The 45,934-nt window shown below is 36.3% G+C and carries 28 protein-coding genes and 2 pseudogenes; 5 read left to right on the plus strand and 25 right to left on the minus strand.

Annotated features, from left to right (window positions below):
- From GGR08_RS05440 to GGR08_RS05520, 17 genes and pseudogenes are all read right to left on the minus strand, one after another.
- Nucleotides 1–599, minus strand: a pseudogene (locus GGR08_RS05440) (BID domain-containing T4SS effector); the annotation flags it as partial.
- Between the two features lie 303 nt (nt 600–902).
- The gene (locus GGR08_RS05445; protein WP_183194365.1) at nt 903–2,201 is read right to left on the minus strand and encodes a BID domain-containing T4SS effector; all 1,299 of its coding nucleotides are present in this window, start codon (nt 2,199–2,201) and stop codon (nt 903–905) included.
- A 325-nt stretch (nt 2,202–2,526) separates the two neighbouring features.
- Nucleotides 2,527–3,696, minus strand: a complete 1,170-nt coding sequence (locus tag GGR08_RS05450; protein WP_183194366.1) for a BID domain-containing T4SS effector — start codon at nt 3,694–3,696, stop codon at nt 2,527–2,529.
- Nucleotides 3,697–4,015: 319 nt separating this feature from the next.
- Complete coding sequence (locus GGR08_RS05455; RefSeq protein ID WP_183194367.1) at nt 4,016–5,614, minus strand: BID domain-containing T4SS effector; 1,599 nt, start codon at nt 5,612–5,614, stop codon at nt 4,016–4,018.
- A 1,277-nt stretch (nt 5,615–6,891) separates the two neighbouring features.
- A complete protein-coding gene (traG, locus tag GGR08_RS05460) occupies nt 6,892–8,808 on the minus strand; it encodes a Ti-type conjugative transfer system protein TraG (protein WP_183194368.1) in 1,917 nt (638 codons plus the stop codon).
- Nucleotides 8,809–8,964: 156 nt separating this feature from the next.
- A complete protein-coding gene (locus GGR08_RS05465; protein WP_183194369.1) occupies nt 8,965–10,605 on the minus strand; it encodes a BID domain-containing T4SS effector in 1,641 nt (546 codons plus the stop codon).
- 10 nt (nt 10,606–10,615) lie between these two features.
- Complete coding sequence (locus GGR08_RS05470; protein ID WP_183194370.1) at nt 10,616–10,831, minus strand: antitoxin VbhA family protein; 216 nt, start codon at nt 10,829–10,831, stop codon at nt 10,616–10,618.
- Between the two features lie 61 nt (nt 10,832–10,892).
- Nucleotides 10,893–11,963: a P-type DNA transfer ATPase VirB11 gene (gene virB11, locus GGR08_RS05475; protein ID WP_183194371.1), complete on the minus strand. Its 1,071-nt coding sequence runs from the start codon at nt 11,961–11,963 to the stop codon at nt 10,893–10,895.
- Nucleotides 11,960–13,120, minus strand: a complete 1,161-nt coding sequence (gene virB10, locus GGR08_RS05480) for a type IV secretion system protein VirB10 (protein ID WP_183194372.1) — start codon at nt 13,118–13,120, stop codon at nt 11,960–11,962. Before virB10 ends, virB11 begins: the two co-directional genes overlap by 4 nt.
- On the minus strand, nt 13,113–13,973 hold the full coding sequence (gene virB9 / locus GGR08_RS05485) for a P-type conjugative transfer protein VirB9 (RefSeq protein ID WP_183194373.1): 861 nt from the start codon (nt 13,971–13,973) through the stop codon (nt 13,113–13,115). The genes virB10 and virB9 overlap by 8 nt, the downstream gene beginning before the upstream one ends.
- Nucleotides 13,970–14,674: a VirB8 family type IV secretion system protein gene (locus tag GGR08_RS05490; RefSeq protein WP_210273963.1), complete on the minus strand. Its 705-nt coding sequence runs from the start codon at nt 14,672–14,674 to the stop codon at nt 13,970–13,972. Before GGR08_RS05490 ends, virB9 begins: the two co-directional genes overlap by 4 nt.
- Complete coding sequence (locus GGR08_RS05495) at nt 14,628–14,942, minus strand: type IV secretion system protein VirB7 (RefSeq protein ID WP_183194375.1); 315 nt, start codon at nt 14,940–14,942, stop codon at nt 14,628–14,630. Before GGR08_RS05495 ends, GGR08_RS05490 begins: the two co-directional genes overlap by 47 nt.
- A gap of 210 nt (nt 14,943–15,152) precedes the next feature.
- On the minus strand, nt 15,153–16,139 hold the full coding sequence (locus tag GGR08_RS05500) for a TrbL/VirB6 family protein (RefSeq protein ID WP_183194376.1): 987 nt from the start codon (nt 16,137–16,139) through the stop codon (nt 15,153–15,155).
- Nucleotides 16,126–16,599 carry a type IV secretion system protein VirB5 gene (locus GGR08_RS05505; RefSeq protein WP_183194377.1) on the minus strand — a complete coding sequence of 158 codons (474 nt, stop codon included), beginning with the start codon at nt 16,597–16,599 and terminating at the stop codon, nt 16,126–16,128. The genes GGR08_RS05500 and GGR08_RS05505 overlap by 14 nt, the downstream gene beginning before the upstream one ends.
- Nucleotides 16,596–18,950, minus strand: coding sequence for a VirB4 family type IV secretion/conjugal transfer ATPase (locus GGR08_RS05510; protein WP_183194392.1), 2,355 nt, complete (start codon nt 18,948–18,950; stop codon nt 16,596–16,598). The genes GGR08_RS05505 and GGR08_RS05510 overlap by 4 nt, the downstream gene beginning before the upstream one ends.
- 22 nt (nt 18,951–18,972) lie before the next feature.
- On the minus strand, nt 18,973–19,281 hold the full coding sequence (locus GGR08_RS05515) for a VirB3 family type IV secretion system protein (protein WP_183194378.1): 309 nt from the start codon (nt 19,279–19,281) through the stop codon (nt 18,973–18,975).
- Entirely contained in the window at nt 19,282–19,602 is a 321-nt protein-coding gene (locus GGR08_RS05520) for a TrbC/VirB2 family protein (RefSeq protein WP_183194379.1), read from the minus strand.
- A gap of 389 nt (nt 19,603–19,991) precedes the next feature.
- On the opposite strand from GGR08_RS05520, the gene GGR08_RS05525 reads away from it, so the two are divergent.
- Nucleotides 19,992–20,717, plus strand: a complete 726-nt coding sequence (locus tag GGR08_RS05525) for a thermonuclease family protein (RefSeq protein WP_183194380.1) — start codon at nt 19,992–19,994, stop codon at nt 20,715–20,717.
- A gap of 2,907 nt (nt 20,718–23,624) precedes the next feature.
- On the opposite strand, the gene GGR08_RS05530 is transcribed toward GGR08_RS05525, so the two are convergent.
- From GGR08_RS05530 to GGR08_RS05545, 4 genes are all read right to left on the minus strand, one after another.
- Nucleotides 23,625–24,626 (minus strand): bifunctional riboflavin kinase/FAD synthetase, encoded by a 1,002-nt coding sequence (locus tag GGR08_RS05530; protein ID WP_183194381.1) that lies wholly within the window; start codon nt 24,624–24,626, stop codon nt 23,625–23,627.
- Nucleotides 24,626–25,471 carry a TIGR01459 family HAD-type hydrolase gene (locus tag GGR08_RS05535; RefSeq protein ID WP_183194382.1) on the minus strand — a complete coding sequence of 282 codons (846 nt, stop codon included), beginning with the start codon at nt 25,469–25,471 and terminating at the stop codon, nt 24,626–24,628. Before GGR08_RS05535 ends, GGR08_RS05530 begins: the two co-directional genes overlap by 1 nt.
- 2,051 nt (nt 25,472–27,522) lie before the next feature.
- Nucleotides 27,523–27,744: a hypothetical protein gene (locus GGR08_RS05540; RefSeq protein WP_183194383.1), complete on the minus strand. Its 222-nt coding sequence runs from the start codon at nt 27,742–27,744 to the stop codon at nt 27,523–27,525.
- A gap of 187 nt (nt 27,745–27,931) precedes the next feature.
- Nucleotides 27,932–28,261, minus strand: coding sequence for a protein tyrosine phosphatase family protein (locus GGR08_RS05545; protein WP_183194384.1), 330 nt, complete (start codon nt 28,259–28,261; stop codon nt 27,932–27,934).
- A 788-nt stretch (nt 28,262–29,049) separates the two neighbouring features.
- Between GGR08_RS05545 and parA the strand changes: the two genes are divergently transcribed.
- The 3 genes from parA to GGR08_RS05560 all read left to right on the plus strand — a co-directional run bounded on the left by parA (nt 29,050) and on the right by GGR08_RS05560 (nt 33,006).
- On the plus strand, nt 29,050–29,679 hold the full coding sequence (gene parA, locus GGR08_RS05550; protein WP_183194385.1) for a ParA family partition ATPase: 630 nt from the start codon (nt 29,050–29,052) through the stop codon (nt 29,677–29,679).
- Nucleotides 29,676–29,906 carry a plasmid partition protein ParG gene (locus tag GGR08_RS05555; RefSeq protein ID WP_183194386.1) on the plus strand — a complete coding sequence of 77 codons (231 nt, stop codon included), beginning with the start codon at nt 29,676–29,678 and terminating at the stop codon, nt 29,904–29,906. Before parA ends, GGR08_RS05555 begins: the two co-directional genes overlap by 4 nt.
- Nucleotides 29,907–32,601: 2,695 nt before the next feature.
- Nucleotides 32,602–33,006 (plus strand): flagellar protein FlgN, encoded by a 405-nt coding sequence (locus GGR08_RS05560; protein ID WP_183194387.1) that lies wholly within the window; start codon nt 32,602–32,604, stop codon nt 33,004–33,006.
- 1,743 nt (nt 33,007–34,749) lie between these two features.
- Here GGR08_RS05560 and GGR08_RS05565 read toward each other — a convergent pair.
- The 4 genes from GGR08_RS05565 to GGR08_RS05580 all read right to left on the minus strand — a co-directional run bounded on the left by GGR08_RS05565 (nt 34,750) and on the right by GGR08_RS05580 (nt 45,375).
- Nucleotides 34,750–37,647, minus strand: a complete 2,898-nt coding sequence (locus tag GGR08_RS05565) for an autotransporter outer membrane beta-barrel domain-containing protein (protein WP_183194388.1) — start codon at nt 37,645–37,647, stop codon at nt 34,750–34,752.
- Between the two features lie 136 nt (nt 37,648–37,783).
- Nucleotides 37,784–39,775 (minus strand): autotransporter outer membrane beta-barrel domain-containing protein, encoded by a 1,992-nt coding sequence (locus tag GGR08_RS05570; protein WP_183194389.1) that lies wholly within the window; start codon nt 39,773–39,775, stop codon nt 37,784–37,786.
- A 142-nt stretch (nt 39,776–39,917) separates the two neighbouring features.
- Complete coding sequence (locus tag GGR08_RS05575; RefSeq protein WP_183194390.1) at nt 39,918–42,266, minus strand: autotransporter outer membrane beta-barrel domain-containing protein; 2,349 nt, start codon at nt 42,264–42,266, stop codon at nt 39,918–39,920.
- Nucleotides 42,267–42,900: 634 nt separating this feature from the next.
- Nucleotides 42,901–45,375 carry an autotransporter outer membrane beta-barrel domain-containing protein gene (locus tag GGR08_RS05580; protein ID WP_183194391.1) on the minus strand — a complete coding sequence of 825 codons (2,475 nt, stop codon included), beginning with the start codon at nt 45,373–45,375 and terminating at the stop codon, nt 42,901–42,903.
- A 458-nt stretch (nt 45,376–45,833) separates the two neighbouring features.
- On the opposite strand from GGR08_RS05580, the pseudogene GGR08_RS08305 reads away from it, so the two are divergent.
- Nucleotides 45,834–45,934: pseudogene (locus tag GGR08_RS08305) on the plus strand (late control protein); the annotation flags it as partial.

Raw genomic sequence — 45,934 nt, forward strand, 5'->3', positions numbered from 1 at the left:
GCGCGTGGAGGTCTTTGTGGAGCCGCTTTTATGTGAAGAGAGTGATTGTCTTGGATTTTTGCATCGTTTTGCACTCTGTCTCTCATGTGTGAGGGAGGATATGGTGCAGGCGTTGCATAGGGATGTTCACTTTCTTGAATTATTGGTTTGTTTTGTAGCCTATCTTTTGCGCGTGGAGGTCTTTGTGGAGCCGCTTTTATGTGAAGGGGGACGCTTTCATGAACTGTTGGTTTTCCTTGTTGTTGCTCTTTTGCATGCGATCCTCTTTGTGAGGTAGCTTTGGGCTGCAGGGAAGAGCTTTCTTGAGTAGTTGTTTGTAGCCTATCTTTTGCGCGTGGGGGTTTTGGTGGGGCTGTGTTTGGATGGAGAGCAGGGCTTTCATGAACTGTTGGTTTGCTTTGTTCTCTCTCTTTTGTATGTGGTGGTTTTTGTGGATCAGCTTTTATGTGTGATAAATTTCCTGGGCGTTTTGGTACAGGTGGTTTTTGCGTATTCTGAGAAACTTTAGGATGGAGAGAGGTGGTGGGTGATTGTTCAGCCTGTTGTTGAAATTTTCCCATCATTTCGGCTATAAAAGGGGAGGGGTGTCTTTTTTTCATGCATGTTTCCTTTCAAGCTCTTTCAATATTGTTTTAGAATACTATTTAAAAAAGTGCTTTGCTGTGTCTTTTATTATTTTATGCTTTTTCACTGGTTTTTATGAGAGAGGATGCTAAATTGAATAAATTCACAAGACTTGACTCTGTTCGGACCAGATCATAAATATTATCTCAATGTTGTTTTATTATCGTTTAGTTTTAGGGGTATAAATTTTATCCCAACATTCCTTCTTTTTTGGCGCAAGCCGTTCCTTCCGTGGGTTGCGCCAAGAAATCAGCTTCAACATGAAAACTTATGTTTGTTTAACTGGCAAAAGCCATCGCTTTTGGTATTGCAGCTTTGCGTGGGCGAATATTTGTTTCTCTTTGTTGTGTAGAACTTGTTTCTCCTTCTTGATGTATAATCGCTGTTGAAAGCTCAGAGGGAAGAGCTGCTTGCGATAAGCGTTGTTGTTGATGTAAGTTTTGCGTTCGTTCAGAAGATAAGTCGCAGCGTTCTTGTTTTGTCTGTTGGGTTTGTAAAATGCTGTCTTTTACTTGCGTTATAGCCATTGTATAATTGTCAATGGCATCAATTAAGTGAGGAAGACCTGCTTCAGCGTGTCTGCGTGCTTGATTTTTAAAGCCACAGAGAGTGATACCAGCGTACTTGTGAAAAGATTGAGGACTGTCAGCAAGTTCTTGTGCTAGAACTTCTCTTGTTGCAGGGTTTTGGGAAAGTTCTTCTATTTGTGATTGCAAAATATTTGATTGGCCGAAAACAATCGTACACCAATATTGGATCTGCATATAATATCTTTGAACTTTTGAGTGTTGTTGAACTTTGGTAGAAATTTCTTCCTTTGAAAGGCTTTCTTTTTTAAGATGATCCGGTTTTCGTAGAAGTTCAGCAACGGTTGATGTACCCATTAAACGTTCATAGTTTCTTAGTTCTTGCTCGGGAGCTTGTGATAATTGTTCTCTTGCATGTTTTACAGCTTCTGTATAACCATCAATGGTGACACAGAGGGTGGAAAAATTCTCTTCTGCTTGTTTACGCGCTCGATTCTTTAAACCAAATATGCTGATGCCGGGAAGTTTAGCGAGACTTTCAGGATGTGCTGCTATGCGCCATGAGAGTTCTTCTCCTACTGTGGGATTTTTTTGAATTTCTTCCATTTTTTCTTGTAAAATATTTGGGTTTCCATAGGTACTTGCAGATAAACGTTCGATTTCTTTTTGATAAGTTTGAATCAATGAATAGTGTGAAAGTAATAGAGTGATTGCTTCCTCTGAGAGGATTCTTGTTGTCTTTTGTGAAGAAACTTGTGAAATCATTGGTGTACGTGTCATTTCAGGTTTTTGCGTTTTTCCAATAGCGCTACCTCTTGTTAGAGGTGCTGTTGGATTCAATCGTGTGACGGGTGTATGAACAGTTTCTTCTCTTAAAAGAGAGAGGCTTTCTTCATTTTCTTCTGGTATGGATGACAATCTTTTACTTCGGGAAGAGGCTTTTGTTTGAAAGGGTTCTGGGGATGAAATCTCTGCTGCCGCTTCATCATAAAGCTTTATAAGGTCTTTGATGGAAAGGGATAAAACAGGGTGAGGGTGATCTTTTTTCATGCACGTTTCCTTTTAAGAGTTGTTTCAGAAAACTTCTTTGGAGTATTATCGCTCTTTATGCTCTGAGTGTTTTTATGGAAAGATATCGAGCTTAAATGGCCACCAAAGATCTGCGCTATTTGCTACCAGCGTAAAGGATATTTGTGTCTTTTATACAGTTTTTTTATGAAATTTTATCAATAAGTTATCGTAAATTATGAAAACCATTTTTAGGACTGTTTTTTGTAATATTCTAAAACAATTCTTGGCGCAAGGGAGATAAAATAATTTGCGCCAAGAGATTCAATGAAAAATAAAAATTTATGTGTCGTTACGTGACGTTCACTTACATGGCATAAGCCATTCCTTTACTGCTCTCATGTTTTCGTTGTTGAGGGCTGTGCTCTGGACTTTCTTGGCTTCGTCCTTTTGCGTGACGATGATGTTGGGAATGATGATGGCTATGCTCAGTGTTTCTTTCTGGACCTTCTTGTTTTTGATCTCTTGTATGTTCACGTGTAAACGCTTTATAGAGCTTTTGTGTCTGATATATATGTTTCTCAAGAGCTGAGCAAAGATGTCTAAATTCATCTTCAGCTGCTTTGCGATCAGGACTTTTTACGCCAAGGATTTTGCTCCCTGCAAGCTTACCAGGGCCTTCAGGGTTTTCTGCAAGATCCCATAAGACTTGTTCTGCATTTCGAGGATTATCAATAATCTTAGCAAGGGGTTCATTCAAAGCATGTTCTTTTCCATAAACAATTTTGCAGCGCTCTTGGATCTCTCTTACACCATATTGAATGTCGACATGTTGTAAAAGCTTTGTCGTAACTAGATCTTTTGTGGTTCTGGGAGGCGGTGTTGTTGCTCTACCTATGCCATCGTAGAGGGGATTTACTTGTTGTTGGAACCCTTGTCTATCCTGAACAGTTGCACCAACAGTTGCATAGACAGATTCGAGTGGTTTTTGGGGAGAATGTCCACGATTGGTGCCGAATTCAAGCTCTGCATAGAGATGTTGTTCTGGATTTTGGGGATTACTTCGCAGATCCTGAGTACTTCCGCTTGGTAAGTCGTAGAGAGAATTTTCACGTTGTTGCACTTCTCTCTCCCCCGTCGCTAGATCAACTACTTCATAGGGATTTGCGAGTTTATTGGCACGCTGTCCATTACCTGGCATCCTACCAGGGCTGTCATAGGGATTTCCTTGTGGTCTTTGGGGTGCATAGACAGTTTCTAGAGGTCTCGGAGAGGGGATATCATAGTTACGGGTGCTCGGCCTTGGTGTGTTGTAAGGGGGATCTTCTTGCTGTTGGAACCTTTGTGCATTATATTCTCTTTTTCTAATATCTGTATAAACAACTTGGTCTGCTGAGGTGGGGTGCCTGCTGCTCTCTGCTTGTACTTCTTCTGGGCTTAGTATGCGCTGATTTCCTCTTTTGGGTTGTTTATTAACTGCTGCATAAAGAGCTTCTGAGCTGGAGGGTGTGGAAGGATGTGGGTGACTTTTTCTCATGGCTGTTTCCTTTCAATATTTTTAGAAAACCTCTTTGGTTTGGGGCATTCCCCACTTTTTTTGATAACTTTAGGATTAAGATACAGAAAGATATCAAATTGAATGCCTTCCAAAGATTTCGCGCTATTCATATTTTTATGTAATGGACATTTATGTCTTTTATACAGTTTTTTTGTGAAATTTTATCAATAAGTTATCGTAAATTATAGGAACCATTTTTATGACTATTTTTTGTAACATTCTAAAACAACTATTGGCACAATGGAGAGGAAGTGATATGCGCCAAGAGTTCAATGAGAAGACAAAAGTTCGTGTGTTTTTAGCCGGTAAGAGCAAGCGATGAGGAACGACTAACTTTCAAGGAACGGGCTTGACATTGTGCTTCTTTTGTCTGTTTTACAATATGTGCAATTTCCTTTGCTTTGCTTTCCGAGATACCAAGGAGGCAAGCTAGTCTTAGATGATCTTTTTCTTGTATGGCTTTACGATCTTCTGATGATAAACGATTTTGGAGTCGACGTGAAAAGTCATGGAGCTCTTGTCGGAGTGCGGGAGAGCGCAATAAAGATTCTTTTTGTTGCTCTACTGATAAGGCAAAAAGGTTTTGTAAATTTTTTCCAGGTGTTTCGATATTGTGGCTTAAGCGATTTTTTTCTCTTTGGTGACGCTCTAAAATTTCATCTTTTGTTTGGTGTGTTATTGTGGCATAATTTCTAAGAGTTTCACTGAGTTGCGGGGCAGTTTGTTCTGCGTGTCGGCGATTTGAACTTTTAATGCCAAATATTTTTCTTCCTACAAGTTTAGAAATTGATTGAGGGTTTTGTAGAATCTCATCAGCAAACTGGTTTCCTAAGCTTGGATCTGCCGTTATTATATCTATTTTTGTCTTTAAGATCTGTGCTTTTCTATAAACAACCTTTGATAAATTTTCGATTTTTTTTCGACATTCTTCAACACAAGGATCATTTGTAATTCTTGCGAACAACTCTTCCTGGGAGAGAGGGGCTAATGTCTCTTTGGGAATCAGGATTTCTTTTAAGTTTTGAACGTTGGTTTTTTGAAAACAAATGCGGGCGCCGTTCTGTAATGTTTTGATTTGATCTGGGGAAAGGTCATCTTTGAGACCAACGACAAAAGCCCCATTTATTTCTATAACAAAACCTTCTGCTGAAAAACCTTTAAAGATGCCTTCATAGAGCACATCTTCCTTTGCTGCAACAACAACACGATTGTTAATTTCATTAAGTCCAGCGCTTCTCATCTGGGAGACAAATTCTTTTAAAACAAGGGATTTTTTTGGATGCGTGATATCCTCAAAAAGATCTTTCATCGGTTGGGGATTGCCATATTGGATGGCTTCAATGCTAGCTGCTGTCATGCGTTCTTTTGTGATAAAAGAAAAGTCAATCTGATGGCCGGCGGCTTGTCCAAGTTTTTCCATAAACATTCGATTTACGCGACCATTCCCTTTTCTGAAAGGATGGATGCGTTCGAGAATCATAAAAATTTCTGCAGCATTTTCAGCAAATTCTTGGCGCGATAAATCTTTTAAATTGTTCTTCTCATGAAGTATTTTTTCGAGTTGTTTAAGCTCTTTTTGAATCTTTGGGCCGATGGTAAAGGGAATTTCATAACCTTTGGGACGCATAGCAGGCATACGGGCAGAGGTGCCATCTTCAAATGTAAAAGATGTATCACGGAAATGGCCAGCCCATTCAAAAGTTTTATGGAAGAAACACCAGTGGATTAATTGTAGATAGCTAGCATCAAATTTTTGTGGGGGTGGTTCAAGGCGAAAATTAACGGCTTCTCTGGCAGCGTCCTGGGTACAGCGTTCATACAGTTTTTTGGGGTCTTTTATACCATATTTATTTTTGAGTGTTGAGGTACCTTTATATAGATAATTTTGTTCTAACATATAATTTTTCCTTCGAGGTTAGAGGAATGGTTGATAAGCGTCTTAAACGCTGCATGTGAAAAATACCCCTTCGCGTATTCTTTATGAGATTTCTGAGTGTTATGAGAGAGAGAGCATTTTTCCCTAAAATGAACGGGTGTTCATGGTTATCTCAACTGTTTTATGATACTGTTGAGAGGATTTTGGTGGGCGAGATGAAAAATGATCTGTTGTGATTTTTTTCATGTAAACTCCCTTTTTTTATTTATTTTGAAAAGTTTTTTTGATGTTTTCTTTTGTTTATTAGCCTGTTGTGCGCTATAAAATATCAGGATTTGGAGCGATAATGTGAAGTTCGCAAGTGATTAGAAGATGAATTTTCGCTAAATCAAATCTGAGTGAAATCTTCTTCTTTTGGGATGTGGGGAAGAGATCAAAAAGGAAAATGTTACTTAAGGTTTTTGGTGTTTTGCTTTTAACAAAGTTTTTTGTAAGAGCGCTTTGATAGAGGATGTGGATGGGGCGGGTCAAATAGCGCTTGGTTATTGGCTGTTGTTTGCACTTTTTATACACAGCACTTAGGTTGGTAAGTTTCCGAACAAAAGCAATTATCAAAAGGTTTTCTCCATTATGTTTTTCTTATTGGTCTATGTAAATATCTTGTTTCTATATATTTATAACAAAATGTTTTTTACTTTGTGTTGTTTCTGTTGTTGCATTGCGCTGTTTTAAGATTCATAACAGGAAGAAACCTTTCTTTATCTCGGGAAAAAAGCGCTTTTTTAGCGCTTGATCATTAAAATAGAACATACGATGACATCGTAAAGGGGAAAAGTTTTGTTTAGGAATAGATTTATTCATTTTGGGGTATAACTTGAATGTTTTTTGGGAAAAATTCGTGCTCTTGTGCTTGGGCGTTTTGAAAACTTTTGTTTCAAAGCCGGAATTTTTGTTTGCTCTCGGTTTTGATGTCGGTTATTAGCTTTGTGAAATGTTTTTGGTTGTTTGTCGATTAATGGGGCATACATCATATATAAAAAACTTTTAGGAATGTGTTTGCAGATTTTTCTACGCGCAGATATTGATTTCGTTGTTGGTGATTTGAAGGAAGTGGTGTTTTTTATTAAAGATGAGGGACGCTAGTAAAACAGGGCACAAAATACAAAAGAGAAAATCATATTTTTCTTGTGAACAGAGGAAGAAAAAACTTTTTGTTAATGTTTTTTTAAGACAGGAAGCTGTTGTTGTTCTTTTCATGTTTATTATCGTATAAGGGTTTATTACCGCATAATCGGAGGTTAGTTTTTCTTTTGTGGGGCAAAACGGTTTTTGGCAGCTGCGGCCAACATTTCTTTCCTTCTGAAATAAATGGCACGACCACATCGTAAGGGAGGTTGTCCTTGCATAAGAATAATTTGTTCATCTTGACGCATTTCTTGAATAACCTCGTGGGGTAGAATCAGAGCTCTTTGTTGGTAATTGACGTTGTAAGAACTCTTTCCTAAAGATAAGCCTCTTGATTTGCTCGTTCCAGTTACTTCAACAGTCATTTGACCACAGCGTTCTGAAATGTCTTTGGCAGTTTGGAGGTCTTTAATGGCTGCATAGCTGACAAAGGAGCAGCTTTCAAACCATGAACGCGCTCCTGCTTCTCCAAAGTGATTGACTAACTGACCAGAGGATTGATAAAAGAGCATCAAGGATGTACCATATTTACGTCCACGATCGCGTGCTTCTTCTAAAATATTCATATAACCTAGAAGATCAACTTCATCTAAGACAAATAAAACGCGCTTTTTATAATTACCGTCTGCTGTAACCATGGCATTGAGAAAAGCGCCAATAATTACGCGTCCAATAGCTGGATAACTGTTTAAAATGCTTGCGGGAAGATTAAGAAAAACATCAGTATTGCCTTTGGCAATATCTGAGGAGGAAAAATCATCGCCGCAGACAAGATCTGCGTAATTGGATAAAGAAAGCCATTGGGTGTCTTTTGATGCGGTTGTATAGACTCCCGAAAAGGTTTGCTCTGCCATTTCTGTAAAAATACCAACCATTTCACGAATAAAAGGAGAAGGTGTTGTTTCTTGAATCATGCGTAATTGATTGACAACAGCTGTTTCTGATTGAGAGAGAATTGTGCGCAATGTTTTTAAATTGCGTTCTTCGTCTTCATATTCATCAGAAAATATAACATGAGCAAGAAGAGCCGTTAAAAGATTATGGGCTTGTGTTGAGAAATATTCCGCTGAAGAATTGTCTGATTTTTTATCTGTAAGAAGCAATTTGGAAAAGCTTACAATATTCGCTTCACGTTGTGTGCGTGGGACGCTGTCATCTAAAAGCCAATCGATGACATTAAAATTTTTTGTTAGGAATGAATTGGGATCGAGAACAATAACATTTCTATTGCCCATCCTTTGGCGCGCAAATTTGACCATTGGGGCAACTTCTGTTGAAGGATCAAGACAAATGATAGATCCTGGATAGGTTAAACACGTAGGAACCACTGTACTCGTCGTTTTATAGCCACCAGAGCCAGCAAAAAAGATCATATGGGTTGAACCAAAGTCAAGATTAAAGGTTAACAGGGGTGCTGTTCCACCCTTTCCCCATGTTGTCTTATTGCCAGGTGCAAAGGGAATTTGGCACACATTATCTTGGTCAACACGGTATCTTTCACCCACAACAATTTGTCCATTGGCAGGAAAAATTTTTGCTGCTTCACTTAAATTCATCCATGACGCTCCACCAAAAACATCTTTTTTGGCACGCTTGACCTTACTTTTAGGTGGAGAGGTTGTGATAAATTGAAGGATGGCAAAAAAAACACCAATGATGATGCCAAAGATAACCATGGGATCTATGAATTGAAGCGCATAGCTCCACGTTATCCCTTGTTGTCCAACATAGGGATTTAAGCGTTTTATTTCTCTAGCAGTATAGTAAAGAGCGGTCATTCCAAAAAAGATAACGGAGACAAAAGTGATTGTTTTACGCAGGTGCAGTTTTTGCGAGAGACTATAAAACAATGAAATAGCAGGTGTTAATGTTAAGATTAATAAAGGTTCTGAACGAAGAGTCCAATAAATTTGGTTGCTCTTTAGTCCATTTGTTATAAACAACAAAAAATGAGGAACAAGGAAGATCGTTAAAGCACCTAAAACGATAGGGGTTAAAATAAGGACCATTTGGGTCTTAGTATATTTCATTGTATTTTACTTTCAATCCTGTCAGAATATGCTGCAAAATGCTCTTTTTTCAGATGTGCGATATGAACTTCCCTCTCTTTTTTCAAAAGTGCAGATAACGCCAAACAGTTTTCATTTATGAGCTCTTTTCATGAAAGAGGAAGGTTTTATCCATTCTTAACAAGCTATAGCGAATACTTTGGAGCGATGCGTTGTGCATAGTTGTGATTGTTGGTGTATTTCTTTGGTTTGCTTAATGATTTGTGTAATTTGCTTGGCTTTTGTTTCTGATACACCAATGCTTTTAGCTAGTGTTTCATACTCATTCTTTTGAATTGCTTTGTGTTCATTTGATGAGAGACGGATCTGGATGTTTTTTACAAAGTTGGTAAGCTCTTTTTGAAGTGAAGGATTTTTTGCTAAAATTTCTTGCTGTAATTCTTTTGGCAAGGAGAAGAGATCTTGCAAACTTTGACTTGGCATTTTTACTGTTTTTGCACAGCGATTTTGTTCTGTTGTATGTTCTTGCTTAATTTCTTTCTCAGCATGTTTGACTGCATGCGTGAAATTTGCAACTGCCGTACAGAGCATATCAAGATGATTTCTAGCATCTGCACGGGCTTGATTTTGAAGTCCAAAGAAACTGAAACCAGCAAGATGTGCAATAGAGTCCGGTGCTTTTGCAATCTGATTGGCGAGTTGTTGACCTAAGTATGGATTTTTAATAATTTCTACCATCTTTTCGTTTAATGTATTTATGCTACCATAAACAATTTTTGACAATTTTTGGATCTGATGTTGAGCAGTGTGGACACAAGCATCTTCTGCAATTAATTCGGAAAGTTTAGTTTTTTCCAAAGGGGCGAATTTTCCCTTTGGGATGAGGGTGTTTTTTAATTCTTGTGTTTGTGGAACGGTGAAGGTGAATCGATCACCGGGTTTTAATGTTTGAAGTTGTTCTGGTGTGAGATGTTCTTTATCGCTGATAATATAAGCTCCATTCACTTTGAATGTAAAGCTATTATAATGAGCACCTTTATAGATCCCTGTGTAAGTTTCACCTTCTTTTGCTACCATAATGGAATAATCATTAACATCGTACCCAAGTTCCTTCATGTTGCTCATGAATTCCTTTAAAAGAAGGATCTTATTGGGATTGGAAATATCTTCAAACAGATGTTGCATGGATTCTAGATCACCATTTTCTGCTACTGCAACATTGGCCAGCATCATGCGTTTTTTTGTGATAAGCGAGAAGTCAAGTTGATGGCCTGCAACTTTGGCAAGATTTTCAAAAAATACCTGTTGTGTGGATTCATTGCCTTCTCTAAAAGGATGAAGATAGTCAAGGGAGTTAAATAAGCTTATTGCTTCAGAGTTAAATTTCTCGCGTGTTAAGCCTTGCAAATTATTTTTTTCGACAAGTATTTGATCTAATTTTTGTAATCCTTCTTGGATTTCGTTACTGAGTGCAAAAGAATTTTTACATCCTGTTCTTTTCATTTTTTGTATGACAGCTGTAGTACCATCTTTAAATGTAAAGGGAACATGGCGGGGCTGTCCAGCCCATTCAAATGTGTTTTTAAACAATTGGTGATGGATATGGCATAGATAGGAGCTATCAAACTTTTCTGGAAAGGGGGATTTGCGCAGATTGATTATGGCTTGAGCTAAATCATGCGTGTATTTTGCAGTAAAAAGGTCAGAGTTTGTTATTCCATATTTATTTTTTAGTGTTTCGCTGTTAGGATACATATAATGCTTAGGGGAAGGTGCTGGGGATGGCACATCCGTTTTTTTAAATTTTACTTTTGGCATTGTTACTTCCTTATAATGTTGTGTTGTCCATAAGAATATTAAATCCCTCTAGTGAGATATTCCCTCTTGCGTATTCTTCTAAAATTTTTAATGTTTTGGCATGAAGCGTTATACCCTCTATTGCATGGGTGCTGATGGCTGCGTCAATGGTTTCACGGTGTTTTTTCAATTCTTCTCCTGGTATCAATAAAAGATTTTCTCTAGTTTCTGTTGTTTTCGTTTTCATGCCTTTTTCTTTTTATTTATAATTTTTGCTTTAAGCCTTTAGCGTCTGGTGTGATCTTCTTCTAGTTTCCTCCAAAGATGTTCCGTTGTTTGAAAGGATCATAATAAATTTCTGTGACTTTAAATTTCCCTTCAACCCGTTTGCATTGGATGATGATATCAATCATTGAAATCAACAGACCTCGAATATCATCACGCTCTAAATCACCTCCACCCTCACTTTCTTTGACCAAAAGGGTCATTTGCTCAAAGGCAGCAAGTGCTGTTGAGGCGTGAACCGTAGTAATGGAACCTGGATGGCCTGAATTGACATTGCGGATATAATAAAAGGCTGTACCATCTCGAAGTTCTTGCAAAAGAATACGATCAGGACGCATACGTAAAGATGATTCAAGCAATTCTTTCGGGCCAACGGAGGCTAAGCCTTGTCCATCTTTTGAATAGAACATCGAAACACGGTTAGGGTGCGGGAGCACCAATTCTTGTGTGTCCTCAATGGTGATAATACGCTCTTCTTGAGGAATTTTGGCGATTAATGCTTTCGATAATGTTGTTTTACCCGAACCAGTTTTCCCCGCGATTAAAATATTTTTTTGGCATTGTACAGCTTGATTTAAAAAGGAGACAAAGTCTTTATCGTAGTAGGTATTGGCTAAGTTATGTTCGATGATTTTGAGTTCGTTAAACCGAGAATGATAGTCATTCAAGGGCGTGAAAGAGACCTGTTCACATAGCGAGAAAAGGCCATTATTTGCAAGCTCTTCGAGAGAAAAATTTTGCGATGATGGTTTACGAATTGTCATACTAATCGTGTCTTTTTCGACAGCTGGCGGAATGACAATTTGAATACGCTCATTGCCTGGTAGAGTCGCAGATAATATTGGGTTTTTGTCCGATATATTTTGCTTGGAATAGGATGCGACAACTTTTGCAATCCCCATAAGCTCATTAAAAGAAAGAGCCGGTGCTGTTATGGTCTTCCAGCCATTAATACCTTCAGTCATCACTTGATAGGGACGATTGATAACAATTTCAAAAAGACTATCATCTTTCAAAAAAGCACTGATAGGTTCAAGTTTTGTGAGAACAATCGCGACAGTTTCATCGTTTATGGTATGTGAATTTAGATTCATTTTAGAGTTATCACAGAATTTTTGTAAAAGTTTCTTGAAACAGCCCGATTGATAATTTGCTTTTGGTTTTCGATAACTTTCAATTTATAAACGCTGGAAAAATCTAAGTCTCGGGCAACAAAGATATTCACCATTTCTCCTTGGTTCTTTGAAAGTGTTGGAGGAATATTAGCGTAATTTTCTACGATAATATTTGCAATATTTTGTCCTGAAGAGATTGTTTCAGTCTCTTCCTTTTCTTGTTTTTTTGCTAAACGTTTATTAGCATAGTGTGTTGCATCTTTGATCAGTGATACAAGAAGCGCAGATCCAATCCTCTCAAGCCAATGGTTATCAATATCGCCAGCCATACCAGAACGCCCTAAAGAATCCGTTGCTGGTGAAGCTAAGGATATAATGATACCATGAGGGGTTTGGGCTCTATTCCAAAGCACGAAGAGACGTGTTTGGCCTTTTTTTAATCCAGCGCGATATTCACCAACAATTTTGGTGCCTTTATCAAGAAGGACAACACGGCCATTATCTGATAAGATATCTCTGGAAACAATACAACTGGCAAAACCTTGTTGATCACTATTGATGGCTGTTTCTAAAATGCAAGGGATAGAAGTTCCCATCGTGATGATGTAATTTCGATTTCCAAGAGTTGAAGCACGGATGCCTTCAAGAACTGTGGGTTTGAGAAGATGATTAAAGTGTTGTGTTGTTTCATCAGATTTGTTTTCAAGTTGGTGAGGTAAAGCATCATTATTTGTTTGTGAATCTGTTTTGCCTTTTTGAGGATTCGCATAAGCTAATACAGGAGCACGCTGTGCTGCTTCCAACAGTGGATCATCAGGATTTAATTGATTTATTTTTGGTGTTGGAAGTTCGATATGTGGTAACAGAGCGTTATTTTGTTGAGGTTGCTCAAGAGAAGGATGGGTAGGCTTTGCAGGGTAGAAGAGTTCTGTTTGTTTGATAACTTTTTCTTCTTTGGAAGCTTCAATCGGTTGTTTTTTGTCTGTGACAAGTGTTGAATAGGCTAAATAAAGACAGACACTGAAAAGAATAACAAGAGCAATTGCTTTTCCTACATTGCTCTGTTGATTTTTTCCTTGAGCATTTTTTATTGTATCGCGATCATTAATGTCTTTTTCATCCACGTTGTTATTCATGGTTGCTTCCTATATTCACTTTACGTTGTACAGATGGTGATGTCGTACCAGTTTCAGGGTTAATTCCTTCTGGGAAAAACCTTTTGTTAAAAATGCACAATACTTCGTTCCCACGACGTAAAGTGAATTGTGCAGCTGTCGCATGAACAATGACTTTATTGCCTTTAATCGATTTTGGAATAAGGGCTTCTTGCCCATCAGGTGATACAAGGTAAATGGCAGGGATTTCAATATTGCCTAAAAAGGTAAAGGTTGTGGTTTTCCCATTATCATAAACAGAAGCAGGCTCAATTAATGTTGAGCCTTGGGCTTCATAAGCCCAATTACGTGGTCCAAAATCTTCATGGATATTTAAAATATCATTGACAAAGTTTTCTTCACGTTGTTTGGCTTTTGCTGCTGCGGCTAATTTTTTACGCAAGGCTTCATCTTCTGGATAACGAAACTTTACCAGGAAATATGTTTCATTACCGGCTGAAACATCCCCTTCACGGATTTTTAGCTCAAATTGATAAGATCGTTGTGTTCCATCTTGGCGGCTTGTGACGATTTGTAAATTGGTTACAGGTTGAATTTCACGTGGTTTCAGAAAAACAAAATGTCCTGCCGGTGCAACTTGCCAAGCAACAGAATTTCCTATTCCTACATAGGTTACTTCTTCATCATCAGCAAATTCCAACTGAACTGAAGAACGAATGGAGCCAATGATTTGTATGACGTTGTAGGGATCATAATTGACAAATCTGATGCGATTATCTTTGCGTGCACTTACAGGTGCCATTTCCGCAAATGAGGGAATTGTATAAAAACTGGTCGTCAAAATTAAAAAAATTATTTGTAAAAGTCTGATCATTTTATCACCTCTGGATCAGATCTGTATTCCGATACTTGAAAACCAAGTGGATTGATGAGACGGTCAGATGTTGAAATGTGTGCGTTAATGTAAGAAAAATTTAAAATTGAAATCCAATGGGAAATAGTTTCTTTTTCATTAAAGTCTCTAACCGTTTTATAATAACGAACTTGAATAAGATTTTTACTTATAAAAGAGATTGATTTGATGGTGACTGTAGCAATCATGTTATGATAAACATTTTGTGGACTTTCTGGGTTATTACCCGCATACCATTTTGCAAAACGATTTTGTTCTTTTGGGGAAGATAAAAGTGAGATCAAGCGGAAATTATTTTCTGCTTCTGATGCTTGGAAACTTTCACGCGCACGAACATATTGGCTGGCAAAATAACGCGTTATTGCTTCATCATAGTCGTTAGGGGATTCTTTTAATGCGCTTACAGTATCAATGATGCCTGTTGAGTTGTCAACGCGGATAACAAAAGGTTCTACAGTTTTCAGGGGCGTCAATGCTGCTACGGCTAAAGCAAGGGCAATCGTCATTAATCCAAAAAGCACCGTTAAAACCATAGAGATTTTCATTCGCACGCGCATACTATGCATGCGATCAATATCAAATGAGCGCGCTTCTTTTATATATTTTTCAAGGGCATCACTTTTCACGCGTAGTCTCCACAGTTTTATCAGATGTTGCTTCATGAATTACTGGCTTTAATAAAGCTGGATTAAGTGTTGAGTTGGTTGTTGCTTTTTCACTTTCCAAAGTATTGAGAATAATGGGGGTGGTAACAGGCTTTGCGGTTTTTTCTTGTAGGACAATGTTTTGATTATCCCAATTCCACTTAGTTCTATTTAAAGCACGTGTATGTTTGCCATTACAGCGCGGTGGTTTTTTCGGGCCACTCAAAGAGGCACAACCTGTAAGAGCGATTGCTAGGATCATAACAAAAGTTATTTTTCGTTTCATTTTTTGAACTCACAAATATTTTGGAATGCAATGCATGAGCACTTTTATTCTGAATACTTTTACAAGTTTATTGGATATAAGATTTTGATTGGTTTCATTATAAAATCCTAGATGTGCGGTCTTTCATGGTACAGGGCTATGGTGCGCGCGCTAAAGAGCGCACGCAAAGCAAAAACAAAAATACTTATTCTTTTAAAGAGGTGATTTAGCCTAAAACCGACCACGACCACCTCCAGATCTTCCGACTTTTGCTGCTGCTCCTGCCACACCTTTCGCAGCGTTACCGGCAGCTCCTGAGAGTTGAAAAGCGGCACTTTTTACTGCATTACCACTTGATCTTGCACCATTGGAAAGCATTGTGAAAATCTGTCCTCCTGAAGATACACCAGCGTTAAAGTATGGTCCACCCGAGGCGAGAGCTGTGGCAATGCCAGGAAGTGCACGGAAGATAATGACTCCTATGATCGAAATGACGATGACAGGAGGGAAAAGAACATAGATTGAGTCATATGAAACTTTGAGAACCTGCAGAATAACTTGACAGATAATTGTTCCAAGCATGATCACGAGAACTTGTAAAATGGTAAAATTGACCAGAGTTGTAATCCATGCATCAGTGTATTTTCGCGTTGCATTGAACAAATACAAACTAATGAAGAGAGGCCCAAGACCTATAATCATCACCAGTGCAACTTGTGCAAACATTTGGACAATAAAACCACCTATGCAAAAGAGAATAACGGCTAGAAGCATAATAGAACCAAGAAGACCCACAATGATCTTTTCAAAAAACCAAGCATTGTATAAGACTTCTTGATAACGAGAACTTGCCTTTAACAAAATATAATCAAAAACATTGGAGCTTGCAGGATTACTGTTAAGTGCATTCCCAATAGCGTTGGATAAATCATTAAAGAAAATATCTTTGACATAAGTATTAAACGTCTCCGCATTCGTTGCCATTGTTGTTACAACAACAATTTTAACAACATTATTGAGAAGGCTATGCATGGAGAGAGCAATGCGACCTGTCATAACATTATAGCCATACAGAAAGATAAAAATGATTGCCGCAAGATTTAAGGGAGCTGAAATAGCAGAAGATAACCCGCTCACCGTTGTATCCATTACATTGTCAAGGGGTTTTAAAACATACCCAGAAATGCTTTCAAACGGAGAAAAACTATAGTCTGACATTTGCGTTCGTGCTTTCAAGTTTTTCTTTTAATTGTTTTTCTTTTTCTTTTAATTGTGCTTCAAGATATTTATGCTTTTGTTGCTCTTCTTCTTCACGCAGTTCGTCTTTTGTTTTCGTATCTCTTGCTTGAATCATGTCAAGAGATTGAAGTTTTAAAGAACTCACTTGAAGATTCGCTTGAAGAAGAGAAAGTTTTACTTGAAGGGCCTGTAATTCTTCAGGTTTCGTGTCTGTTTTTGATTGAATACTTTCAAGCTGATGACTTATTTCTTTGATTTTATTTGCAGTTTCGATTGCACTTTGATAAATATTTTCAGCTGTTTCTGATTTTGCAGCATCTAATTTTTGTGTGCTCTCCAGTGCTTGTTTATAATATTCATCTGCATTGGGGATTGTTTGTGATATTGCATGAGAAATAAAAGAAAAAGATAACACTGTAACTAAGCCATATTTTTTCATTGATTTTTTCTCCTTTGATAAAATATGGGCAGCCATTTGTCAGGGTCTGCTCCATATTCGTTGATAATTTCATTCATGAGTTCAATATTTTTTGTTGTGCCACTTAAAACGGCGATCTCATCGTTCATGCCACGTAAGTTAAGTTCTGCAACGACGGAACTTTGGCCTTGCTTGACGAGAAAACGACGGGATTCTCTGCTTAATTCTGACTGTATTAATTCAAATTCACGCTCAGTGAGTTTGAAAGCTTCAACATAATCATTGTAATTTGCTTTTTGATTTGGAAAAAATATTTGGGTGGGGCATTGCTCAATAATTGTGTGCGCGATTGTTGAATTCAAAGCGTCTTTGGGGCTTTGTGTTGCAAAGAGCATCATGCCATTTTGTTTCCGGATTGTTTTTAGCCGATCTTGTGCAAAAGCTTTGAATGAATCATCTTCCAAGGCTTTCCAGAACTCATCAACAACAATAATAATACGGCGTCCATCAATCAGATCAAGAATGCGGTGAAAGAGATACATCATCAAGGGACGTCGAATTTCTTCATTGTCTAAGAAATCGGTCATGTCGTAACCAATAAATTGTGCATTTAAATTGAGATCATCTTGATCATTATCAAAAACCCAACCTAAATCATTGCCTCTAATCCAGCGTTGCAGCCGTATGGCAATACCTTCTTTTGAGGTGTTATCAAAAAACAGTTGAAGGGCACCAAGAGAGCGTTGTGTCGGGGGTAGGTTTTCTAAGGAATCGATGGCTTTTATGATGTCTTGTCGCTCTTCTTCGGTCACTATTTGCCCTTCAGTGGTTACAAGCTTTAAGATCCAATTCCGAAGAAAAATTTTGTTTTTTTCCGTGTACTCCATGCCCTTTAAGGGAGCAATACCCATGGGCTGACCATTTTTTAAAGGTTTATATTTTCCACCTCCAGCACGTACAAAAATCTCTGCACCCTGATCTTTGTCAAAAAAGACCATGGTCGGATTGTGTTTTTGTAATTGTGCAAGCAGAAAATTAACTATCACTGTTTTACCAGAGCCTGAAGGACCACAAACAAAAGTGTTCCCAAGATCACCATAATGAAAATTGAAATAGTAAGGTGAACCAGCCTGTGTTTTCAGCAGGGCTACAGCAGCTCCCCAAACATTATCGTTCAGTTTGCCAACAGGGAAAGAATGGAAAGGTGATAAAGCTGCAAAGTTTCTACTGGTAATGGCGCCTGAACGCGCACGATAGCTAAAATTTCCAGGAAGTTGAGCCCACCATGCTGCTTCTAATCCTAAATCTTCTCTCGCAATTACTGCACCCCCATTGGTTAAATGGGAACGAGCCTTTGATAAGTTTTCTGTCAATATTTTGGGATGATCAGCAAAAACGGCTAAAGAAATGTGATGCTCGCCCAAGACAAAACGGTTTGATTCTAAATCATCGAGTGCTTCATCGAGGGCGTTAATTTGCGAGCTAGCACGGTCGGCCGCATTAATCATTTGATTTTGCCTGCGACTCATAATCGCGCCGGCAGCTGCTTTACTTTTAAAAACAAAGGATTGTGTTAAGATGAATTCAAACGGTACCGTAAGCAAACCATCAGTCATACCAGGGCGCGTTTTAGAAGGATATTCTTTCCAGCCAAATATGCCAACAAAGCGTTCATTGCTTTCATGGCGAATTTCGATAATTTCTTTCCCAAAAATAACACGATCTGAGTAAATCGTTGAGGCAATAGTTCCAAATGTGAGAGGAATCCGCTCACGTCTTCCTCCCACTAACTGGTGAAGAAATTCACTTTGTTCGGAAAATAAAATACCTTCATGTTCATAAATTGATAGCAGACGCACTCCATACTCTTCCAAACCTTGCATAAGATCTTGGCTTAATTCTTCGATTTTACGAATAGCTTCCTCATCGGGTTCAGATTGTGTTTTTTTCGCTTTTGTTAAGCGCTGAAAAAATGAAGCTAGTTGTTCTGTTCTATCCGCTGCGGGATTCCAAAGCAATGAAATAAACAGATCATTTCTATACAGTTCTTGAGAAACCATTTTCTTTTTATATTTTTCATCTAATTTTGTCGCAAAAGATGAAAGAAAATGACCTTCTGGATAAATCGTTTCACGACGGCGGATGATATGAGAATATAAAGCAACACGTTCATCTGCGATATTTTTCAAAAGAGTGTTTAATTGGTTGTGTAAAGAATTTAATTGATCAATATCTGCAGTGTCAAAATTTACACCTTCCACAGCCATCACCAGCATTAAACAGCGCGAATTTAAAGCGATAACATGTTGGTTGATGTAGCGTATATAGGGAATATATTCTTCAGGCAAAGTTTCCCGTTTCATCATTGACATCTGTTTCACCGACTTAGTTCCTTCAGAGTAGTTCCTTATAAGTGCGGATAAGACGTAAGGGAGAGGTAGAACCTCCTCCCCATCGGGTGAGGTTTTTTTGTTTTCCTCTGGTATTGAGCCAAGCAAATAATACGCGAAATTGGTTGTGGTCATGTTTTGTCACTTCACGCAAAATAAAGTGCATCCCAATTCCAAGACCAATCATGGTAAAACCACTGGTTAAAATAAAGAGAATAGATGTCGCCATGACATTGAGTGCCATTGCTTCCATGGTGACACCAGCAAACATGGTAGGACGTGTACAGGCAAGAAAAAGAGTGTCTTCGTTCATTTATGTTGTGCTCGCTAATTTAGAGACAAGAGCAGGGGCACCAAAAACAATAGCAATACCAAGAACACAATACGCTGCTTTACGTAAATCAATAAAGCCGTACATCCAGCCAATACCTACAGCAGCAACACATATAATTGCAATGAGCTTTGCTGTTGGACCTGTCATCATTGTAACAATGTTGCCTAAAACACCATCAAGATTTCCTAGACTACCACCACTAGAAGCAGAAGCAGCATAAGAAGGATCTGATACAAGAAACGCTGTAAAAAGCAGCATGATAACGATAAAAATGATGTTTTCGGATCTATTATTTGTCATTTTACCTCTCTTTAACAAACAATATTTGTTTATATGTCGACATTCCATTGTCTCTAAAAACTGAAGAATTTTGTCATTTACAGACCAAATTCTCCTTATTTGTTTATAAAGTCTTGATAAATGGGGACGCCCACTTTCAAATGCTTTTTTAAAGAGACAGAAGTCTTTTCAAATTGAGATTGTATTATATGAAAATGGCAATTTTAAGTTGTGCATATTGGTAAAAATAATAATGTTAAAACAATGCAAGAAATGATATTATTCTTTACAAAATGTAGTTAATGTGCAACACATGTATTTTGGTTTTTTCTTTAAAAACAAAGGGTTTGCTGATAAGGAATGTGAAATTATAGGAAAACAATGATTTATTTGAGTGAGCGTGTTAAGAAATGCGATTTAAATTGATTGTTATTATTTACATTATGGGTTCCATAGTGTGGGGATTAAGCCAATACAAAGATAAAATAGATTTAAGCGTTCTTAACATATTTAAGATGCAAGATGTCCAAGATATTGTTGATCACTATCGAGAAGAAGAAAAGTTCGTTAAATCTATCACAAAACAGAAATTAGAAAAAAATAAACCAGCTCCCAATTGGCAGCAGAGTGTTTCATTAAATGATGTTGCAAAAAATGCTGTGGTTTTTCATGGTAGAGCATCTGTTACGAGTGGGGTTACATTTAAATTGCTCACGCCTGTTGCACAATCTTGGCGATCACATATCACTCGGGATATTCATCTTTATGGTGTGGACACATGTGCACCACGTCAAAAAGCAAGATTAAATAATCAAGAATGGCCTTGTGGTGCAGTTTCAACAGCTTGGCTGGTCACCAAAACACTTGGTCAGGATTTATCCTGTAAGCAGGTTTTTATGCACAATGGTATTTATTATGCGCAGTGTTTTGTACAAGAAATTGATTTGGCAGAGGCTGGTCTTACAGAAGGGATGTTGTTGCTCTCAAAAGAGGGTGAAAATTCTATTCCAACCCAGTATCATCATGCGGAAGAAAAAGCACGTGATAAAAGGATAGGGCTTTGGTCAAGTGATTTCATTGAACCTTTAAAATGGCGGCGCAATAATGGATCCTACAACCCATTTTCTCACCCGTAATTGGTTTTAACAAGAATATTTATTTAAATCTTTATAGAGGCGATTTTATCAAGACAATCTGCAACAGATCATAGGTAAATTGGAATAAGCTGTGAAATTATTTTCATTTTTGAAGTAAATGAAGAATACAATCATTTTTAAGAAAGCTTTACTCTTAAAATAGCTTCTCTATTTTTACTTATGTATTTTATAAAAGAAGGGAAATGCCGTTGTTGGTAGGCAAAAGGTGTTTGAGTATTGGTGCTTGAAAGAGAAAGTGAGAAGATAAAAAATACTCAAGAAATGGATCTCTAAAATAGGATTGGTCAAAGTAAAAATAAAGATTCTCACATAGGGTAATATTTGATATAACTGATAGAATATTTCACAAAGGCTTTTAAAAATATAGAAAAATTTCTTTTAAATTAGAATTTTGTTCAGTATTAAAGCAAGGCTGGTCACTTCTTAAAAAGTGATCAGTCTATAGCATTTGTTGAAAATTTTTCATTTAAAATTATTTGCGTCTAAATTCAGTCTTCTAAATAATAGATTGATCTTAAATAGATCTCTTACCAAAGAAATCCTCATAAAAACGATGCATCGTTGATTGTTTTCTTATTGCAAGTTATTTTCATTTAAGCATTAAATGGGGTAAAATAATGACCAAAATCTAAATAGATAAAACAGGACGCGTATTTTTTTGTTATGGCTTTATAAACCATTGATTGTGGTTTTAACTATTCTAATGTTCATCGGCTATCCTAGGGATAAAAAAATACCTGTTGCAATCTCTATATTTGAAATCAATTGAACAAAAATGTTCATGCGGGTGCTGAATTCTTCATTTTTATTCAGCTTTGGCTTTTTTCTCCTCATTGTACTTTGTGATAAACTTATCCAGTGGTTGTCGTGAGCTCTTCTTGTGTTGTTTTATGCATTGGGCTTACTTTGAAAATAAGCAAGAGATGACAAAAATTGTTTTCGCATACAGTATGAAAATTCAAAATCCATTCTTGGGAGGATGATCTTCACATAAGATATTTAAAGAGGGATAAAATGAAAAAATTATTTTATTATGCATGGTTTTATTATTCGTCATGGGGGATGAAAAAAACTATAGTGCAAAAAAATTTAAGAAAGATGCAAAATTAAGAAAAGAATGGGGAAAGAAGTGTTTTCTTTTAGAACAAGCTGTTAAGTAATCTAAAAATTGTCATAAGAGCGTAAAAGCAGATAATGAAATATTTTTTCACAAAAACCTGTTTCTAGAGATTGAAGATACGGCTTTTAAGAAATACACACCTCAATATGGTAAAGTAGAGGCTATCAATTTCTAAATAAAGAAGTTATCGTTCAGCGGGTAATTGCTTTTTGAATTTTTATAGCGGCAATTTTCATCATTTTTCATTTTTTAGATGGGCTTTCAAAATTGTAAAGGCAATCATATTGTTTGTTTTATTTTTGTTGGATTAAGGATTCTGATCACGAGAGAGTTGGATTGCGTTGTCTTAGGGTGGTGTTGGTGGATCATTGAAATTTAAAGGAAAAAAACGTGCCTTTAAGAATTTATAACAGATACTAAGTTTTTATAGCAGGTTTTATGAAATGCATATTGTCTAAAATCAATGGAGTGTCTACAGCAAAGGGGGAGCTCTTTAAAATACAGATAAATGTTTATCCTGTCCTGTAAAACACGATCATTTGCAGGGTGCAGATGTAAGGCGCAAAAACTTTATGCAGAGGGTATTTTGATGAGAGAATGTGGTGGATATTCGAGGGAGGGCTTGTTTGTATAATTTTGTGAAAGAAACTATGTGAAATAGGAAGCCAAGAAGGAGCTGTTTTTGAGAAGAAGGATTGTTTATCAATCAGTTGAAGAGGGATTTGCATCCTTTGAGGTGTGGAAAGGAAGCTAAAACAAATTATGCATCCTATATCCTGTGCTTTTAAACGTTTTTATTTTGGTCAGAGATTAAGTTTAAAAGTGCTTTCTGTTTAACAGAAAATAAATTGGAAAGATGCTCCAACTTTTATCCAACACTTTTATCAAAAAATGACAATGACATAATTGGCTTTGTATTTTCTTATCCTTATAGAACGACCTCCTTTTACAGGATATCTATTCTATTTGTGAAGAACAAACGGAAAGATATGAACAATTCTTGGTTTGAGAATATAAAAAATCTATGCGATACAACAACAAAGTTGTGTTTTTATTCTTAAAAGCATTCGAAATTTTGAAATAAATACACTTACTTATTTCATAATAATTCTTTATTATCTGCAATTTATTGTAGTTTCTTAATGTGAATTTCCTGTCACATTCTATGAGCAAAATGAAACTTAAAGTATTTCTCATCGGTTTCATTCTAGTTTACATGATTGGTTAGCACGAAAACCATCATTAACCACTGGTCTCTTTTAGAGACTCGATAAACTAAGCTTTCCTTAAAATTGTACATAAAAACATCCCGTGCGTAAAGTTTTCCATGAACCAAACATCATCATAAATGATACTACAGCATAATTAAGATAAGTTAGAAAGAAAGATAAACTTTTAAAATAAAAAATTTATCGATTTGAAACTTATGAAATTTAAAGATTAAAATCGCAAGAAATTTGAAAAATAGCATTTTCCCTTGGTATATTGATTGTTATTGTCTAAGATATTTTGCACTTATTCATTTACGACCTTTTTCATCATGGATTTTAACGGATTAGAAAGAAACAAGCAGTAAACTTTTGAATGATAACAAAAGCTATAAAGTTAACTTTGAAAAATAATGCCTAGATCAGATCTTCAGATATTCGATTCTCCCTCTCAACAACGGAAACAACATATATTCCATGATATTCTGGAATATATCTTTGTGATTATAATTACTTTAAGTGCTATTTTTACTGCTCTTCTTTCTTTTTCAGATAAATTTAGTGTCTATTTTTAAAAGTAAGCAACTTATCCAATTTTGATAATGGCTGAACAGTCTTTAAAATTTCTTTTGCTTTTTTTTCATCACGTTGCATTTGTGCAACTAAAGGTTCAAGCCCTTCAAATTTTTCTTGTCCCCGCAAAAACTGGAAAAAAGAAACAGTACAGCTTTCCCCATAAAGGTCATCGTTAAAGTCAAACAAATAAGTTTCTAAAAGTGGTGCTCCATCTTTAACAACGGTTGGACGACAACCAAAGCTTGCAACACCATCATACAAAACGCCGTTTGCACGACGCAAACGTACTGCATAAACACCATGTGCCAAACGAACTTGAGGAGCTAACATCTGATTAGCAGTAGGAAATCCCAAAAGACGTCCAAGTTTGTCGCCTTGAATAATCTTGGAGTGTACCCGATAGCGATACCCTAACAAATGGGCTGCTTTTTCTACTTTTCCTTGTGTGAGAAGATTCCGAATAAAACTCGAAGAAATGATTAACTGTTGTGAATCTTGAGGATAAGAAACGCAAGGAACGAGCACAACCTTAAATCCATATTTTTCTCCCTTTTGACAAAGAAGATGTGAATTGCCACTTTTCTGATGACCAAATTGAAAATTCTCTCCTGTTACCACAACTGAAACATCAAAAGCCTGTTTTAAAATCGACTTGATAAATTCATCTGCTGAAAGAGTAGCAAAAAGTGCATCAAACGGCTGTTCAAGCACACCATTAAAGCCAAGGGTTTTAAAAATTTCAGCTTTTTCAGCGGCCTCTGTCAGACGATAGATAGGAGCTGAACGTTGAAAAAAATTTCTTGGATGGGGTTCAAAGGTTAAAACAATTGCTGGTTTCTTTTTTCTCTGTGCGAAATCAAGCGCTTTTTGCAACACCACTTGATGTCCGCAATGAACACCATCAAAATTTCCAAGAGCCAATACAGCTTCTCGCCAAGCCGTGGGAAACCTATGAATTTCCTGAAGACGCAAAAAATTAGCCATTACTGAAGTGCCCACATGATTGCTTGTGGTTTATAACCATAACGCTCTAGAAGAGAATGCAAAGCTTGCTTATCTACCACACCATTTTGCATATAATCATAACGATGAATCCCCCCCATAATATAAAGGGCATCAAGACCAAAATGGACTGCTCCTTTAACATCAGTCAAGAGACCATCACCAATAGCTAAAATTTGACTTTTTTCCACTACTCCATGAATTTTTTGAAGTTTTTCAAAGGCACATTCATAAATAGGCGCGTGGGGTTTTCCAGCAATGCGTACCTCCCCCCCTAATTGTTGATAGAGATGTGCCAATGCGCCAGCGCACCAAAATTCCTTATTTCCATAATGGACAAGCATGTCAGGATTAGCACAAATAAAAGGTAAATTCCGTGCCCGCATGCGGCGAAACATCTCTTCATAAGCAGAGGGGTCTTCTTCAAAATTTTCAAGAAAGCCGCTACAAACGATAACAGAAGCTTCCCATTCTTCAACAAATTCACATTCTAACCCTTCAAATAGCACTAAATCACGCTGTGGACCAATAAAAAAAATTTTACGTGGTGCAACCCGAATAAGATCGCGCGTTACATCCCCTGAAGTGATAAGAGCATCATAATAATCACTATGCACCTGCATGCTTTGTAATTGGGCTGCGACACCTTCTCGTAGTCGAGGAGAATTGGTCAATAAAATGACACTTTTTCCCATTTGCCGTATTCTATACAACGCTTTTAACGCTGGTGCAAATGCATGGACGCCGTTATGCACAACACCCCAAACATCGCAAAAAACAGCATCATAATGTGTTATAAAAGTCTCAATATGGGTAAGTTCATTCATGATGTACCTATCTCTATTTATCGTTTATCAGGCTGTCTTTTACTTCGAAACTACTTATCGAAAGATATGAGGTCTGTCATCTGCTTTCTCAAACTATATCCCAACTTTGTAGTGTTTATAGAGATCATAAGAAATAATAAAATAAATAAGTTATCATTAAGTTATGCAAAATTTAAAATGCTTTATATTAGAAACTTATCGTTCTCAAAAACTTATTTTTTTCATAAAAATTTCAATTTTCGCAACAACTTGCACGCATGCAGTTTTTTAGCGAAAATACTCAAGTTCTTAATTTGGAAACTCAAAGAATCCTGCTCCCCTTAAAAAAATTGCTTCCTTAAAGTATAAAAGTATTGATTTATAAATAAGTGATCGAGCTTTGAGAAATTTCTCTTTAAAATAAGTATATGCATGTGCAAAAATCTATAACATTTTGATTTTATTTGACATGATGGGTGTTCATTCATGAAACTTGCTCCTCTCATCAAGAAACCCTAGCCGCTTAAAAGAAAACCATTTTTTTCAATCACATAAAAAAATAAATCCTTTTGGTTATTGGTTCAGAATAACACCATAGCGGGTGGATGATTTGATCTTCAAAACCAAGTTTATCTTTGTGAAAAACAAATTTGAGACCATGAATTGAGGAAGCAAGTCTTAAAAATTTGGAAGGTAAACAGCTGCTCATTAAAAAAATCTCTTTGTTTAAGAAAAACTATTTTATTACTACTCTCCTCTAAAATTACTTTACTCATTGGAAAATGTTTTCATCATAGATGCTGCGGTTAAGAGGGAACTGAAAGTTCGAAACCCTAGCTAAAAATAAACCCATTTTGTAGGGATTTCGGAAGTTTTTTCTTTGTCCAGGTGCTTTTGGACACTAAAAGCAAAAAACTCACGAGAGTTGAGTATTTTCAGACTTCCGGAAGACTAATGGGAAGGTGCTCACGCTTGGTGAGAAAAAATGCAAGTTCAAAATTCTCATATTGGTATTTTGGTCGGAAATAAAATTTGCTTTAGGTGAAAAATATTAAAAGTGTTTCAAAAAACATTCGGGTATCATTAATATGAAGGCATCATTGAGGTGTTACTTTCCAACAAATCCAAGAGTGTGAAAAAGGCTTAAATTGTGTGAGCGCGATGCTTAAAGAAAATTTCCGATAGCTTGGAGGTTCCTATTGCCTTTTTATGTTGATAGCATCCCAAAAGAATATCTCTGTACTTTCATGCTGAAACTGCATCGAGCAAAGAGGAATCTTTGCTTTTAAAAAGGTTTATAATTCTTTCATTCAAGATTGTATGGGGTCGTTTTTCTCATAAAAATTTTTCTTTTGTTGTTATTTGTAAATTAATATTTTACCTCCAAAGCAGTCAAAAATTGAAGTGGTTTAGTGCTTTCTTTGTTGTTTCGGTTTTTATATGTTAGATGGAGGCAAGACTATTGCATAGAGCTCTTTGAGTAATCTTTGAAACCGATCGATAGCCTTATTAGGGAAATAATATGAATATTTAAAGGGGAAGTTGGTTGATTTTATCATCTCTTTATAAATTCAGTTTTGTTATTTGTAAAAGTATTTCAAGCAATAGCTCTTAAAGAATGAAGGTAACGCATTACCTTAGGTTTTCTTGTTTTTTGAATAGGATCACGGCTTTTATGTAAAAAGTAGAAAGCTCCAAACGAAATATCCTTGTTTTGCTAATTTATACGCTTGTTTTAAAGAAATTTCTATATCCATTTTACGATGGTGCTCATCTATGGTATAATGTCAAATTTGTTGAGCACTATTAATTTTTATGTTTAATAAAAGGGTAAACCTATATCATCCGTTATATTAACGAGTTGCTATTATTTTAAAGCTTTTGGCTATTTGAGAGTATTCATAAGAAGTGTTCTTTCTTAATCCATTTTTATTTACATGGGGTTATTGTCGCTTTTGACATGCAAGAGAGTTGATTCATGGTAAACAAATTTGAAATGAGAGAATCTTCTAGGATTAGGGTTGCTTTATTCAAGGTAAAAACGATTATTATTAGCGATCAAGATGTTGTAATTAACCATAGATTATAGAGTACAGATTTTTTATAGAATGCTTTGTGCGCTTTTTATGGGGAATGAGAGGTTTTTTTAATGGTTTTACTGTCGTTTTAGGTGCTTGTGGTGTGTGAATGAGGTGGATTGGAAAAGGAAGAGCAAGAGAAAAAGAAGGTGAAATACTGATGAGAGATAAAATGAAAATAATATTTCCTTGCTTATCTTGTGAATTTGCATGCATTTTATGGCTCCAGGTGTGTATGTTTTTTGCATAAGATTCAAACTCTCTTGCAGAATTTTGTGAAGTAAATTGCATGAACTGGAGTACACAAGAGAAACGCGCAAGGCAAAGATTATTTTTTATAAATCGGTTTGGATTTAAGAAGCTTTGTCTTTAGGGTGAGGGAGGAAGTTCATGAAACTTCTGTTTAAAGACGTGCTAAACGATAAAGATGCAGCGAACGTGTACCGTGATGGCAATAGGCAAGCAGAGGGAGAGCGGCTGTTTTTAAAATTGTTTGCATGGTTTCAACATCTGATTTTTTTATGGTCGGAGGAGAAATGGGAATGTGATAGACTTTTATGCCATATTCATTTGCGACCGTTTTAATGCTAGAAAAATTAGGTTGATCAGGCTCTTCGTAATCGGGACGGTTACAGATAATTGTTTTAAAACCAGCTTCTGCCAATGTTTTGATATTTTCTATGCTAATTTGGGCGCTGATAAAAATGTCAGGTTCAATTTTTTGTAAGTTCATTTTTGTTTTTGTCCAATTACATGGTCTTCATGATATTGTTTTGTCTGTAAAAATATGATGAAGGTAAGTTCTTCGACGGCATCTTAACAAAAATATTCTTTTTGTCGAGAAAATCTCTTTGGGAAAAATGAGTTGTAAAGTGCAAAACATCTTTATCCGCAACATGTTCGTTATTCGATCTTATCTAAAGGGAACAGATTGTTCTTCTATGGATAATTCATTGTGTTCTTCTGTTTTTAGCTCAAGAAAAAGTTCAAGTTGGCACCAGCATACATTTTTCTAGCCATCGAGATTGGAAGAGTTCTTGGTGCTTAAGATTCTTTATATTTTAAAGTGTTTTTTTCTTATCTACCAGCTTTGCTTGTGATAGATAAATAAGGGATTAATATAAGAGGGGGGGATGAGAGAATCTTCCTGGTTTTGGATTTCTCAATGCAATAAGCAAAAGAATAAATTCTCCTTATAATTTATTGTATATTCAGGGCAGAATTTGTTTGTAGAGCTGTATCAAGCGGAGTATATGAAGCAGAAAACTAATTAGAAGCTGTGAAAAAAGAGGAAGAAAGAAGAGTCTGTCGATTGTTTAAATTTATTTTCTTATCCTCAAGAATATCATTTTCAGTATGTGTTTGCTGCTCATCCTGAAAGAATATTATAAAAATAAAATTAGGGGCTGTTGTTTTTATTTTAAAAATAAGAAAAATGGTTGTTCTGCACGTGTTGGATTCTTGCTTCTTTTGTTGTTTTCTGTACAATCGTAAAAACGATAAGGCTGAAAGGCGTAATGGATGATCATTGGACTTTTGAATCAAAAGGGAGGCGTAGGGAAAACTACGTTGAGTGTGAATCTTGCCGCTAGCTTGGCATGTACCGGTGCGCGGGTATTGCTTATTGATGTTGATCCACAAGGAAGTGCATTGGATTGGGCTGCTGCGCGTGAAGATGTTCCTTTGTTTTCAGTTATTGGTTTACCGCGTGCAACAGTTCACAAAGAGATACCGCAAATCGGTCATAGTTACGATCATATTATTATTGATAGTCCGCCGCGTGTAACTGAGCTTGCTCGGAGTGCTCTTATGGCTTCTGATTTGGTGCTTATTCCTGTTTTGCCTAGTCCCTATGATATTTGGGCAGCTGATGGAATTGTAAAGCTGATTGATGAAGCACGCGTTTATAAAGAGAATCTTAAATCTGCTTTTGTTATTAATCGTAAAATAGTTAATACAGCGATAGGGCGTGATGTGAACGAAGCTCTTGGCATATATCCCGTGCATGTTCTTTCTTCTAGCGTTGCGCAGCGCGTCATTTTTGCAGAAGCAGCAGCACAGGGAAAGGCTGTTTATGAAGTTGATAAGCAAGGACCCGCAGCTGCAGAGATTGAAGCTGTTGCAGCAGAAATCAAGGAATTAGCACAATGAATAAAAAAATTAAAATTGGTACAAAACCCACCAATAAGTCAATTCCTTTAACGGCTGATTCATGGGTCGCAAGCCATAAAGGGAGCATGAATGGAGGTATGAAGCGCCTCACGATTGATATTCCAGAAAACTTGCATCGGTTAATTAAGGTAAGTTGTGCCAGTCGTGGAACAAAAATAGCTGATGAGGTACGCGAATTACTTGCACAAAAATACGGAAAAGCATAAAAATGATCGGAGATAATAACTTTGGTTGGTTTGAAGGTTTTTTTTCTAAAGATAATATCGGTTATTTTTATACGAAGTTAAGAATGATAAAAACCCTTTTTTTCACGAGCGGGCTTCATTTAAGTTGTTTTCCAGAAAGCTCTCTATCATTTCATTCAATAGCTATGAAGTCATGAAAAGTTCTCCGTCTTTTTCCTATTAATGATAATCATGATACTCTTTGCTATCTGTTTCGAAGCTAAATAGATAAGTTTATGCCTCTATAGAACTTATCTTGATCATGATTTTCGAGGTGAAGTTATTTTTTCTCCTAGGTAATGCTTCATTTTATTACATTATAATCCTATTGATTTTATAAGGGGAATAAAAATAAATAAAATTTACTAATATTGGTACTATTGGTGCACTATAATTTTTTCTCATAAACAAAAGAAGTCATTGAATAATGATATCGAAAGTATTTTTTACATTTATATGATTTTATAGGCTGAAATATTGAATGCTACTGGAATAGTATGTAAGAAAATGAGTGTTTTTTGCTTTTATCAGAGGATAAGACTATTTCGTTAGCATTTCTATAGGCATTTAAAAAATACAGGGAAGGCTTAAATTTTTCTTTCTTTGAGTGATGTAAGAAAATGAGAAGAGTACAATCCAGCTCATTAAAAGATTGCTTGTTTCATGTGTAGGAAATTCGCAATGGATAGGGATATTGTGAATTGTAGATCAGAGATTCATGTGATTCTCATTCTGAAGTGGTTTTTGAAGGAAAAGAAATGATTAAAAGCTTGTTGAGAATGTTGAGATATCAATTTTTTCCCTTTTAAAAGAGAGTAAATTTTATCTTGAACATCAAAGATGTTGGGTTAGTAAAGGAACCCCTTTTTTCTTTGAGGGGGGCGTTCTTCTTGGGTCTTAAATTTAAAGTGCTTCTCTGAGGATTTTACCAAAAAGGCAAGAGAATGCGTTTAGGATATCTCTATTATGAGAGCTAAAACAACAAAAACATTGATGCTAACGATCAACGTTGAATAAAGCATAGCGGTTTTTATGAGATCAGCCATTAGAACCTCTTTCTGTTTTTGGGGAGGGGATTTTTTGAATAACAATATGTTACATTCCGTAATATATGCTGATACAGTATAGTCGGCAAGCTTAAAATCTTTTTTAATCAAGGCTTGAAGAATTGAAACACTGTGAGATATAAAAAGGAGAGGCTTTAAAGTGAATCTTGCTTGATTACATAGGTTTTATGTTGCAGAGGGATTTTTTTATCTTGTTATGTCGTAAAATAATGTCATTTGAGGTGTAGGGAGGGGAAATCCTATACGTTTTCTGATTATTTTATCTCATACAGGATTGGTTAATGCTGTTTTAATCGGAGGATGCTCCTGCACAATGTTACGACAGTTTTTGGCTTTTAGGATGATTCATAAGAGGCATTTTCTTGGAGTGGTTTTTATCGATATATCAGGCTTTGCTTGTGATGTGAAAGAAATGATTTTAATTTATTCAACATAGAAATAGATTTGAAATGCGATAATTCTACGATCATTTAAGGTTTTTACTGAGGATACAAAATAATGAATTATTTATATAAATAAGGCATGAATTTATATGAATAAATATTTCAATATAATTATGAAAGAGAATAGCTTCATTTAAAAGGTTGAAAATCAGAGGGAATTCATAACAGAAATTGCACTTTTATAATAACCTTTATTATAAAATGATTGCTTCCATATTTTTATATCAGTAACGGATGGAAAACAACGATACTAAGCGTGACCTATGCGTTATTGAAGTAAAATAATCTACAGGAAGATGAGGTGGAATTCTGAAAATATCAATGTGGGGGAGAATTATGCGGTATGTGATTAAAGGCGTATCGAACTGATGACTAAGAAACTCTTGAAAAGGTTTAAAAAATCTTATATAGTCTTTTGTTGCAAAGAAAAGCGAATGATCATTGAAAAAGGGAGATTAATGGCTGTTTAGCTATTTTAAGATGTCTTTTTAATATTGCTATATGGCTGACCTGTTCAAAAGAGTATCCTTTTTGTGTTTTGTGCAAAATGCTGCATGTATGCAGAGTGAGCATGGGGGAAGGTGTGTTCTTTTTTAATGGGTGCAACCTAATCTTGTAGGATGCTATCTTATGACTATCTTTAGGAATGTCAGGAGGTTGCGGGTTTTGAGGTGTTGGGGGAAGCCATAAGATTTATGGAGGGCAAAATGTTGCTATCGATAAAATGCTGAAATCTTTTCAGAGGCTGAGGCCTTTATATACTGCGCGTTTTTATTGGTAGATGTTTTTTAGGGCTAAGATTATAGTCAAAGCGTTGTCGTTTTCTGTCAAAGGCTTAGGAGGGGTAAAATAGGCAAAGCTAAATAGACAGAGCAAAAACAAAGAAAAACAAATGCCGAAATTTCAAGATTGCTGCGGAAAGGTTTAAGTTTAGAGCGTTTTAGTGAATTCGTATAGCAGCAATGATGGTTTTGGAGCAAAGCAAGAAAAATATTTCAGAAAATGCGTTGAAAGTTGAAGTGGTATACGCTTTTAAGGGTTGTCGTGCTGTTGGCTGAATAATGTTCACACCACGAGTTCAATAGGGTGTATCAGCTTGAAGAGGAACTGTTTAATCTCTCTCATTTGAAAGCAAGATTGAATAATATGGTTGAAGGGGAAATAAAAATGTCTGTAGTGCAATATGGTGATGATAGTTTTGCAGCAAAAGCAAAAGTTCTTGATAATAATCTTATTGATCGTGATTGGGCAATGACAAAATTTGTTGCTGCTGTTAAAGGGTTAGCTCAAGTGGTTGATTATGAAAGCAATATGTTAGAGAGCAGTGGTATTCCAGATTACGAAGAAATAAATTTATGTAAAATACGTGGTTTGCGTGATCTTAATAAATCTATGAGCGATGTGAAACGCTACATGAATCAAGATATTGAGAATGAAATTGAAAGTTTGTTGTCTGATTTACAAGAAAAATTACAGCGTAATAGTGAATTGCTTCAAACGCATTTAAATGCAGTCAATAATCTTTCGCAGGTTATGCAAGTATCAGGACGTGTAAAAGAAATAGAGGAATGATTTAAATTTGATCAAATCAACTGTTTTAACAGTTACAATGAGGAGGGAGAGCAGTGATTTGAATAAAGAGTGTGTTTGTTGAGTGTCCATGTTTTAAGCGTGTTTGGATATTTAAATTATTATCATTTTGTTTATGCTGAAAACAGAGGCTTTAAAATAGCGCCCTTTGAGACATGCTGATATGAACCGCATACCGTGGGAATCTCAAGAGGAAACTGCTTAAGAGAAGACAGATTAGCTTATAGAACATTATTTACAGACTGGGTTGATAGGGAGCTGCATTTTTTAGTTCGGGGAGGAAGAGATCAAGAGAATATTTAGATCAGTTCATGATGCTGTAAAATAGCCTCCTTTAAAGTATGCTAATGTAAGGTTTTATAGATTAAGTCTTTTTAATATCTATGGTGAATATTGCCGATAAACTGCATAGAGCACTAGTTCTTAAGGTGTGGTGATCGGAAGCGTGTAGCTGCTCAAATCTGCATGTTTGAAATAAAGATTAAGGCGGTTGTATATTTTCTTTTGAGTTGACATTTTGTATGTCAAATTGGAAACAAAATCCAAATGAGAGCAGACATTGCCGATATATTGTGTATTTGTGTTGAAGTAATATTTGAAATGAGAAAGAAGTTTCATGGGTAGAGAATATAAAGGGGTAGAAATTAGTTTCCATCTTTATCAGCATTCTTTTATTCAGTTTTGATTTTCAAAAGCATCCAAAACAATGTCCTTTAAATAATGGAGATTGCTTTACGCTTTTGTTTTTCATGTTCTTTAAGGAAGTGCGTTTTTTATGCAAAAGGGAATGCTATTGGTTTGCACATTCATGGGGCTGTTTTAAGAAACATCTCTCAAAGCTCTCAAGTCTATTTCATGACAGTGCTTGTGAAGGGTATAATGATAAATCCATTGAGGCTTCTATCTTTACGCTTATGAGGGAATAAGTAGGCGCACTGTCTCACGCTCCTTACCAGCTCTCAGTGCGTGATAGCTTTTTCATAAAGGCGGTGCATCGGAGCCATTTTTAGTCTTTTCTTATACAAATTTTACCCACACACTCATTCTGCTTGTAATGTGCAAGTGAGTGGTTTTGATTGATTCAACATGAAACAGATTTGAGATCAAAGAATCTTACATTATTCGAGGTTCTAATTCAATATGAATAATTATAAATTATCTTTATAAATCAATCTATTATGTGAAAAATAGAATACCTCAAATGGAATATACTTGTTGTTTTCAATTTTCGCACGTGTTTTAAAGAAACATTTTTCTAGGATTCTAAGCCTATTTCGCAGTAGGGCTTGTGAAGGAGTTATTGGTGAAACCTCCATGGAAATAATATAAAATCTATAGGACACCAGCATCTTTATGCTTAATGAAAGCGTAAGTTAGTATCATTATTTATACGGCCAATTTTTGATTGTTCAGATATTCCTTGCGTTATAAATCATAAGCAGCATTTTTACGTTTTTTTTAATAGTTTTTATCCATACACCAATACTTTCGCTTGTGATGTGTAAAAGCGAATGATTTTGGTTGATTCAACATGAAATAGGTTATGAATGGGTGGAAAATGAGAGAATCACGGTATTCGAGTTTTTTATTCAATGTGCTAAAACATTATAAATTGATATCTTCTTTGATGTAATAATCATTTTTGAGAATTAAAAAAATGTATGTTTAAATAAAAAAGCAGCACAAAGTGCTGCTTTTTTATTTGAAGTAAAATTAGCTTCTGCTTTAGAAACGATAACGTATTGCACCAGAGAAATTTGCACCAGAGATACCGGTTTTTTGTAGTTTTTGCCGATAGCTAATGTCGCCGTTTAGCATGATCTTTTCAGAAAGATATGCATTAACACCCATGCCTCCCTCAACTGAAGAGCCGGTAGGATCAAGATGAAAGGTATCAACAATATTGATTGTTTTACCATCACCAAAAGTTTTGATAATATTCATTTTACCATAGAAGGAAACAGCCTTACTTTCTTCAGGAGTCCTTATCGTTTTTGTTAAACGTCCGCCAAGACGAATTAACCATTGACGCGGATTACCCATGTCTACCTTTAAACCATCGGCATCTGAGAATATATCAAACATGAGGTTTTGATAAATGAATTGCGCTTGTGGCTCAAAAATCAACCCTTTTGTGCCGGTTGCTAATTTTTGACCAATGGTCGCAGATATATTAAGTATCTCAGTATCGTCTAATTTTGCGACTTTCCCAACAAGAGCAGTGGTAATATTTCCTTTTAAAGTTCCGTAAGAAAGAAGTGCGTTTACATATATACCGTTGCTATGTTTGAGGCCACTATAAGCGGTGAGTGACCATTTATCAAGAGTGGTCTTTTCAGCATCTTGCATTCCTTTGGGCGTAAAATTAAGTTTTCCGTATCCTCCTAAAAGACCAAAATGTGTGTTTACATCTTTGCCTTCCAAGGCAGCTAATATGACACCGAGTTGTAAAGCAGTATAGTTCACATCAGCACCGTAACCATAGTGCAATGGATCACGGTTGGAAGATAAGGTAACCTTCTCACCGTAGGAAGAGAAAAAGATACCATTCTTTTTATTGTCTTTTGCTTCAAATACTGTTGTTCGCATATTGTCTAACAATGTGTTTTGTTCATCTACATCAGCAAATCCAGCAGAAAATAAAGTATTGGGTATGGTTAAATAGTTCGCTACTTGTGGTAAAAGTGCTCGAATTTTTTTATCCTTATCGAGGTAGGCATTCTGGAAACGGAAATCCCAGAAATCACTATTCTTGCCAAAAAGATTTTGGTTCTCATGAGACGTTCCAGGTTTATAGCCTTTAAGGACATATTTATAAGGTAATCCCCCGATTGTCATATAGTTGTTTGCTAACGTGAAGGAATTTTCGTTTGCTTGTCCGGAAACTTGAACGATTGAAATCCCATGCGTCTCTAAAGGAAGTGAAGCCATGTGTTCTCCCCAAACAGCATTGCTATCCGTTATTTTTTTATCTTTTTCTTGGAGATTTATGTGAACAACAGTCTGACCTGATACATCACCATTAATTATAATGCGATCGGTTTGTTGTTCAGTGATAGGAGCATGTTTGGCCCATTTGGCGTTTACATAAATTTCTGCATTCCCTGTTGCTTTATAAACCGCTGCTGTATGAGCTGTTTTATCTCCTTGCGGAAGATTAGATCCAATAAACAAAGTTTGGTAATGTCCTTCTTCTGGCTTGTCAAACATAATGACACTGTCTGTAAGATGCAAGCTAGAAAGGTTAGAGTATGATTTCTCACTGAGACCAAACTGTCTATGGACATCGGAAATATTATCATTATTTGCAGAGTTTTTATTTGTCTTTAAGAGCCATTTCGTTCCTGCTTTTAGGTCAAAAACTGTTTGATTATTTTTAGAATTTCTTACCCGGCCGTCTAAAAAGGAATGATTTGCAACAAGTGTAACGGTGTTTGCGGAGGCATTTGCGCTGCTTATATTTTTTAATAAAACATCGGTATGAATCTCTGAATTTTCAAGATTGACTTCCCCGTTTATATTAGATCCATAAAGGCTGATACCTGTACCATGCTTAACAAAAAACTTTGTATTCTCTAGCGTTACTTTATGGACAATATTTTGTTCTTGATTTTGTACGGCGTTGGCTTTGCTCTCAGCATTGCGTCTGTGTTGTTTTCTAGGGGCATGATATGGATTATCGCGGAAAACAATACCATCCGCTTCATAATTTCCCGTGACATGGACGCTTGAATCTTTAAGATTGATTGCACCCTCTGTATTGAGCAAACCAGCTGTTTCTGCTGTTGCGGTAATACCTGTGGTCTCAATTTCTCCACCATCCGATACACTCAGTGCAATAAAACCCGCATCAACGGTTCCTCCTATCATGTTGACTTTTGAATTATTTCCTTCTGCATGAATAGCAATTCCTCTATCTTGAATTTTTTCGTTCTGCAGAGTTATGGTTTGACCGTTTTTAGCTTCAATTTTAGATTTTCGATCCTCGATTTGTGCAGGTTTCTCAGGTTGTTTTATGGGTAGGATTGGCTTTGCAAGCCCTGATCTTTCAGATACTCTTTGTGTAGATGCCGATTGCACGGACGTTGGTTTTAAAGAATCTGGTGTGAGTAGTAATGTTGGCTTTTCAGTTGCAGGTCTTAAAGATGCTGATTGGGTAAATTCTGGTTCCTTAGGTGTTGTTGATAACTCTGTCGTTGGTTTTGCAGGCTCAGAGTCTGTAGAAAAGGCGGGGACACCTGAACGCCTTCTAGACTTTACTTCCACGCTTGTTGGTGGAATTATTTCTATCGTTGGAGATTGTGGAGCACTATTTTGTGTGGCCATAGGATCAGGTAGAGATTGTACACTTTCTGTTGTTTTCGTCGTTGATTTTTGTGGATTCTTTCGAACAGGCTTAGGCGTTTGTTTCGAGAAGGAAGTTGAATATGTTGTATTTGAATATGACGAGTGTGATTGATATTGATTTCTCTCATGAACAGGTTGCCGAGATGGGAGTGCTCTCGTTGATGGAAGCGCTGTTCCAGGAAGAGTAGAAGAAGAATTGGGAAAAGCATAAGATAAGCTGGTGGAAGAATAAAACAGAACTCCGGAAATAGTGTATAGTAAGAAACTTTTTTTCATGTGGATATATCCCTAATATATTTCCCCCTCTTTGTTATAAAAGATAAAACTTTGACCTCATTATGTTTCTTTTGTTATAAACAGAACCAAACATAAGGAGAGTTCTTTTGATTTCAAGATAAGAATATCAATATTTTTAAAAGCGATAGCGCATTCCACCAGAAATATTTATTCCAGATATGCCAACTTTTTTAAATTTGTGTTGATAGCTGACATCATTATGAAGCTCAATATTTTGCGATAAGTGTGCATGAATACCAAAACCACCTTCGATTAAAGATCCATTAGCAGCAAGCTGAAAATTTTTACTAAAAGTTTCGATCATGTTCAGTTTTCCGTAGAAGGAAATGGCATGACCTTTGTTTTGCGTTAAACGTCCACCAATACGAAGCAGCCATTGATGTGGATTGCCTATGTTTATTGTAGAATTATCGTCATCTGCAAAAGAGCCAGGCATGAGATGTTGATAAACAAGCTGTGCTTGCGGTTCTAGTATGACACCGTTCAAACTGGTTAAAAGCTTTTGACCAACAGTTGCAGCGGCTCCGAAAGTTTTACTATCATTTACTTTTAGAGGATATTTGATGTTATCTGCGGTAGTATTTTCTTTAAAAATTCCATAAGAGAGGAATGCACTTGCGTAAATGCCATTGTCATGCTGAATGTTTCCGTATGCAGTGAGCGACCATTTATCAAGCTTATTCTTATAAGAGCTTTCTTTGTTTCTAGGAGAAAAAGATAATTTCCCATAGGTTCCGAAAAGACCAAAATCGGTGCTGATATTTCGATTTTTTAGTGCTATTAATGCTGCACCAACTTGTAATGCAGCATAGTAAAGATCTGCATGAACATTCGCTTGAACGTTGGAAGAAAACGTGCTCTTATTTCCATAATTGGATAAGAAAATGCTTTGCTCTTTATGGTCTTTGGGTTCAAACATTGTTATTTGCATGTTGTCTAACAGGATATTTTGATTGTTGATGTCAGCAAACCCAGCAGCAAACATTGCGATAGGCGTAACTAAAGAGCTTTCTACTTGTGGTGTAAGGGTTATTCTTTTTTCTGTCTCATCAAGAGAAGCAGAAGTTGTGATTGCTGTATCATCGAAAAGTTTAGAGCTGCTCTGGATATCCGTGGTAGCGGTGTTATCAACCGTTGAGAGAGAGTTTCCATGAACTTTTGTGGATGCGTTAAGATTCTTTTTTAATGATGAAGGAGCGGTATTCGTTTTAGGATCAAGATCAGATTGTGAAATTTCATTGATTTTAGGCTGTTTAATTTCATGATTTTCTCTTGTGGGTGAATTGTCGTTATGTTGGGAAATAAAATTAGAAGGTGGTAATTTATCATGAGAGTGTTCTTGCTCTGTGTTGGAGACAACAAGAGAGGGTTTATTCTCTTCAGATGGAAGAGGGGATGTTTCTTCTTTTCTCTTCACGTTTGTTATTTTATCGTTATTCCAAATATCAAGTCCTGCTTTGCTTAGAATATCGGAAAGCTCTTCGTTTTGTTCTTGAAAAGGACTATCTACTTGGGCTGCTTTGTGTAACATATTTTCCTTATTTTGCAGTTCATCCCAATTACGATTGTCTTGCCTCATCCATTGGTCACGTTGGGCATTAAGATGTCGCTGGTTATCAGCATCAAGTATTGCGGCTGCTTGTGCAGCATCAGAAACTGCTTTCTTGTAACCACGTAATAAATCTTCTGTCTTTATTAATCGATTTTGCCGCAAGTGATCTAGATAGACATTGGCTTGCATCATGTGTTGCATGTTTAGATGGCGATTATTCTCCAGAGCTTGGGCATGCATAGCGGCCTTCAGTGATGGATCAAGAGGCTTATAACGACTACTCTCTGAAGAAATATCATCAAGACTACGGCTTACTGTTTCATCTATTTTTTGAAACATGGCGCCAGAGGCTATTTCTTCAAGATTTTTTTCTGCTTGTGTTGGTTTGTTTATTAAATCAATGGCATAGAGATATCGTTCAGGTAATTTGGTAATTTCTTCAAGGGCGTAGCGTGTTTGGGGGCTTAGATTAGAGGTGGCACTGGTAGACGTGAAATTAAAAGGAGAAAAAAACAATGCACAAGCGGCTGTGCATAATAAGAGATTTCTATGCATAGAAATATTCCTTAAATTTTTCTTTTTCTTGATGAGAATAAATACTCTTCGATACATTACAGCTTTTTATATTGTACCAAATACAAGCAGCACTGCTTCCATTTCAGTGCTGCTTACGTATTAAAATAGAGAGTTAAGATTTCTAAAAGCGATAGCGCATTCCACCAGAAAAATTAATCCCAGAGACACCAGCTTTTTGAAGTTTATGTTGGTAATTAACGTCAGCATGAATTGCTATATTTTTGGAGAGTTGCGCATTGATGCCAAGCCCACCTTCAAGGGAAGAGCCCATAGCATCGAGCTGGAAAGGCTCGACAATATCAATAGTTTTCTTCTCACCAAAAGCTTTGATAATATTCAATTTACCATAAAAAGAAAGAACATGATCTTTTTGAATGGGCAGCGTTGTTTTCGTTAAACGCCCTCCAATACGGACCAGCCACTGATGGGGGGTCTTTATATTAACTTGGAAGCCGTCGACATCTGAGAGAGTGCCAAATGCAATTTGTTGATAAATAAGTTGCGTTTGTGGTTCAAAGGCCAATCCTTCAACACCGGTTGCTAGTTTTTGTCCAACAGCCATTGATATATTTAATGTCTTCGTATTATTTAATTCTGTCGTGTTGCCGATAAGGGCTGTTGTAATATGGCCGCTAAAAATGCCGTAAGAGAAAAGTGCATTAACATAGAGACCATTGTCATGGTGGAGATTACTATATGCGGTAAAGGACCATTTATCCACTATGCTTTTATCAGAGCCCTCCATATCCTTTGGAGTAAAAGCTAGCTTTCCATGTGTGCCTAAAAGACCAAAATTTGTGGTAATGTTTTGATCTTCTAACGTTGCTAATGTAATACCTGCTTGTAAAGCAGCATAGCGAACATCCGCACCATAACCATAGTGCAATGGACTACGGCTGGAAGATAACGTAGCCTTGTTGCCATAAGTCGATAAGAATCCCCCTTTCTTTTTATGACCTTCTAAGCCAAAAACTGTTGAGTGCATATTATCTAACAGTGTATTTTGATTGTTTACATCAGCCAAACCAGAGGAGAATAGTGCGTTATGCATAACTAAATAACTTGCCATTTGAGGAACAAGAGCTTTGATTTCTGCCGCTAAATCAAGAGTAGCATTTTGAAGACGAAAGTCCCAAAATTCCTTACCTTCTTGCAAGAAGCTTTGCTGGTTATCAGATTTTCCATGGCTGGAGGTTGGCCCATAGCCTTTTAATATATATTTATAGGGCAATCCATCCATTGTTGTGTAGCCATTTGCGAGTTGGAAGGCAGTTTCATCTGTTTTTCCAGATACTTGAATGAGTGAGAGACCACGTGCATTTAAAGGAACAGAATTTTTTTCTTCTGATTCCTCATTGTCGAATGGTGCTGCACGCTTTGAAAGATTGTTGAAGTAGATCTTTGTATTGCCTGTGACATCACCATGAATGAGAACACGGTCAGTTTTTTGCTGGTCTTTCGCTAAACCATTACTCCATTCAGTATTAAAATAAATCCTTGCATCGCCTATTGCATTGTAAACTGTTATTGCATGGAGATTCCTGTTTTCTTGTGGTTTTTCTTCTGTTTTTTGTGGATGTTTCCCTATATGCAAGGTTTGATAATGACCGCGTGTTAGCTTCTGGGGAGGGGTAAATATAATAGAACTATTATCAAGGTTTAGGAGGGAAACAACGGATTGTGCTCGTTGCTTAATGTCAAGGAGCTTATAGTCAAAGAGTGCAAAATCATTCTCTGTTTCGAATAAACTAATCTTTAAGCGCCACTTACTGTTATTATTCAGCGTAAAAGATGTTGTATTCTGAGGAAGGGTCTTTACTCTTCCTTCCATTATTGAATTATCAGCGATTAATGCAAAAGTAGCAGGCTCAGCATCGCCTGGCGCGGCTTTATTTTTTAATAACATATCAGAATGAATTTCTGAGTTTTTAAGGTGCACCTCATTACTCATAGCTTTTGAATAATATGGTCCAAGAATACCTACACCGTCTCTCACAAAAAGTTTTGTATTGCTAAGAACGGCTTTATTTACAACTTCTTCACCTTCTTTTATTCTGGAACTCAGAATGTAATCAAAAATGATCCCATAGGCTCTATTGTGTTCTGTAACATTTATGATTGAATCTTCAACACGGATTAGGCCGTTTGTAAGTGACAAACCACGCTCTCTCGATTGCCCTACAATTCCTTTTGCATTAAGGTGCCCACCTTCTGTTGCCGCAAGTAAAGCGCCGTCTGAATGCATTGTTGAGTCTGTAATGGTAATAAGACCTTTGTTCGCAATCACGGCATTGTATGCTCCACGGACAAAAACATTGTTAAGGGTCTTTTCTTCTCCATTAGTCGTCCGAACCGTAGGAATTTCATGAGGTAATGTATTCGCATAAGTTGAACCGAAATGAGAAAAAATCAAAGTTCCAGCAATTGTACATAACAAAAAATTTTTCTTATAAATATATTTCTTACACATAGATATGCCTTTAGTATTGGTATGCTTTGATGCTTACTTCATTCCCCTGATGGCGCAAGTACCCAACCAGCTTTTATATCATTATGTATTTATTGTAAATAACAAAACGAAATATTATAACATGTTCTTTATTGTTTTAAAATTGGTCTTAAAAGGGCTTTTAATATTAGAGAGTATAAGCTGCAATTACGGATTGCAGAAAAGCTAATTTGATAAATATTTCATTTAAAAGTGCTGAGAATCGAAATATTTGCAAATATGTTTATTGTTTAAAACTGTTGTTGTGAAAATTCTACAAAATTTTTGTAGAATACTTTCTTGCATATAGAAGTATGTATTGTGTATTTTATATATGAGAAAAACTAAAAGATTTTGTATTTTTTTATCGATATAAAAAATATGTTATTGAAACCATTAATTTTTTATAAATCAGAAAAAATACTTTCTTGCGAATTCAATTTTCATTTAAAGTTAAAAGATTTTATTGCATTTGGTTTGAGTGCGTTTCCCTTTCAAGAAAAGTCTGTAGAAAAAATATTTATTGACGGTTTTTACTAGCAAATTGTAAAAAGGCAGAACTTTCGTTCTGCCTTTTGTTTAAAGTGAATAGAATATAAATCGTTTTTACGACTTCTTAAAACTGATAGCGTATTCCACTTGAAAAGCTTGCTCCAGATATACCAGTTTTTTGAAGTTTATGTTGATAATTAACATCAGCATGAAGGACAATATTTTGTGATAATTGGGCATTTATACCAAGTCCACTTTCAAGAGAAGCTCCCATCGAATCAAGGTGGAACGTATCACCAAGCTGTATTGTGTTATTGTTAGAAAAAGCTTTAAAAACGTTCATTTTACCATAGAAAGAGAAAATACTGTTGTTTTCAGTAGGGTGTGTTGTTTGAGTTAAACGTCCCCCAACACGCACTAACCATTGATGAGGCTTCCCTATATTCGCTTCAAAACCATCAATATCTGAGAGTGTGCCGAGCATAAGGCGTTGATAAACAAGTTGTGCTTGTGGCTCAAAGACCAATCCTTTCGCACTGGTTACAAGTTTTTGTCCAATGGCAGCTGATGCACTGAATGTATCAGCGTTTGTTAATTCTGCAGTCTTGCCTCTGAGAGTTGTGGTGATATCTCCTTTGAGAGCTCCATAGGAGAAGAGTGTATGAATATATGCACCATTCTTGTGATGTAGGCCACTATACGCAGTAAATGACCACTTATTAACTGCACTTTTGTCCGAACCTTCCATATCTTTAGGAGTAAAAGTCAATTTTCCATAGGTTCCTAAAAGACCAAAATTGGCGGTCAGATTTTGATCTTCTAAAGTTGCTAAGGTAATGCCTGCTTGTAAGGCTGCATAGTGGATATCTGCACCATAGCCATATTGTAATGGAGTTCGGCTAGAAGATAATGTCATCTTATTGCCATAAGCAGATAAGAAAATTCCTTTGTTTTTATGACCTTTTGGCGCAAAGGCTGCTTCTTGCATGGTATTTAGTAAAGTGTTTTGATTGTTTACATCGGCCCATCCCGTTGAGAATAGCGCGTTAGACATGACCAAATAGCTTGCTGCTTGGGGAACAAGAGCTTTGATCTTTCCTTCATCATCAAGAGTGGCACTTTGTAAGCGGAAATCCCAGAAATTTTGATTTTCTTTCAAACGATTTTGAATGCTATCTGCTTTCTTAAGACTCGATGCTGATTCATTTCCTGGCTCTTGCTCGATTTCCACAACTACACCCCCCAATACAAGGTGGTTTATATTGTTTTCCGGAGTATCCTTTTTTAATTCTTGAGAGACTTCTCCCAAATAGCTTTGTGTACTGTTTGCTTCTCCACGACTAGATGTTGGCCCATAAGCATTAAGCGTATATTTATATGGCAATCTATTCATTGTGGTATAGCCATGGGCAAGTTTGAAGGAATCTTCATTTGTTTTGCCAGAGACTTGAATGAGTGAAAGCCCACGCATATTCGAGGAAATAGAATCTTCAACTTTTGATATTTCACCTTTTGAAAGGTTTGTGATATGGACCGTTGTGACGCCCGATACATCACCATGAATGAGAAGGCGATCAGCTTTTTGTTGTTCTTTCGTTAAACCATCACTCCATTCGATATTAAAATAAATATTTGCATTGCCTGTAGCATTATAAACAGTTCCTATAGCGGAATCCTTATTTTCTTGCGATTTGAAAGTTTCAATTGCTCCCCCTACATGCAATGTTTGATAGTGACCGTGGGCTAGCGCATGTGGCACATTAAATAAAATAGAGCTATTATTAAGATTTAGGACTGAAACAGTAGAAAGTGCTCGTTGCTTAATGTCATGAAGTGTGTAGTTAAATACGCCAGAATCACGATCTATGTCGTATTGACTAACATTTAAATACCATTTGCTATCATTTTTTAAAGTCACAATCGTTGTATTGACTGGCAAGGTCCTTGCTCTTCCTTCGATAATTGACTTATCGGCTGTTAATAGCAAAGTAACAGGATGAGGATCTGAATCTGTTTTCTTTTTTATGTGGTTTTTCAATAACATATCAGAACGAATTTCTGAATTTTTAAGCTGAACTTCAGCAACAGATTTTGAAGACAATGGCCCTACAATAGCACTTCCATTTCTCACAAGAAGTTTTGTATTTGTGAGAACAGCTTTATTTACAACTTTTTCACCTTCTTTTATAAAAAAATCTAAAATTCCGTGGAAAATAATACCAGATTCTCTTTTAGCTTCTATGATTGAATCTTCAACATTAATAATACCATCCGCTATTGATAATCCACCTTGCAGGGCATTGGCTTCAACTTCTTTAGCATTAAGGCGTCCGCCCGTTGATACACCAAATGCAAACGAATTGGCATGTATTGTTGCTTTTGTAATTGTAGCAACTGCTTTTTCAGTTGCACGTACGCCGGAAGATCCAGTGCGGATAAAAATATTATTAAAAGCCTTTTCCTCTCCTTTATCCACATGAATTTCAGGAATTTCATGAGGTAATGTATTCGCATAAGTTGAACCGAAATGAGAAAAAATCAAAGTTCCAGCAATTGTACATAACAAAAAATTTTTCTTATAAATATATTTCTTACACATAGATATGCCTTTAGTATTGGTATGCTTTGATGCTTACTTCATTCCCCTGATGGCGCAAGTACCCAACCAGCTTTTATATCATTATGTATTTATTGTAAATAACAAAACAAATTATATTATGGTGTTCCTTTATAATTTGAAGTTTTGCTTCAGAAAAGCTTTTTTCATGATTATAAAAAGCAGAGAAAAAATAGACTTCATAAAACTTAGCTTGGTAAGCTTATACTAAAAACACTATGAAGCACGCAAAATTGTCTATGAAGGATAAGCATTATAGAGGTTCTATAGTGTTGTAATGTGAGATATTATTTTATGTACTTACTAAAATTCAGCAAATTTTTGCTGATATGGAAGAAGAAATGAAGAGCGATAGCTACAGGGTGTCTTTTTTCGATGCAGTTAAGCTATAATGTGCTATAGCTTTCATGAATGCTATAGTAGTAAAGCCATTGAGGTTTCTGATTTTTGGCTATGAGAACAGTATTCGTGCCTTTATGGGGCGTTTTGTTGTTGAGTCGGTTATCAGTTTTGGTGGGAGTGATGGAGAGATTTTGCGCCT

The sequence above is a fragment of the Bartonella fuyuanensis genome (genome assembly GCF_014197255.1).
In the GTDB taxonomy this organism is placed as follows: Bacteria; Pseudomonadota; Alphaproteobacteria; order Rhizobiales; family Rhizobiaceae; genus Bartonella; species Bartonella fuyuanensis.

What these genes read in the sequence shown, in the direction of transcription:
- GGR08_RS05470 (WP_183194370.1), bottom strand. Translation starts at nt 10,831, where the DNA reads ATGAAAACGAAAACAACAGAAACTAGAGAAAATCTTTTATTGATACCA.
- virB9 (WP_183194373.1), bottom strand. Translation starts at nt 13,973, where the DNA reads ATGATCAGACTTTTACAAATAATTTTTTTAATTTTGACGACCAGTTTT.
- GGR08_RS05465 (WP_183194369.1), bottom strand. Translation starts at nt 10,605, where the DNA reads ATGCCAAAAGTAAAATTTAAAAAAACGGATGTGCCATCCCCAGCACCT.
- virB11 (WP_183194371.1), bottom strand. Translation starts at nt 11,963, where the DNA reads ATGAATCTAAATTCACATACCATAAACGATGAAACTGTCGCGATTGTT.
- GGR08_RS05540 (WP_183194383.1), bottom strand. Translation starts at nt 27,744, where the DNA reads ATGCATGCAAATTCACAAGATAAGCAAGGAAATATTATTTTCATTTTA.
- GGR08_RS05500 (WP_183194376.1), bottom strand. Translation starts at nt 16,139, where the DNA reads ATGTCAGACTATAGTTTTTCTCCGTTTGAAAGCATTTCTGGGTATGTT.
- traG (WP_183194368.1), bottom strand. Translation starts at nt 8,808, where the DNA reads ATGAAATATACTAAGACCCAAATGGTCCTTATTTTAACCCCTATCGTT.
- GGR08_RS05535 (WP_183194382.1), bottom strand. Translation starts at nt 25,471, where the DNA reads ATGAATGAACTTACCCATATTGAGACTTTTATAACACATTATGATGCT.
- GGR08_RS05530 (WP_183194381.1), bottom strand. Translation starts at nt 24,626, where the DNA reads ATGGCTAATTTTTTGCGTCTTCAGGAAATTCATAGGTTTCCCACGGCT.
- GGR08_RS05545 (WP_183194384.1), bottom strand. Translation starts at nt 28,261, where the DNA reads ATGAACTTACAAAAAATTGAACCTGACATTTTTATCAGCGCCCAAATT.
- virB10 (WP_183194372.1), bottom strand. Translation starts at nt 13,120, where the DNA reads ATGAATAACAACGTGGATGAAAAAGACATTAATGATCGCGATACAATA.
- GGR08_RS05580 (WP_183194391.1), bottom strand. Translation starts at nt 45,375, where the DNA reads ATGTGTAAGAAATATATTTATAAGAAAAATTTTTTGTTATGTACAATT.
- GGR08_RS05510 (WP_183194392.1), bottom strand. Translation starts at nt 18,950, where the DNA reads ATGTCAATGATGAAACGGGAAACTTTGCCTGAAGAATATATTCCCTAT.
- GGR08_RS05490 (WP_210273963.1), bottom strand. Translation starts at nt 14,674, where the DNA reads ATGAAGCAACATCTGATAAAACTGTGGAGACTACGCGTGAAAAGTGAT.
- GGR08_RS05455 (WP_183194367.1), bottom strand. Translation starts at nt 5,614, where the DNA reads ATGTTAGAACAAAATTATCTATATAAAGGTACCTCAACACTCAAAAAT.
- GGR08_RS05525 (WP_183194380.1), top strand. Translation starts at nt 19,992, where the DNA reads ATGCGATTTAAATTGATTGTTATTATTTACATTATGGGTTCCATAGTG.
- GGR08_RS05555 (WP_183194386.1), top strand. Translation starts at nt 29,676, where the DNA reads ATGAATAAAAAAATTAAAATTGGTACAAAACCCACCAATAAGTCAATT.
- GGR08_RS05560 (WP_183194387.1), top strand. Translation starts at nt 32,602, where the DNA reads ATGTCTGTAGTGCAATATGGTGATGATAGTTTTGCAGCAAAAGCAAAA.
- GGR08_RS05495 (WP_183194375.1), bottom strand. Translation starts at nt 14,942, where the DNA reads ATGAAACGAAAAATAACTTTTGTTATGATCCTAGCAATCGCTCTTACA.
- GGR08_RS05515 (WP_183194378.1), bottom strand. Translation starts at nt 19,281, where the DNA reads ATGAACGAAGACACTCTTTTTCTTGCCTGTACACGTCCTACCATGTTT.
- GGR08_RS05505 (WP_183194377.1), bottom strand. Translation starts at nt 16,599, where the DNA reads ATGAAAAAATATGGCTTAGTTACAGTGTTATCTTTTTCTTTTATTTCT.
- GGR08_RS05570 (WP_183194389.1), bottom strand. Translation starts at nt 39,775, where the DNA reads ATGCATAGAAATCTCTTATTATGCACAGCCGCTTGTGCATTGTTTTTT.
- GGR08_RS05565 (WP_183194388.1), bottom strand. Translation starts at nt 37,647, where the DNA reads ATGAAAAAAAGTTTCTTACTATACACTATTTCCGGAGTTCTGTTTTAT.
- GGR08_RS05575 (WP_183194390.1), bottom strand. Translation starts at nt 42,266, where the DNA reads ATGTGTAAGAAATATATTTATAAGAAAAATTTTTTGTTATGTACAATT.
- GGR08_RS05450 (WP_183194366.1), bottom strand. Translation starts at nt 3,696, where the DNA reads ATGAGAAAAAGTCACCCACATCCTTCCACACCCTCCAGCTCAGAAGCT.
- GGR08_RS05445 (WP_183194365.1), bottom strand. Translation starts at nt 2,201, where the DNA reads ATGAAAAAAGATCACCCTCACCCTGTTTTATCCCTTTCCATCAAAGAC.
- GGR08_RS05520 (WP_183194379.1), bottom strand. Translation starts at nt 19,602, where the DNA reads ATGACAAATAATAGATCCGAAAACATCATTTTTATCGTTATCATGCTG.
- parA (WP_183194385.1), top strand. Translation starts at nt 29,050, where the DNA reads ATGATCATTGGACTTTTGAATCAAAAGGGAGGCGTAGGGAAAACTACG.